Genomic DNA, 41,026 nt, shown 5'->3' on the forward strand with positions numbered 1-41,026 from the left:
GTGCGGTGTAGTCCTAGACAGCTCCACCACACCGGAGGTCTTCGCCATGATCAAGCCCAGCGACCGTTAACAACGCTCGTGATCAATACACCTAGACCGGCGGACCCGAGGTCCTGCGCCTGGAGGAGATCCCCGACCCGACGCCGGGGCCGGGCGAAGTCCTCATCTGTACCCGGGCATTGGGGCTGAACCGGGCGGAGTCGATGTTCCGGCTGGGCGAGTACGGCATCGACCCGGTCTTCCCATCAGGTGCCGGCTACGAGGCGGCCGGGCTTCTGTAGTCCTGTTGCCCAGGTCGTTCATCGGGAGGCGCGGTCGCGGCGTGGTCGGAGTTCACGCGGCGGTCCGCGGCGGTGTGCCGACAGCCACCTGTGCCGGCTCCGGGGTGGCCCTGCGCCGCCGCGCCGACGCGATCACGCTCGTCAGCACCCCCGCGAGCAGCCCCCAGAACGCCGACCCGATCCCGAGCAGCGTCACACCGGACGCCGTCGCGAGGAACGTCACGACCGCCGCCTCACGCGCCTGCGGGTCGGACAGGGCCGTGGACAGCGACGACTCGATCGTGGCGAGCAGGCCGACCCCGGCGATCGCGAGCACGAGCGCGTGCGGCATCGCGGTCAGCAGCGAGGCGACGGTCGCGCCGAGCAGGCCCACGCAGAGGTAGAAGACGCCTGCCCAGACGGCGGCGAGATAGCGGCGCTCGCGGTCCGGGTGCGCCTCCTCGCCCGTACAGATCGCGGCCGTGATGGCAGCCAGGTTGAGGCCGAACGCCCCGAACGGCGCGAGTACCGCCTGCGCGGCCCCCGTCCAGGTCAGCAGCGGCGAGACCGGCACCTCGTACCCCGAGCCGCGCAGCACCGCGACCCCCGGCAGATTCTGCGAGGCCATGGTGACCACGAACAGCGGCACGCCGACACTGACCAGCACTTTCCAGTCGAAGGCCGGAGCGGTGAAAACCGGCTCGGCGAGCGATAGTTGGATCTTCTCGAGGTGCCAGCCACCGGTGACGACGGAGGCCACGACCCCACCGGCGAGCGCGACCAGGACCGCGTACCGCGGCAGCAGCCGACGCGCCAGCAGAAAGAGCACGAACACCGGGAACGCGATCGCGAAGCTGCCGTCCAACTGCGCGAAGAGCCCCGTGCCGAACTGCAGCAGCACCCCGGCCAGCAGCGCCGACGCGAGCGGCACCGGAATGCGGTCCATGACCCGGGCGAACCACCCCGTCAGGCCGCTCACCAGAATCAGCACGGCACTGAAGACAAACGCCCCCACGGCCTGCGCCATGGTCACCCCGCTCAGGCTGGTGGCGAGCAGCGCCGCACCCGGCGTCGACCAGGCGGTCATCACCGGCGCCCGGAAGCGGAGCGACAGGCCGACACAGGTGACGGCCAGCCCGACGCCGAGCGCCAGCATCCACGACGAGATCTCCCGCGCGTCCGCCCCGGCGGCCCGCGCCGCGGTGAACACGAGCGCCGCCGAACTCGTTACGCCGACCGTGACGGCGATCAGCCCCGCCGCGACGGCCGAGGGCGGGGCGGAGTCACGTATGCGGGTGAGCGGGGACATGCGGGCATCACTTCCGGAGGCTGGGAGCTGATCGTTCCATAAACGGAACGTTCTGTTTGTGGAACACTAAGGACGCGGGTGCCGACCCGTCAACAAGCTCTCAGGGGCCGAGGAGGAGCACCGGAGCGATGGGCCTGAACGACGAGGTGGGCCGCAGACTCAAACAGTTGCGGCAGGACAGTGGCTTGTCGCTGTCCGAACTCGCGCGCCGCTCGGGCGTCGGCAAGGGCACGCTCTCCGAACTCGAGGGCGGCCTGCGCAACCCCACCCTGGAGACCCTCTACGCCCTCACCACCACCCTCGGCCGTCCACTCAGCGCCGTCCTCGACGACCCACCGTCGGCCGTCGCGGCGGGCGCGGGCGGCGTCTCCGGCAGCGCCGTCACCGCGGTCCTGCTCGAACGGTACGAGGACGCGGAGGCGGCCACCGACGTCTTCCGCGTCACGATCGCCGCTGGTGCGACCCAGGAGTCCGCCGCCCACGTCCCGCACACCACCGAGAGCCTGATGGTGCTGTCGGGGATCGCGGTCGTGGGCCTGCCGGACGCACCGCAGACGGCGGGCGCAGGCGCCCACGCCCACGCCCACTGGAAGGCCGACGCGCCGCACTTCTACAGCGCCCCGCACGGCGAGGTCCACGGGATCCTCTTCGTGCGCTACCCGAAGAGTGTCGGCTAGACGAGTCAGTCCGATGTGATCAGTGGTCGAGGGCGATCAGCGACCTGGTGGCGGGTGCGCCGGTCTGGTGGTTGTGCCAGATGGCGGGCCGGGAGTGTTGGTGATCGGCATGGCCCTCAAACATCTGCATGCTGTGGTGACGGTATTGGATGGCGCCGGGGACGACCCCGCCGGGACGGCGGATGATGAACCAAGTCAGGGTGCGGCTTGTGCCCGCAGAGGCCGTGTGCGGTTGACCTCGTGTGGCGATTGAGCAGGCGTGCCGTTGCGGACTACTTTCGCGACGTAGCAGGCCGGAGGTGCTGCATTCCGAGGCCGTTGATGTGATGCGCATCACTCTCCGGGTGCTTCTGGTCCGGCATACGCGATCATGATCGGGATGAACGCTCGTTTCCTTGGCATCGCGGAGCTGGTCGAAGCCCCGTCCGTGGCGGTCGTAGTCGACGTCATGCGTGCTTTCACCGTGGCCGCCTGGGCCTTTGCTCAGGGGGCGGAGAAGATCGTTCTTGCTGAGTCGCTGGACGAAGCCTTGGCGCTCAAGGCTCGCCACCCGGATTGGGTGGCGCTCAAAGACGGTCCGCCCGCGCCCGGGTTCGACGCCGTCAACTCGCCGGGCCAGTTGCGGTCTATTGATCTCGGCGGACGGACCGTTGTGCAGAAGACCACGGCAGGGACGGTCGGCGCGCTCGCGGCGAAGGGGGCATCCCTGGTGCTGTGCGCCAGCTTCGTGGTCGCGGAGGCAACGGCTCGGCTCTTGCGGAGGCGCAAGAGTGACAGTGTCACGTTCGTGGTCACTGGCGAGGATGGGCGGGCCGATGAAGATCTGGCGTGCGCTCAATACATCGCTCGGAGAACCACCGAGGCTGGGACGGATGCTGCCGAGTTCCTCCGCCGTGCTGCCGGGTCGCGAGCTGCCGCCGAGCTGGCGGACGGGGTGCGTCAAGGAGTCCATCCTGATGACGTTGCGCTCTGTCTTGAACTCGACCGGTTCCGCTTTGCCATGGTGGCGACCTTGGAAGGCTCGCTCATGGTCCTGCGTCCGTGCGCCGTGCCTTCGCTGACTGATGACGCCCCGATCTGATCGCTGGCGAGGCCACGGTCATCGTCGGAGTCAACTGGATCTGGGCTGCGCTTCTGCCCCTGTTCGCGCTCGCGTCCAGCCCCCGGCGATCGGAGCCATCGGTGCTGCCTGCGCGTTCATCGGACCGCTGTGGAACGTCGTGATCATCACCTACGCGACCGTCCTGGTCCCCAACGAGCTACTGGCGCGTGTCACGAGCGCGGCCATGACCCTGTCCTCGGGTGTCATGCCCCTCGCTTCCCTCAGTGCCGGCTACCTGCTCACCGCCCTTGGCCCAACTGGCTCTGTATGCGTGCTCAGCGCGGTGATGCTCGTTACCGCGGTTATCGCCACCGCCAGCCCGGCCGTCCGCCATGCCCCACCACTACCCGTACAGGAGAAGTCGGTATGACCGAGCGCTGGATCCACCTGCGGACCACAAAAGCTATCGAGTCGACCTTCTCGACCGTCCGGCTGCGGACCAAGGTCACCCGCGGCGCCGGCTCCCGCACCGCCGCCCCGGCCATGGTCTTCAATCTCGTCGTGTCTACCCAGCAGCGGTGGCGGGCCGTGAACGCACCCCACCTCGTTACCCTCGTCCGCGCCGGAGCGCGCTTCGAAGGCGGCCCGCTGATCGAACGGCCCACGGAGCGAGCGGCATGACGGCCATCGGCCTGCGGCCGGCCACCTCCGCGGACAGCGAGTACTGCTTCCAGCTGCACAAAGCCGCCATGGGCGCCTACGTCACGGCCATCTGGGGCTGGGACGAGAAGATCCAACGCGATTTCCACGCCCGCGTGTTCAGCCCCGGCCGCTGGCAGATCATCACCGTCGACGGCGCCGATGCGGGCATGCTCCACGTCGAGCACCAGCCGACAGAGATCTACCTGGGGCGGATCGAGCTCCACCCCAACTACCAGGGATGCGGCATCGGCAGCCGGCTCATCCGCAGCCTCTTGCGCCAAGCCCGCCGGCAGGGCCGGGACCTCGCCTTGGACGTCCTCGTCGTCAACCAGCGGGCCCAGGCCCTCTACCGGCGACTGGGCCTGCACGAAGTCACTCGTCACGGCGAGAACGACATCAAGATCAGGATGTCCACCAAACCGCGTCAGCCTGGCCCGATCCACATATCTTGACAATGGCTCCCTCGTCGGCCACCAGGACATCCGGATGTCACCGCAGGGTGAGTTGATGGCTGCAAATGGGGTTTGACGACAGCTCCCTGGGCAAGCTGGAACCTCCTGTTACACCCACCTGTCCGGCTCCCCGGGCGCCCAGCCTCTCTGCAGCGTCTGGACTTCCTGCACCGCCATCCGTGCGGACAACCACGCGTCATACACTGCGGCCAAGCGCGGCCCGCCACTGCCCGACCGGACCCGGTCCCGGTACACGTGCAGCTCCGCCTTGGGCATCCTGCCCACCCATCCGACGTACTCAAGCAACGTCATCCCCCGGTCACGTGCCTCCTCGGTGAGGATGGCCCCGTGGTCGTCGGAGAGCCGGTCGATGCGCTCCGGGTAGACCTTCATGCGGATGAGGGTGCCATCGCGCAACTTGTCCGTGATCCAACCGACGTTGTCGTCGTCGGCGGGTTTACTGCCTTTGCGTCGCATGGTCATGCTCAGGATTGTCATGCATACGCCCAGCACGCCGCCACCCTACGCCGAGGCGGTCCGCTCGGCTGAGTGATGGCCGCTGGGATTCGGGGACTCCTGTGTCAACAGCCATCTTGTTCTCCCCCTGGAACCGACGGGCGACTGCCCAACTGGCACCACGTCGAGACCGAGGTCGCCTTGCTCAGCACATGCGCGGGTGCCACGCGCTCTGGGGCTCCTAGACCGACAGCCCGAGTGGCACCGCTGATGTGCCCGCGCAGACGGCAGCTCATCAGCGGCGCCTCGCCACCGCCAACAGTTCCGCCGCCGGCCCGACCAGCTTGCGACCGCTCGGCCAGACCGCTCGTAGAGCCCGGCTGAGCTCCAGACCGTCCACTCTCACGGCAATCAGCCTGCCGTCGGCGATATCCGTGCGTACCGCAAGTTCGCTGATCACAGCCGGTCCGGTGGCGGCGATGACCGCGCTGCGCACCGCAGTGGCCGAGCCGAGTTCGAGCAATGGCTTGGCCATGCCGACCCCCACGTGAGACAGCGCCTCGTCCAGGGTCTCCCTCGTCCCCGAACCGCTTTCCCGCACCACCAGAGGCGTTGACGCGAGTTCACCGATGGTGAGCGGCCGCCGACGACGAGCCCAAGGATGCCCAGCCGCCACCACCACGATCAGACGGTCGCTGGCCACTTGGCGGGTGGCGAGTCCGGCCGGCGCGCGCGGAGATTCGATGAAACCGATGTCTGCCGCACCAGAACGCACCAGCGCCGGGACGTGCTCGCTGTTGGTCACCTGGAGTCCCACATACAACTCGGGCCGCTGCCTGCGCAGTTGCCCGATCCACCCTGGTGCCAGGTACTCCGCGATGGTCATGCTCGCCGCCACGCGCAGTTCTGCGTCACGCCGGGTACGCAGCGCCTCAGCTCCTGTCAGCAGCTCCTCCAGGTCGTCGAGCACTCGCTGCGACCAGCCCACCACCATCTGCCCGGCATCCGTGAGCTGAGATCCGCGTCGCGACCTTTCGAGCAGCACCAGCCCCAAACCTCGCTCCAGGGTGGACAACCGCTTGCTGGCGGCGGGTTGAGAAACACCGAGCTGTGCCGCCGCAGCGCCCAGGCTGCCGAGTTTCCCCACCAGCACGAGCAGCTTCAGCGAATCCAGATCCGGTACCCGAGTCATATCCCAACGCTACGGCATGGCCACTCATCAGTCATAACGTTGGGCTATGACCTGATCGCCAGCCGGGGGCTACAGCCCAGGTCAGCGAGGCATCAGAGTCAAGTACATGAGTGAAGAGCCTCCCCTCCAGCCTTTGCGAGCCGAGCAGGGCATGCCGTGTGCACCCGAGTTGTCCAAGGGCCCGGCATCGCGTGTACCGGGATTGGCTGTGTCGCTCGCCGTCGCGGCAATGGCCACGGTCATCGGCAAACTGGCGCCTGTCGTGGGTGGGGCGGTATCGGGCATCGTCATCGGCGCCGTCCTGGCCACCGTGATCAAACACGGGGACAGGCTTCGTCCCGGCATCACCACCGCAAGCAAGACGGTATTGCAGGTATCCGTCGTAATGCTGGGCACCCAACTGTCCCTCCGGCAGATCGTGCAGGTGGGATCGCAGTCACTGCCCGTCCTTGTCGGCACACTCGCAGTGTGTCTGTCGGCAGCCTTCCTGTTCGGGCACTGGCTGAGGGTCTCGGGTGGCCTGACAACGCTCATCGGAGTAGGTACGAGCATCTGTGGCGCATCCGCGATCGCCGCAGTCACCCCGGTCATCGGTGTGGGCGGTGCCGAAGTCGCCTACGCCGTCTCCACCATCTTCATCTTCAACATCGCCGCTGTGCTCTTCTTCCCCCTGGTCGGCCACCTCCTGGGCCTCAGCCAGCACGCTTTCGGCCTGTTCGCCGGTACAGCCGTGAACGACATGTCGTCAGTGGTAGCCGCTGCCACCACATACGGCGACGCGGCGGGCGACTACGCCGTCGTCGTCAAACTCACACGCACGCTGCTGATCATCCCTGTCTGCCTGATACTGGCCGCCCTCGTGCGGCGTCGCGCCCGCCGTAGGAGCACGGAAGCCAACGACACAAAACGCGTCCGCGTACGGGCCCTTGTGCCATGGTTTCTCGTGGGTTTTCTGCTGATGGCGGCGGTCAACACCGTCGGCCTGATCCCCTCCGGAGCGCACCCCATCCTGAGTGAGGTGTCCGTGTTCCTCATCACCATGGCGCTGTCTGCGATCGGACTCTCCACCGACCTGTCGGGCCTGCGTCGCACAGGCCCACGCCCCATACTCCTCGGCGGTTTCCTATGGATCGTCATGTCTGGGACCAGCCTCGTACTCCAATTTCTGACGGGCCTACTGTAAGGACCGCGGCAAGGATGCATTCCCACGTGCCGTCCACGGCCCATCTGATCAGCGCTTGTGAGCTGTCTGAAGGACCCGAGCTCGCTGGGCAGGTCTCGCCAGTAGTGAGCACGTGCGGTACTTCCACGCAATGCCCTCAACGGTCCGGCGGTGGTCGGCCCACCGTCGCCCACGGACCGGATCGGCCGGCATCAGCGGCTCGATCCGGCCCCACATCGCATCAGTGATCACTAACCGGACTGGCATGTCCGATCAACTGACCAACCCATCAAAGAGACACGCTCTATGCCGTTGACTCCCTGGCCGCCTCCGCACTGGACCCGGCCGCCCCTCCCCGGCCACGGCTTCGGAGGGTAAGGGGGCCCATCGGCGCCGGCAGCCACATCACGGTGCCGCCGCGTAGCAGCGGATGGTCACCAGCTGAGACGGGCTCCATCGTTGCTCGACCGCGGCCATCAGCTTCCAGCCCAACCGCTCATACAGGGCTGCCGCGGCGGTATCGGATGCCACGACGTCGAGCACCGGATGCAGGCCACGACGTCGTGCTTCCTCCACGGCATGCCCGATCAGCAGTGCGCCAATCCCCTGTCCCCTGGCCTGCGGGGCAACGAACAGTCGGCTGACCACCGCAGTCAGGGCTTTGCTCGTCCCGTTCCGCTCGCTCCACAAGCCGGGGGCCAGATCTCCTTCACGGCTGCGGGACAAACTGACATGGCCAACGAGATGGTCGTCGAGTTCAGCGACCCAGGCTCCCAACAGGGAGGCGTGCGACAGCCACTCATCAGGCTGGTCGGGCCAGTTCACCGGGTAACCGTCACATCGATGGACTTCCTCGAGAACCCGCACGCACGTCTCGAGATCGCCATCAGTTCTCGGCCGGACCCACTGGCCTGGCCTTTCCACAGCAGTGCCGGAGTTCTCGATGTTCACTCCGGCATGGAAGCACAGGGCACAGAGTCACAACCAACCACTTTCGATCCACACCCCTCCCTGGTGCTACGGGCGTCGGCGCGCGAGGCGCGCGGTCCGCGCAGCGTGCATGGACCTGTGAGGCCTGGGGGCGCGATCCGCTGGAGGAGTCAGCCCTTCAACCGGCGCTGCACATCTGCGATCTCTTCGAACAGTTACATGGGGACGCTGAAGGAGGACAACCCGGATCTCGTCGAAGTGTTCGGCGATGGCCTCGGCTGTGACGGCGGCAGGGTCCTGCGCCAGCCAGCCGTCGGCGACACCCACGAAGACGCGGGCGAAGCGCCCTGAGTCTGCGAACGGCAGGACCGCGTTGACCTTGATGCCGTGCGGCGCTCCCTCGAAGGCCAGCGCCTTCGTCAGGCCGTAGAGTCCTAACTTCGCCGCGGCGTAGTTGCTGAGTCCCTGGTGGGAGAACATGCCAGAGCTCGAGCTGGTGAGGACGATCCGGCCGTAGCCGCGCTTCTTCATCTGGGTCCAGATCGGCTGCGTGAGCGAGAACGCCGCGCGCAGGTGCGTCTGCAGAACCAGGTCGATCTGATCGTCCGTGAGATCCTCGAAATAGCCCGGCCGCAGAATTCCCGCGTTGTGTACGAAGATGTCAAGTCGCCCAGATCGTCAATCGCCCGCGTGACCAGCGATTCGGGCGCGCCGGGGTCGGTCACCGAGTCGTACGCGGCTCCCATCGGATGGAAACCTCGTGCTGCTTGGCGGAATTGCTGGCGACGCGACGCTCCGGCGAGGGCCTCACCCTCGTCCTTGAGCACATCGTGTCCTGCATGCAGAAGGTCACTTGACCACAAATCATCAGCAGGTGACCAGACCAGATCAACGGGTTTTACGAGGCCGATCGGGTAGCGTCTGCCGGGGTGGCTGGACGGACCGGCCCGGCTCGTCCCTTGCCGCGGTGGTGGTCCATCTCACGCCATTCCGGGCGCAGACCTGCGAGATTGGTCGTGAGGAAGTACACAACACCCGTAGCCACCAGCACTGGTCCGAGACCCACGCCTGCCACCGCGGCGCCGCCGAGCAAGCCGCCCAGCGGAATCCCAGCCCAGGTGAGGGCCTGCCCGATACCTCGGACCCTACCCACCATCTCCGGCGGGATCCGTTCATACGTGACCGCCCCGATGATCGGGTTGATGAAGCCGCCCCCAAGACCGCCGATGCCTATGACCGCCGCCACGACCCACAGCGGCGCCCCCGACGCGAGGATGAGGAACCGCGGCGCCCCGGTGACGAGCCAGCCGAGGAAGAACACCGGCCGACGCCGCAATCGGTGCGCAACCGCTGCGGCAACGAGGCTGCCGGCCGTCGCCGCGATGCCGAACGTCGCCCACACCAGTCCGACCGTGGCAGGTCCGTGGCCGGACTCCTTGGCCCACACAGGCACGAACACGGCCACACATGCGGCGTCCAGCAGATTCGTGACGCCGATCATCGCGCAGAGCGTCAGCAGCAGCGGCTCCCCGCGCAGAAACGCGAAGCCCTGTCGGAAGCTGTGCCAGTAACCGCCCTCCGTATCACCATCGCCCCCTCCTTCCTGCGCAGCGCGCCCGTACGGTCGTCCCATGCCGCGCGGCAACGCCACGGCGATGACCAACGAACCCAGCGCGAAGCAGGCGGCGTTGACTCCCAACCCGGCCATCGGACCTACCAGCCCCACCAGAACGCCCCCGGCGGCGGGCCCCACCGTCCCGGACAACCGCTCGACCACGCCCTCCAGCCCGGTCGCCCGCTCCAGCGGCACCTGGCTGCGCTCCGCCGCCTCTGGGATCATGACATCCTTCGCCAGATCCCCGGGGCTACGGACAGCGCCTATCACCGCGACCAGCGCCAACAGCGCCCCGAACGACAGCACGTCTTCGGCGTGCAGCAGAGGGATCAGCAAGGCGGCAGCCGCGCTGACGACATCCGCGACCCAGGAGACCCGGCGCGGCCCGACCCGATCGACCAGCGGCCCGGTGAATGCCTTGATCACCACATAGGGGCCCATCTCGCAGAACGCGACCAGACCGGTCTGCGTGGCACTGCCGGTCGTGACGAGCACGAACCACGGAATGGCGATGGCCGAGATCCTGGTGCCGCTCTGCGCGACCAGCAGCGCCGTGAGAATCCCGGCGAGCGGGCGCAACCGCGCCAGACCGGCCGTACTTTTCGCCCCTTTCCCCCCGGACGGCATCAGCTCTCCGCCTCCTGCTCAGCGATGTCGACATCCGGCAGCACATGGACGTTCACCCATACCCGCTCGGCACCTTCGGGCTCCTTGTCGCCCGACGCCCGCCGATACCGGTCGATCACGGACCAGATCTCATCCCGCATCTCCCGGGCCTCCGCAGGAGTGAGTCGCAGGGCGGAGTCGCTCATGTCGAACGCCTCCCGCCACGGCCGCGGCAGCGTCTGTAGACCGTTGAGCGCTTGCTGGGTGCGCAAGGTGTACGCGTTGTGCACCGACTGCAGATACGCCAACGCCGCCTCGGGCTCCCGCTCTGCGAGGTCTTCGGAGTTGAACCGGGTCAGCTGGTGCACCGAACGCCACCACCGCTCCCGGGCGTTCCCTCTCTCGGCGTCCTCAGCCACGAAGCCAGCCGCGGCGAGTTGGCGCAGGTGGTAGCTGGTCGCCCCGGAGTTCAGGCCCAGACGGTCAGCCAACTGCGTGGCAGTGGCGGGCCCGTGGAGCCGCAGCAGACCAAGTAGCTGCACGCGCACGGGGTGAGCCAGGGCACGCAGGCCCTTGGCATCCAGGACGACGGACTGCTCCGCGGGAATCTCTGCCATGCACATGCACGATAGACCACAAAGCACTCTTTGCAAAGATTCCCTTGCGAAGAATCTTTTGCAGATTCGCCTCACGAGACGGCCGGCCAACTATCGAGCCGCGCGCGCCTGCTCAGCCCACCGGACGGCACACGGCATGGCCAGTCCCGCGAGCACGAAGACGGCGCCCAGTGCCAGCCAGCCGGGGACACCCCAGGTGATGCAGAACAGGGCCAGCACCGACGGTGCCAGGGAGCTCGCCACGCCGGCGCCGGTGGCGTGCAGTCCGGAGTACTGGCCCTGGGCATGCGCGGGCGCCAGTCCGAAGCTCAGCTCGAACGAGGCCGCTGTGTGCCATAGCTCACCGATCGTGTGCACGACGACACCCGCGATGATCACCACGGCGGCGAGCCACCCCGGCATCCCCGCGGCGGCCGCGATCGCCGCCATGCCGAGCAGGAACGCAATCCCGGAACGGACCGCGACCCGCCCCGCCGAGGCGTTGCTGACGATCCTGCGGCTCGCCCGCACCTGGAACGCCACCACCATCAGCGTATTGACCACCGCGCACACCCCGACCAGCCACTGGGGCGCTTCGCTGTGCCCGACGATCCACAGCGGCAGCGCGAACACCAGAACATGACCCTGAAGCGACATGACCGAGTCCAGGACGGTCACCGCCATGTACGGGTGGTTCTTCAGCACGCCCCACCGGTCGGTAGGAGACGTCTCCGAGGCGGAGACGGGCTCCGGCTCACGCACCGGCGGCAGGTGCGGCAGCCGAGTCACGACGGCCGCGCACAGCAGGAAGCTCAGGGCATCGGCCAGCACCAGCGCCACGTACGCGCCTCGCGTGTCCAGCTGCACCACCACGCCGGCCATGAGCGCACCGCACGCTCCGGCCAGATTGCCCGCGGCCCGCAGGTAGGACCGGTACTTCGTCGGGTTCGGCCCCGCGAAGCCGCGCGTCAGCGGTCCGCGCACCGCGGCCCCGGCCGAGGACGCGAGCTGGGTGAGGGAGATGGTCAGGACGAACGCCCCGAACGAGTGCACCAGCACCAGCGCCGCCATGGCCACGGCCTGCACGCACAGGAGCGCCAGGTACATCTCCCGCGACCCGCGCCGGTCGGCCACCCGCCCCGCCGGCACCCCTGCCACCAGGCCCACCAGGGCCGCCACCCCCATGGCCAGACCGACCTGCGTCACGGACAGCCCGACCGAGCGGGTGTAGAACAGTGCGGCGCCGGTCATGAAGAGACCGTTGCCGATCATGCTGATGAACGTCGCCAGCGCCAGCGTCCGCCGTGGCCCACGCTCGGGCAGCAGCCCGCGCGTCACCAGCCATGACGGCCGAGGCTGCCCTTGCGCCTGCGGCAGTGTGCCGGCCGACGTGTCGTCGGACGTCCTGTCGGTTCTCATGGTGTGCCGGATCTCCGTCCTGCGAGCCTCCTGGCCGCCCAGGGACTATGCACAGGGTCCGGCCTGCCGTGAAAGGCGTACTGACCTGGCGAAGAGTCACATCTGAAAAGGGAACCAGGAGTTGTCCACCAACCGTTGTGACGAGTGACGGATCACCAGTTCTCTCCGTTCTTCGCTCGCCAGTTCAAGGCCACCTTGTCCGGAAGGCGTTCCCGAGAACGTGAGTAAGAGGTCACCTGAATTGGTGAGTCGGCGGTAACGGATGAGGCGCTTGACCGGGGCCTGTGGCTGCCCACGCGGCGGCGACCAAGGGACGGTGGAGATCAGTGCGCCGGATGCACACGCCGATGGTGAGTTCGCCGGGACTGGACGGGACAGGGGCGACGTGGAGCCGGTGCCGGATGCTGCAGTGCCGCAGGACGAGGTCGGGGATGATGCCGGTGCCGTAGCCGAGAGCGACCAGGGTGAGCAGGGCTTCGTGTCCGTCGGCCTCGGCGGCGATGCGGGGTGTGATGCCGAGGCGGCGGAACCACCGGTTGGCGATGTCTCGGACCAGGCCCTGCCTGGGGAGTACGAACGGCTCGTCGGGAGCAGGAAGCTGCGCGCTTGATCGTGATGGGTCGGCTCGGGCGAGGACGAGGGGGGTACGGGCGACGGCGCGGGCGAGGAGGGTCGCTGGGATCCGGGAGGGCAAGGCCGCGACGGCCAGGTCGGCCTCGCCATCGTCGAGGAGCGCGAGGGCGGCGGCGGCGTCACCGGTCCGCACCGAGATCTGCACCCGGGGATGGGCGTCTCGCAGAGGTGCGAGCAGGTCGGGCAGCAAGCTCTGGCAGGCCGTGACCGAGGCGAACACTCGTAACTCGCCGCCGAGTTGGTCCCCTTTGAGGTCGTTGTCGCAGTAGCGGTCCCACAGCTCCAGGGCTTCAGCCGCGAAGCGGCGGAAGCGGTGTCCGTGCTCGGTCAGCGCCACGCCATGCGGGCCCCGGTCCAGTAGCCGGTGCCCGGTAGCGGCCTCCAGCCGCTGCACGGTCCGGGACAACGTGGCGGGGCTGACGTGGCAGTCGGCCGCGGTCCGGGTGAAGCTCAGCGTGGAGGCGAGATGGAGGAAGAGCCGGTATTGGTCGTTGTCCTGCATCTTTCACCTTCCGGAACGCCATGCTGCGGAGGTTGCGCTTGCCGGTGGATCCGCCCGCACCCTACAAACGGGTCATGCCACGAAGCCACACCACCCGTTCACGGCCCGCATGGTTGTTCCGCGAGTACGAGCCTGTCGGCATCGACCTGGGCAGCCCGGCTGCGGTGGCCGCCTACGACCGCAACCAGGGCACCGACCCGGACGCCGACGACGCGCTGCTCGACCGTCTCGGCGTTGCCACCGGCACCCGCCTGGTCGACCTGGCATGCGGCACCGGCTCGCTGGTGGTCCAGGCGGCACGACGCGGGGCCGAGGCACACGGCATCGACGTCTCGGCGGAGATGCTCGCCTTCGCCCAGGCGAGGGCGGAACGGGCCGGTACGAGCGCACATTGGCACCGGGCCGGGTTCTTGGACTACGCCCACGAGGCGGAGCCCGCGGACGTGGTGACCACCAAGTCGGCCCTTCACCAACTGCCGGACTTCTGGAAACAGCAGGCGCTCCTCAACGCGGCCGGCATGCTGCGGCCGGGCGGCACCTTCTACCTGTGGGACGTCATCTTCAGCTTCCCGCCCGCCGACGCCGCAGAGCATCTGCAGCAGTGGATCGACACCGCAGGCCGCCCCGAGGGCCAGGGCTTCACCCGGGCGGACTTCGAGGCGCACGTTCGGGAGGAATTCTCCACATACGCCTGGATTCTGGAGGGCATGCTGGAACGGGCCGGCTTCGACATCGTCTCGCGCGCGTCCCGCACGCCGACACATGGTGATTTTCTCTGCCGCCGCCGGTAGCTGGCTTGGTCTTCGACGACTTCGCCATCTCGCCGACGAAGGCTCGTCATGACGGCAAGACTGCTCTTGGCGTACCCACGACGCGGGCCAGTTGTCGAAAAGCCGCGCGACCAACTGATCATTTCAGAATGAGAGGCCGTCCCCAGCGGGGGACCCGGCCGGGAGGTACGGGCCCCATACGCGATCATCGGTGAGGAGGCTGGGTGACGCTGTTGGAGGGGACATGGTGGATAGCGACCTGGTGCGGGACCTCGATGCGCCGCACCGATGCCAGGCAGCTGCGGACACGCTGGTCGCACTGGGCGCCGCCGGGGTGGAGCTGCTGGTGCGGGAGCTGATGGACGAGGAGTCCCCGATGGGCTGGCGGAAGATCGCCGCTGTGCTCGGGCGGCTCGGGGATGCGGGCTTCGACGGCTTGCTCCAGGGCCTCGTCTCCGCGTCCACCGAGACGTCCCGCGACCGGGTCGGCTTCGCATTCACCCACTTTGGCGCGGTCGCCCTCGACCACTACACTGCCGCCCTCTCGCACCCCGTGCCGCTGGTGCGCCGCGAGGCCGTCCGGGGGATCCAGCACTGCGGCGAGGCCGGCCTGCCCGCCGTCCCTGCTGTAGTGCCGCTGCTTGGTGACCCGGACCAGGAGGTCGCTCAGCAGGCGCAGGACACCCTGGTCCTCCGCGGACAGCACGTGATCCCGCTGCTCCAGCGCGTCCGCAAGCGGGGGCCGGGCCGACAGCGGGCGCGGGCGCTGACCGTACTGGCCGAGCTCGGCGGCGAACCGGCGCTGTCTCCCGCCGACGTGGCCGCGGTCGAACGGCTCATCCGCATCAAGCTCCTGGACGACCGGCCCGCATCCCTGTGGACCTGCTGGAATCACTGGATGGCCGTCCCCAGCGGGGACCAGGCCGGGATCATGGAGGCCCTGGGCCTGGCCCATCCCAGGCCCGTGACCTTCACGCTCGGCAACGAGATCGTCGACACCGATGGCCACGGCTGCGGCGAAGCCGATGACGATGGCTACGGACGGGTCTTCGTCACCCCCGAGCTCGACGGCTGGACGCTTGTCCTCGGCGCCTGGTGCGACCCCTGCGGCGAGGAGCGGAGCGAGGACGTCCTGCGCCTGTGCACCGAACTCAGCGCCCGCTACGGCCAGACCCAGGCGTACTACTACGGAGCCCAGGGCGATGGCTCCGCCTGGCTGGTCGCCGAGCACGGCACGGTGATCCGGCGCTACTGCGAAACCGGCGAAGCGGACGACGAACTGCTGACCCTGGGCGAGCCCCTGCCGTACGAACGCACCCGCCGTGCGGAACTGGGCCTACGGCCCAACTGGGACGCGGCGCAGGAGAGCCAGGACGACGAGCACGAGTGGAAATGGGCCGCGTTCCACCTCGCCCCGGACATCGCCCACTCCCTCGGCGTCAGCCCCCTCACCATCAGCCCGGAGACGCCGTCGCACGGAACCGGCGTCATCGCCCTGACTCCGTACGGCGTCGTACACGGCGTACCCACGGGCGCCTACCGCATTTGAGTGCGGGAGAGCGCCCGGCTGAAGCCGGGCGCTCATTGCCCTGCAGGCCATCCCGAGCACGCACTCAGGCCAACTGAAGCGCTCACGGATCAACTGCAGTGCTCAGCCACGTTGATGTACGGGGCAGTGTGCTCTTGGGGATGTTCGATGAGGTGACCGGATTCGAAGCGGTCTCCGGCGCGGACGAGGGCGACGAGGTGGGGTGCGTTCACCGCTAGCCAGCGGGCCTGGGCGGACTCGACGAGCTTGAACACCCTAGCGAGGGCGGCGGTGCGGGACCCGGCACTGCGGGTGACCTTGGTCCGCAGCCGCACGGTGGCGAACGTCAACTCGATGGGACTCGTGGTCCGCAGACACCTCAGGATGCCGGCGCGTCATGGTGACCGGGGAGGAGCCGGCGTAACCCTCAGCCCGCGCGCGTCGACGAAGCGGGTGCGATCCTCCCCGATCTCAGCCAGGATCCGGGCACTTCAGACGGGCCAGGAACGCAGCAGTTCGACAATACGGGCCGCGGTGCTGCGGGGGTCGTACAGTTCCTCGGCCAGGGCGCGTAGCTGCTCTTTGCCGGGGTGGACGTCGATGCCGCTGGCGGCGAGATACATGACGGTGGCGGCGCAGGCGACGGTGAGGTTGGAGCGCTCCAGCCAGCGGCAGCGGCCCAGGGTGTGGGCGAGGGCGGCGGCGCGCGCGTAGGGACCGCCGTAGAGCGGGGCGTCCAGGAGTTCGGCGCGATGCCTGGCCACTGCCGCGACCGGAACACCGAAATCGTCCGGCTGCGGGTCGCCCCGGCCGGCGCGCTCCGCGACTTCGAGGATCCAGGACAGGTCGACGTGCAGGTCCATCAGGCGGCCGCGCTCCCGCCGGGGCGCTCGGTGCGATGGTCCAGTTCCTGCTCGACCTCGTCGAGGAAGGATCCGAAGTCGTCGATGATGCGCTGCGCGGCTGCCATGCCGCGGCCGCGGGTGCCGGTGGTGTCCTCGGTGATGAGCAGTTCCACGTACGCGTTGAGGTTCAGCCCGCGTTTCTTCGCTGCGTCCTTTGCGGCCTCCAGCGCTTCGGGGGCCAGTCGCAGGTTCGTCTGGGTCTTCGCCATGCCACGAAGGTAGCAGGGTGCTACCAGCCTGCGCAGGTGTATGCCGAGACGATCTCCGGCCCGGCGATCCGGGCTTGGGCCAGGTTGGGCCTCGGACACCGGGTTCGCGGACAGCCGGTGCCGTCAGCGGGCCAGCCGGCCCAACAGCGAGGACGCCGCGATGATGCCCAGCGTGCCGGCCACAAGCAGGACGCCGTAGTCGAGGGCCAGATGTGAGGGCGTGCCGAGGAGCAGGCCGCGCAATGCGTCGACCTGGTAGCTGAGCGGATTGAACTTGCTGATCGCCTGGAGCCAGCCCGGCATAACCGACAGCGGGTAGAGCGCGTTGGAACCGAAGAAGAGCGGCATCGTGATGGCCTGTCCGAAGCCCATCAGACGGTCCCGGGTCAGGACGATGCCTGCGATCGTCATCGACAGGCAGGAGAAGAAGGCAGAGCCCAGGACGACCGCAACGGCCACGCCCAGCAGGCGCAGCGGGTTCCAGGTCAGGGCGACGCCGAGCAGCGCGGCGATGAGGATCACGACGATCGCCTGGATCAGCGCCTTCACACCCGCGGCGAACGCCTTGCCGGTGATCAGGGCCGAGCGCGGGGTGGGCGTGACCAGGAGCTTGGTGAGGATGCCCGCGTCACGCTCCCAGATGATCATGATGCCGTAGAAGATGGCGATGAACATCGCGGACTGGGCGATGATGCCGGGCGCCAGGTAGTCGATATAGGGGACGCCGCCGGTGGGTATCGCCTTTATCCGGGTGAACGTCTGGCCGAAGATCAGCAGCCACAGCGCCGGCTGAACGGCCCGCGTGTAGATCTCGGTCCGGTCGTGGCGCAGCTTCTGCAGTTCGACCGTGCACATCGCGCCCACGCGTGCGAGCAGCACGCGCCATCCCGTACGGGCCGGGGGCGGGACGACCAGCAGATCGAGGCCCTCGGCGTGCTTGTGGTCAGCCGACGCGGGTCGCTGTGTGGCGGGTGCTTCGGACATCGCGGAAGTCTCCTGACTGATCGTCGAGGCCGCTGCCGGCGACGTCCCGGAAGACGTCCTCGAGCGTCGGCAGCGGTGCGTCGGTGTCCCCCTCGCTCCGGCTTCGGCCGTCGCCCGCGGCGCGCAGGCGCTCCTGGAGGCCGGACCTGAGCTCGGCGGGCGTGCCGAGGGCACGGATGCGCCCGCGGTGCATCAACGCGACCCGGTCGCAGTACTGGTCGGCCTCGTCCATGTAGTGCGTGGTGACCAGCACGGTCATGCCCGTGGCGGCCCGTACGGCGTTGATGTGCTCCCACACGCCGGTCCGGGCGATCGGGTCGAGGCCGATGGTCGGCTCGTCGAGGATCAGCAGGCGGGGTGCGCTGACCAGGGCCTGGGCCAGTTCGAGGCGGCGGACCATGCCTCCGGAGTACGTCTTCGCGAGCCGGTCGGCCGCATCGGTGAGACCGACCGCCTCGAGGGCCTGGGCGACACGGTCGGCGCGCTCGCGGCGGGAGACATCGAAGACACGGGCGAACAGGGCCACGTTCTCCCGGCCGGTGAGTCCCGCGTCGGCGGAGAGTTGCTGGGGGACGTACCCGAGGAGGCGGCGTACCTGCATACGTTCCCTGGCTGCGTCGTGGCCGAAGACGTGGACTCTCTCCCCGGGGACCGGCAGCAGCGTGGTGATGCAGCGCATCGCGGTGGTCTTGCCGGCACCGTTCGGCCCGAGCAGGCCGAAGACCTCGCCTGCGGCGACGGACAGGTCCAGGCCGTCGACGGCGGCCGTCTCGCCGAAGGAGTACCTCAGGCCGGTGCAGACGACAGCATCGGGATTCTTGCCGGGAGCGGTTTCGGTCATGTTCCCTCGACCTCCTCGTGCAGGTTTTGGGCAAGTCGGCGCAGGGCGGGCAGCGCCGCCAGGAGAGCTGCCCGGTCGGCGTCGCTGAGGCGGGACACCTGCGTACGGACCAGCGCGGCGCGGCGTTCCTGCCAGTCGCGCAGCCGCGCCTCGGCCGCAGGCGTGGGTATCAGCCGGGCGGAGCGCCGGTCGTCGGGATCCGTCTCGCGGAGCAGATAACCGGCGCGGCCGAGCTGGTTGACCAGCGTCGAGACGGAATTGCCCGCCAGATACAGCTCCTTGGCGGCGTCCGACACACGGATGCCCGGACGGGCGGCGACCAGGCGCAGCAGCTCGACCTGTGCACCTCGCAGCGGCGGTTCGGTCATGCCGCTGCGCAGCCGGCGCCGGATCAGCCGCTGCAACCCGGCCAGTGCGTCAGCGAGTGCGTCGGGGAACATCTCGGTGGCCACCTCCGCAGAATAGCTCTGAGTGAGAGGTATTGACCAGGAGATCAGACCGAGCGGTCCCAAGCGAGGTACCACACGCGTTGAGCACCTGGCCGTGTCGCCGGTGAGTCCGTCCGGCAGGTCGTCCGCGCCGAGGCTCGACGGGATGCCGCTCGCGGTGACTCAGGTGGTTGAAGACGCTGCGGTGGGTCGCCTCGGCCGTGTCCGGGCTGGTGATCTCGGGCTGGTGATCTCGGGCTGGTGCCGGAAGCGGGGGTGGCCGCGTCGATGATGACGGACGACGGCCATCGTAGGTGCGCCAGCAGGTACGCACGGCAGCCGTCGAGGCGAACGCCGCACCATGAGGTGGGTCCGCAGAGCCCCGGCATACCCTGGCGTGCCTCTTTGCCGCACCGGGTCCCATGCAGGACGATCTGGTCCATCCGAATGTGATTCCTCGTTGGCATCGGGCGCCCGCGCGGCTGCACCTCTCTCCCGAGTTCCGTTGGTTTGCCGTCCTGCGCGAGTCGGCGACCCCGTCCCGTGGAGTGGAGGCCCGTGTGGTCGATACCGGCAGCCCTGCCCGCCCGTATATCGCCGTGGTGGGGCCAAGCGAAGCCTCCGCCCGCGAGAGAACACTGGCCGAAGAAGTCGGCTGCCTGCTGGCGCAGCAAGGAGCCGTCGTGGTGTGCGGGGGGCTTGGTGGCGTGATGGAGGCGTGTGCCCGCGGGGCCAGTATGGCGGGCGGAGTCGTGGTGGGTGTGCTGCCTGGTCATGACCGCACCGGAGCGAACCCATATCTCACTGTCGCCTTGACCACCGGGCTGGGCGAGTTGCGCAACGGTGTGCTGGTCAATGCCTCCGACGCTCTCGTCGCGGTGGGAGGCAGCTGGGGAACCTTCAGCGAAGTGACCCTGGCGCTCCACGCGCACAAGCCAGTGGTCACACTGGACAGTTGGAGTCTTCCGCCTCAGGCGGTCGCGTCTCCCGGCGCTCGCCTGCTGACCGAGGTCGCGACCGCTGCCGACGCGGTCCGCACCGTCCTGACACACCACCGGCAGTACCCGGCGGAGAACACCTGAGCAAGAGTCCGAGCGTCTGGACAGCCGGGTCGGCCGGCCGGAAGGCTATCGCCACCACCAGATGATCGACGCGGTCCGCCCATCAGATTCGGAAGAACAACCGCTTCTCAGGTCATGTCCTGCTGACTTACGTCACGTTCCGTGCGGCGTCGGTCTTCGGTGGCGGAATCCTCTCTTCAGCTCGCGTAAGCGCGGCGCGCCGGCATCGGACACACCGTCAACTGCCCGTACCTACCACCTTCTTCGGCCGTCAAGTGACCGATGTGCGGGTCCGGGCCCCTGGCGAAGAGTTGTTGACGCAAGCTTCGTCCTACGGAGGGGAACTCCCGTCATGCATCCTGATCAGTCGCAACTGCCGGCGCGCCCGGTTCCCGAACAGGTGCCGGCGCTGTGTCTGGCCCTGGACCAGATGCTCGATGAGTTCACCCGGCTGCCGATGCGGGCCACGTTCCGTTTCGACGTGGCCGTGCCCGCGGTGGTCACGGTCGAGTTTCTGGCTGAACGTGGGCCGAAACTCGTGTGGCGTATCGGCCGCGAGCTGCTCCATGGCGGCCTGACGTCGATGAGCGGCTGCGGTGAGGTGCGGATGTGGCCGACACTGCCCGGTGAGCGGCCGTCTTCCTGGCTGTTCCTGGAGTCCCCGGAGGTCGAGGCCTTGTTCGAGGTGCCGAGGGCTCCGCTGGCGGAGTGGCTCGAGGCCACGTATCAGGTGGTCCCGGCCGAGGCGGAGTGGGACGGTCTGAACTGGGGCGACTTCCTCATGGATCTGCTCGATGGGCCGGGGGCGGTGTCAGGATGACTTACCCCTCGGTGCATCACTTGTCAGAGCGGTGACGTGCCGGGTTGTTGTCGTCGGCCCGGCGGGGCGGTGCCACCGTCACACGTATGCCGTTGCCGCAGTCGTCGGGCCGATCGGCCTCGGAGCACCGCGCGGGGGTCCTCCCGGTGCCCTGCCTCGTCGCTCGACGGCCCACCCGCCACTCCACAAGAACGTCCCGGCCCGCGCCGGAAAGGCTCGGGCCGGAAAGGGGCAGAGGGCTGCCGGGAGGTTCGGTCAGTGGTCGGCCAGGGACACTCAGCGGAAGCTGGCGGCGGCCATCCGGTCGCCGTGGCCGTTGTAGCGGGACACCTGCGGGTAGCTGCACAGGTTGCGGGTGATCTGTTCGCCGGAGGCGTTGCGCAAGGTGGCGGGCAGGCTCTGGGGGCATTGCCGTGTTCGACCCAGGTCCGCAGGGCGCCGAGGTCGTCGACGGTGGCGCCGCCGCCGTTGTTGAGGCCGCATTGCGGCGTGCCCGGGGCGAGGAAGAGGCGGTAGAAGTCGTCGGTCTTCTTGGCGCCGCCCATCGTCCGCTCGACCTGCTTGCGGTAGTCCACGGTGCCCTGAGTGGGGATGTACTCGTCGTCCTGGCCGTGCCAGGTCAGGAGCTTGCCGCCAGAGTCACGGAAGGCGGACAGGTCGGGTCGTCGGTGCCGATGATGCGGTCGTACTCGGCCTCGGCCTGCTGGAACAGCTGCGTGAACCGGCTGCAGGTGATGGTGGAGACGTCGAAGGACGGCTGCTTGTGAAGCCACGATGGCGATCGCCCGGGCCGACGGATCGCGTGAACACTGCCGGCCGCCGCGGAACTTATCGTCACCTGTTGAACTGGTAACGATGCTGGCATGGGCGTCATCGGGCTGTCAACACACGCGTCCGGGCCGCGGCGGCCTGCGGGGCAGAGAAACCAACTGGGCAGGAGAGGCCGGGCTGTTAAGCTGCCGACGACGTAGACCGTCTATCGAGGAGTCGCAGACGTGGTGGGTGACGACGACATCTCCGGGTGAGATCCGGATCTGACGGCCACCGGACGCGCTGAACAAGCGCCGCCGAAGTGGCCCGTTCGTCGTACCCCTTTTCCCCATGTCTGCCCGGGGCGGAGCTGTCTTCGCCCCCACCCCTCTCGAGGTCGCCTCCATGTCCGACGCCGCCATCGTCTGCTCGAACCTGTCGTTCGCCTGGCCCGACGACACCCCGGTCTTCCACGACCTGTCCTTCACCGTGACAGGCGGCACCACGGGCCTGGTCGCCCCCAACGGCTCCGGCAAGAGCACCCTGCTCAAGCTGATCGCCGGCGAACTGCGGCCCGCCACCGGCTCGGTGTCCGTCAGTGGCACGCTCGGCTATCTGCCGCAGAGCCTCCCCCTGACCGGTGACCTCACCGTCGCCGAGGTGCTCGGCGTCTCCGCGGTGATCCGCGCCCTGGACGCCGTCGAGTCGGGGGACGTGAGCGAGGAGCACTTCACCACCATCGGCGACGACTGGGACATCGAGGAGCGCACCCGCGCCCAGCTCGACCGTCTCGGCCTGGCCGGCCTCGCCCTGGAGCGCAGCCTGAGCACACTCAGCGGCGGCCAGGTCGTCTCGCTCGGCCTCGCCGCGCAACTGCTCAAGCACCCCGACGTCCTGCTGCTCGACGAGCCGACCAACAACCTCGACCTCGAGGCCCGGCACAAGCTGTACGACGTGCTGGCGGACTTCAACGGTCTCCTGCTGCTGGTCGCCCACGACCGCGCCCTGCTCGACCGCATGGACAGCATCGCCGAGCTCGGCAGCGCACAACTGCGATTCTACGGCGGCGACTTCACCGCCTACGAGGAGGCCGTGCGCGCCGAGCAGGAGGTAGCCGAGAAGAACGTGCGCAACGCCGAGCAGGAGCTGAAGCGGGAGAAGCGGGAGCTGCAGCAGGCCCGCGAACGCGCCGAGCGCCGCGCGAGCAACGCCGCCCGCAACCTCAAGAACGCCGGGCTGCCGCGCATCTTCGCCGGCAATATGAAGCGCGGTGCGCAGGAGTCCGCGGGCCGGGCCGGGCAGATGCACGCGTCCCGGGTCGGCGAGGCCAGGGCCCGCCTCGACGAGGCCGGGCGCGTGCTGCGCGAGGAGCAGCGCATCACCCTGGACCTGCCCGACACCCAGGTGCCCGCCGGACGCAACCTCTTCCTCGGTGAGGGGATGCAGGTCCGGCACGACGGCAAGGACGTGTTCACCGAGGGCGGCGTCGACCTCTCCGTACGCGGGCCCGAGCGCATCGCGCTGACCGGGCCCAACGGCGTCGGCAAGACCACCCTGCTGCGACTGATCACCGGTGAACTCGCCCCGGAAAACGGGGAGATCAAGCGTAGCGACGGCCGTATCGCCTATCTCTCGCAGCGCCTGGACCTGCTGGATGTGGACCGCACCGTGGCGGAGAACTTCGCCGCGTTCGCGCCCGAGCGGCCCGAGGCGGAGCGGATGAACCTGCTCGCGCGCTTCCTGTTCCGCGGCCCTGGGGCGCATCTGCCCGTCGGCGTGCTCTCCGGCGGCGAACGGCTGCGTGCCACCCTGGCCTGCGTCCTGTGCGCCGAACCAGCGCCGCAGTTGCTGCTGTTGGATGAGCCGACCAACAACCTCGACCTGGTCAGCGCGGGCCAGCTTCAGAGCGCGCTCAACTCCTACCGGGGCGCGTTCCTGGTGGTCAGCCACGACGAGCGGTTCCTCGCCGAGATCGGGGTGAACCGCTGGCTGCGCCTTGCCGACGGAACGCCCGAGGAGACGGGAGCGCCCGCGGTGTGAGCCGCCGGCGTGTGCAATGGCCCGCGTCCGAGGCCCCGTGCCCGGCGGGCCGACCACCGATTCGTATGGGACGGTTCCCTGTGCCCCAGCCCGCTCTGCTCGCCCATGACCTCGTCCGCAGCCTGGGCGGCCGCCGCGTCCTCGACGGCGTGTCCCTGACCGCGTCCCCCGGCCACCGCATCGGCCTGATCGGGGAGAACGGCGCCGGCAAGTCCACCCTGCTGCGGGTGCTGGCCGGCGTGGACGCACCCGACGCCGGGAGCGTCTCGCGCCCGGCCGACCTCGGCTTCCTGCACCAGGAGATGCCGTTCGACGCCGCCTCCACCATCGCCGCGGTGCTGGACGAGGCGCTGCGCGAGGCCCGCGAGGACCTCGCGCAGCTCGAACGGCTCAGTAAGGAACTGGCCCGCGTCCCCGAGGACGACCCGGGCCACCCGGACCTGCTCGACGCATACGGCAGGCGGCTGGAGCAGGCCCAGGACCGGGAGTCCTGGGACGCCGACCGCCGCGCGGCCCTGGTGCTGGTCGGGCTAGGCCTCGGCGCGCTCGCCCACGACCGGACGCTCGGCTCGCTGTCCGGCGGGCAGCGCGCCCGCCTGGCCCTGGCGGCGCTGCTCGTGCGCCGGCCGCCGGCACTGATGCTGGACGAGCCGACCAACCACCTCGACGACGGCGCCGCCGCCTTCCTGGAGGAGCAACTGCGCGGCCTGCCCGGGGCGGTGGTCGTCGCCAGCCACGATCGGGCGTTCCTCGACGCCGTGTGCACCGACCTGATCGACCTCGATCCGGCGGTGGACGGACCGGTCCGCTACGGCGGCAACTACAGCGCCTACGTGAGCGAGAAGCGCGCCGAGCGGGAACGCTGGGAACGCCGGTACACAGAGGAGCAGGAGGAACTGGAGGAGCTGCGGCACGCGGCGGGGGTGACCGCGCGCCGGGTCGCACCGGACCGGGGGCCGCGCGACAACGAGAAGATGGGCTACGGCCACCGGGCGGGCCGCGTGCAGAACCAGATCTCCCGCCGGGTGCGCAACGCGAGCAGGCGGCTCGAGGAACTGGAGCGCACCCGGGTCGCCGAACCGCCGCCCCCGCTGCGGTTCGCTGCGCCGCAGCTGGCCGCGGGTGCGCAGGACGACCCGGAGCCTCTGGTGTCCTTGAAGGACGTACGGGTGCCGGGGCGGCTCGCGCTGTCCGGCCTCCAGGTGTCGGCGACCGAGCGGCTGCTGGTCACCGGCGGCAACGGGGCGGGCAAGTCGACCCTGCTCGCGGTGCTCGCCGGACGCCTTGCGGCCGAGGGCGAGGTGCGCAGGCGGCGCGGGCTGACGGTGGGACTGCTCACGCAGGACACCGCGTTCGACCGGCCCGAGCGCACGGTCCGGGACACCTACACGCTGGCGCTGGGACCGGAGCGGGCCGAGAGGGTGCCGCTCGTCCGCCTCGGTCTGCTGGCCGAGGCGGACCTGGACAAGCCGGTCGGGCAGGTGTCGGTGGGGCAGCGCAGACGGCTGGCGCTGGCACTGCTGGTGGCCCGGCCGCCCCAGCTGCTGCTGCTCGACGAGCCCACCAACCACCTCTCGCCGCACCTGTGCGACGAGCTGGAGGCGGCGCTGGGCAGCGGCCCGGGCGCGATCGTGGTCGCGAGCCACGACCGCTGGCTGCGCCGCCGGTGGCAGGGCCGTGAGCTGCGGCTGGAGCCGGGAGGGGCAGCGGCAGGACGGGGCGCCGGCCCGCCGGGGTGAGCTGCGGCGACACCGGCAGCAGCAGTGCCGAGCCTTGCGCCGAACCACAGTCACCTGTCAAGATGGTGATGTGAATCTTGACCATGTCTTCGTGTGCGGGATCCCGGCGCTCGACTTCGCGGCCACGCTGCGCGCCCGGCGCTCAACCCGGTTCGAGATGTTCGTGACACCGGGCCGGCTCAACGCCTGGTACCTGGAGTCCGGGCTCGTGGACACGATCACGCCCGGCGAGGAGGACGACGTCCGGGAGGCGATCGCGGTGCGCGAGGCCGTCTACCGGCTCGTCACCAACGGCCGCCTCGGCGAGGACTTCGACCGGGAGGCCCTCGCGGTACTCAACGCCGCCGCGCGCCAGGTCCCGGCGACGCCGCAGCTCACCCTGGCGGGCCGGCACACCGACGCGACGCCCGGACAGGCCCTGGCCACCGTCGCCCGGCAGGCCGTCGAACTGCTCAGCGGCCCGGACGTCCCGCTGCTCAAGGAGTGCGGCAACCCCGAGTGCACGCGCGTCTACATCGACCGCTCCCGGGGCATGCGACGGCAGTGGTGCGGCATGGAGTCCTGCGGCAACAAGATCAAGGCGGCGGCCTACCGCGCCCGCAAGAAGACGGCGCCGGTCGCGTCCGGGAGCTGACCCGGCGGCGACAGCCCGAGACGTCAGCGGGGCCGGCGAGCCCGCACCTACGACAGCGGAAATGATCCTGGGTGGGCCGGTTGCCCGCTCGGTGTGTCCGCAGCGCGGACAGCGCTGCGAGGTGTAGGCCGCACCCATCTCAACAAACCGCACACCGATTGCAGGCAAGGTACTGCCCGAGCTGCGGGAACATCCTCCACCTGTACCGGATGGGCCTCGCGCCCGTCCCGGCTGCCGGGAGGGCGTCAGGTGTCGATGTGGCGTCAAGGCCCGTCGCCGCAAGAAAGGCGGGAACCGCCTTCCTGAGGCCTACCGAAGAGCGGAGAGCACTTCAAAGCCCCAGGTCGAGGGCGAGGCACGAGTAGTACTTCCATGAGCCCTCGGGGTCGTAGGAGGCATCGGCCCCGCCCGGCGTGCCCTGAGCCTCTTCGGTCATGTCCTCGAAGCGAATGCGCTCGGGGAGCCTGCCGTACCGTGCGCGCCGTGCCGCTGCTGCCACGGCGGCGTCCGCCGCCAGTTCCTTGTTCATGGCCCGTACTCCAGTTCATGGATCTTCTGTTGCCGAGTGGATCGCGTCCATCTGTCGTCCTTGACATCCATCAGCCTGCACCCCCTTCCGTCACCAGTCAAGACGGTGACGGATGAGAGGGTGTGCACACGTGTGTCGCCGGGTGGGCGGGCGGCCGTCAGGCGGTGATGGTCTTGTACTCGGTGTAGGTGCCGAGGCCCACAGCGCCGTACTCGCGGCCGATTCCGCTGGCCTTGAAGCCGCCGAACGGGCCGTCGAAGGCGACGGGAGCGCCGTTGACCGTGACGGTGCCGGTGCGGATGCGGCGGGCGACCTCCAGGGCGTGCTCCTCGTCCGAGGACCAGACGCCGCCGGACAGGCCGTACGGGGAGTCGTTGGCGATCCGTACGGCGTCGTCCTCGTCGTCGTAGGCGATGACGACCAGGACCGGGCCGAAGATCTCCTCCTGCGCGATGCGCATCGAGTTGTCGACGTCGGCGAAGACGGTGGGGGTGACGTAGTTGCCCTTCTCCAGGCCCTCGGGGATCTGCGGGCCGCCGGTGACCAGGCGGGCGCCCTCCTCGATGCCGAGCTGGATGTAGGTGCGCACCCGCTGCTGCTGGTCGGGGCGGATCATCGGGCCGATGAAGGTGTCGGGGTCGTTCGGGTCGCCCACCTTCAACGACTCGACCAGTTCCTTCAGCGCCGTGACGACCTCCTCGTACCGGCTGCGTGGCGCGAGGATCCTGGTCTGTGCGATGCACGACTCGCCGTTGTTGAGCAGGGAGCCGAACTTCAGGCCCGCGACGGCCTCGTCGATGTCGGCGTCCGGCAGGATGACGGCGGCGGACTTGCCGCCCAGTTCCAGGCTGACCCGCTTGAGCTGCTCCCCCGCGATCGAGGCGATGCGGCGGCCGGCCCGTGTCGAGCCGGTGAACGCGATCTTGTCGATCTGCGGGTGCGACACCAGGTACTCGCTGGTCTCCCGGTCCGCGGGCAGGACGCTGACGACACCCTCGGGCAGTCCTGCGCGCTCCAGCAGCTCGGCCAGGAAGCCCATGCTCAGCGAGTTCTCCGGGGACACCTTGAGGACCACGGAGTTGCCGGCGACCAGGGCCGGGATGATCTTCGAAGTGGCCGAGGAGAACGGCGAGTTCCACGGGATCACGGCCGCCACGACACCGACCGCCTCACGGCGCACCACGCTGCGCACCGGTGACTCCGGGTCGGAGGGGATGAGCGTCTCCTCCCAGGCGAACGCCTCGGCCGCCTTCAGGTAGGCGTTCGCCTGCCTGGTCAGGCTCGGCTGTCCGGCGCGGGTGAACCAGAGCGCCGAGCCGTTCTCCAGAGAGATCAGCTGCGCGACCTTCTCCGCGTTCGCCTCGCGCAGCGCGTCGAACCGTCGCAGGAGCGCGATCCGCTGCGCCGGCGGGGTGGTGCGCCACGCGCCTGCGTCGAACGAGGCCCGCGCCGCGGCCACCGCGCGGTCCACGTCCGCCGGCCGTGCCTGGGCGGCGCGGCCGATCACCGACTGATCGTGCGGTGAGGCGAGGTCGAGGAGCGCCGGGTCGCTCGGCTCCGTCCAGGAGCCCCCGATGAAAAGCCGGTCGTAGACGATCATGCGTGTGTCTCCCTTGGTTCCTTCGGTTTGTGGGCGCACCATCAGAGGCGGTCGGCGTCGACGACGGCCTGCGCGAAGGTGGTCGGCGCCTCCTGCGGCAGGTTGTGGCCGATGTTCGCGATGGTGCGGTGCTCGTAGGGGCCCGTGAAGTGGTCGCGGTACGCGGAGCCGTCACCGGCCGGCGTGAAGGGATCGAGGGCCGGGTCGAGGGTGATCGTGGGGACGCGGACGGGCGGCTGGGCGGCGAGCTGCGCCTCGTAGCGGCTGTAGCGGCGGTCCCCCTCGATCAGGCCGATGCGCCAGCGGTAGTTGTACAGGACGATGGCCGCGTAGTCGGGGTTCCTGAAGGCCTGGGCGGTGCGCTGGAAGGTGGCGTCGTCGAAGTCCCAGTTGGGCGAGACGAGGGTCCACACGTAACGGCACAGGGCGATGCGTTCGTCGACGTTCTCCATCGCCTTCTTGCCGCGCTCGGTGGCGAAGTACCACTGGTACCACCAGTTGTGCTCGACTGCCGCGGCGGCGGGCTCCTGCTGCGCCTTGAGGTTGGTGATGAGGTAACCGCCGGTCGAGACAAGGGCCTTGACGCGTTCGGGCCACAGCGCCGCGATGATGTCGGCGGTGCGTGAGCCCCAGTCGAACCCGGCGAGCACCGCCTTGTCGATCTTGAGGGCGTCCATCAGGGCGATGATGTCGAGCGCGACGGCGGACTGCTCTGCGGTGCGGGGGGTGCTGCGGGAGAGGAAACGTGTGCTGCCGTGGCCGCGCAGATAGGGAACGATGACGCGGTACCCCAGGTCGGCGAGGAGCGGGGCGACGTCGACGTAGCTGTGAATGTCGTAGGGCCAGCCGTGCAGGCACAGGACGACCGGGCCGTGGGCGGGCCCGGCCTCGGCGTAACCGATGTCGAGGACGCCCGCCCTGATGTGCTTGACCGTGCGGAAAGCGGTGTGGGTGCCGGGGGTGACGGCGGGCACGGTGGGGGCGGGTGTGCCGCCCGGTGTGTGCGAGGCCGTCGCGCCGCCTGCGGCGGACGCGGTGGACTCAAGGCCGGTCAGCGAGACCGCGGCCGCTCCGGTGCCCAGGCCGACAGCCTTGGTGAACGTACGCCTGTTGATCATGAGAAACCCCTCCGTCGCGTGTTGTGCGGTGACCGGTCCGCGGCCGGGAGCCTCCCGCTCGCACCATCGGATGCGAGGTCACCGCGGAGTGTGGCGCGACTACCCTCACACAGGGTGCGTCACCCGTCAAACGGGTGACGACAGTGAGTCGCCTTGAGTGATGCAGTGATGGGAGGCCTGCCCCTGCGGCACACACCCTTCCTCGCCACGGCACCGGACACATCAGTCGCATGACCGTGCGCCACAGTTGGCCACACCGGGCGGGCGGCACCGGGAGCTTGAGTCATCCGACTGAGGCGACGCCGCCCAGGGCGTAAGAGTCCGCCACTCCTCGCCACCGCATTGAAGGGTGACGAATGAACCTCTCGTATTCGTCGCCGGTCAGAGCGGTGACGACGGTCTCGCCTGCGTGATGCGCCCCTGAGCGCGCTGTGTCCGTCAAGGGCACGGTGCGCGCTCCGGGACTCGGCGGCAGGCGGCCGGGACGACATCCTTGGCGGCAGCCGGGCGGGAGGCACCGGCACCGGTCGTCGGCCGGGTCTTGCCCGCGGGCTTCAGGAAGAGGGCGAGGACGGTACCGACGGCGAGGACGGGGGCGATCCAGAGGTAGCCGGTGGCCGTGGCGTGGGCGAAGGCGTCCAGCGCGGTGTCCCGCAGGCCCCCAGGGAGCTGCGCGATCGTGTCGGGGCGGGCGGCGTCGAAGCCGCCGTCGGTCGGCAGTGGCCGGGTGCGATCGGCGAAACCGGTGTTGAGGAGCGTGCCGAAGACGGCGACGCCGAAGGCCGCACCGATGGAGCGGGCGAAGGTGACCGCGGCGCTCGCGGCGCCGAGGTCCGCGGCGGGCACGCTGTTCTGCACCGTCGTCAGGACGACCATGGGCACCATGCCGACGCCGATCCCGGTGATCAGGAAGTAGACGCTCAGGACGAGGGTGTGGGTGCCGGCCCCGATGGTGCCCAGCAGAAGCAGTCCGGCGAGGTTGGCGAGCAGACCCGCGATCAGGATCGGGCGCAGCCGGCCGGCGTGCGCGGCCCAGCGTCCGGCCAGAGACTGGCTGACGACCAGACCGGCGACCAGGGGCAGCATGTGGACGCCGGACAGGGTGGCCGAGACGCCGTGGACGATCTGGAGGTAGGTCGGCAGGTAGACCAGGACGGCGAACATGGCCGCGTTGGCGACGAACCCGATCATCGAGGAGAACACCACGGTCCGGGAGCCGAACACGGCCGGCGGCAGCACTGGTTGGGCGGCGCGGCGCTCGACGGGTACCAGCAGGGCGGCCAGTGCGACGCTGGTGACGATCAGCGCGACGATGGCCGGTGAGCCCCAGCCCCAGCGCTCGCCGAACGACGTGATCAGGATCAGGCCCGTGGCGATCGCGGCCAGGAGCGTCGAGCCCGCGTAGTCGATGCGGGCCCTGGCTCCCCTGACGGTCACGGGCAGTGCCCGCGCGGCGATGCCCAGGGCGACGGCGCCGACGGGCAGGTTGACCAGGAACGCCCACCGCCACGACAGCTGGTCGGTGAAGACACCGCCCAGCAGGGGGCCGACGATGCTGGCGACGCCGTAGACGGATCCGAACATGCCCTGGTAGCGGCCGCGTTCACTCGGGGCCACGAGGTCGCCGACCAGGGCGAAGGTCAGCACGATCATGCCGCCGCCGCCCATGCCCTGCAGCACGCGGGCGCCGATCAGCTCGGGCAGATTCCGGGCGAGGCCGCAGGCCACCGAGGCGATCAGGAAGATCGTGGTCGAGGCCAGGTACAGGCGCTTGCGGCCGAACATGTCGCCGAGCTTGCCCCACAGCGGGGTCACGGCCGTCGACGCGAGCAGGTATGCGGCGCTGACCCACGCGATGTCGTCGAACCCGATCAGGTCCTGCGCTATCCGGGGCAACGCCGTCGAGACGATCGTCTGGTCCAGGGCCGACAGAAGGACCGCCAGGATCAGCGCGCTCATCGCGGCAGCGGCACCACCTGCCCGGGGTGCTGCGGACTGTTGTGCGTTCGGCATCGTCACATGCCCTTCCAGAAGAGAGAAACCTCATGCGTATGGCGGTACCCCGCCTATCTGTCACATCAATGTAGCACTTGTCGAGGAAGGTTTCACGCTGAAGATGCGTTAGGGGTCTCAGGTTTCACATTCGGCGGCTAGACTCGGTCCGGTGAGAGCCGACGCAGTACGCAATCTGGAAGCGGTCCTGACGACCGGGGCACGGATGCTCGCCGCCGATCCGGGCGCGAGCATCGCGAGCATCGCCGCCGAGGCGGGCGTGGACCGGCGCACCGTCTACCGGCGCTTCGTCTCCCGCGAGGAGCTTCTCGCCGCCATCTACGACGCGCGGCTGACGGCCATCGAGCAGGCCATCGAGGACGCGCGGCTGCGCGAGGCACCCGTCGCCGTCGCCCTGCACCGCTACGTCGAGAACATCATCGGCGTCAACCGCACCTGGCCCGTCGACCTCGCACGCATGCTCGCCGACGACACCGTCCACGCACGCCGCGACGCCGCCGTGCGGGAAGTCGACGCCTTCCTTCAACGCGCCACCGACGAGGGCCTGTTGCGGCCCGGCATGCCGCAGGGGTGGGCGGCAGCGCTGCTGCCCCAGCTCATGCACCTCGTGTCCCGACAGCTGCCGGAGCTGAGTCCCGCGCGGGCGGCGGACGTCGTCGTCGACACCCTGCTGCGCGGCATCGGCGCGGCCTGACACATCCTCAGCATGCGGTCACCAGGTGACGGCGCCCGGGACGGATATCCGGTCTCGGGATCACGCCACCCGGCCGGGGCCGCCGGTTCAGCGGTGAAGAAAGCAAGGGGACGGTGGAGTTGAGCGCCCGGGCCATAGTCGGTCGTGAGAGCGAGCAGGAGGTACTGTCGTCGCTCGTGGCGGCCCCCGAGGGCAGGCCCGGTGACGCCGTGCGCGCTCAGCTGCTGCGCGGCGCCCTGGACGGCGTAGGAGAGCCGGCACGGCGGCCTGCCGCGGGGCTCGCGCTACCGCATGAGGGACGTAGACGACGCCGCGGCCTGCGGCCTGCTGGACATCGACACGCTCAGCGGCGACTTCGTCTTCCGCCACCCCCTGGTGCGGTCGGCCGTCGTCCAGGTGGCGACCCCCAACGAGCGGCGCGCGGCCCACGCGGTGCTCGCCCGGGTGCACCACGACGATGTGGAGCGGCATGCCACGCATCTGGCGGCCTCGACGATCGACCCGGACGCGCAGGCCGCGGCGGCGCTGGAGGCGGCGGCCGAGTCCGCGACCCGGCGCGGCGGCGCGGGCTGCCGTGTCCTGGCTGACCCGCGCCGCGGAACTGAGCGAGAGTCACGAGGAACGGTCCAGACTGCTGGGCGACGCGGCGTTCATCGCCGGGCACGCCGGACTGCTGGACCAGGCCCAGCAGTTGGTCCGTTCCGAGATGTCGAACGACCGGGCGATCCCAGCGTAGCGGTCCGTCAGCGCGTCCAGTCCTACGCCGCCGAGCACCTCCGGGGACGTACGCGCGTCCACGGTGTGGGTCTCCCCCGGCCAGCCGGGTGCGCAGGTGAGGAACCCGCGGCCGGCGAAGCGATCCGCCCAGGACTCCCAGGACAGCGCGTGCAGCCACGCGCCATGGATGAAGACGACGGGAGTACGGTTCACGGCTGGTCCCTCCGAGCATGCCGACCGCCCGCGCACCTGCACGCGGGCGACCGTCCCAGGATCGGTTCCGTCACCGGTCAGAGGCGACAGTCGAATGACTTAATGTTGCCGATCCGCGGCGGGCCTGCTCAGGGGCCCCGGGGCGCGATCCGATGACGTGGCAGACGAAGAAGCCGATCAGGGACTGCAGGACTTAGCACCCGCATGACGACCCGCACGTGACCTGTGACCCGTATGCGCTCAAACAATCCACAACGTCACCCCCTTGACTGGTGACGCGGCCACTTGCCATGCTGACGTCACCACCTCAACCGGTGACGCAGAGACGGGCGTTTCGGATCTGAGGCCAATCGAATCCTTCGACCCAGATGGGGAGCACAAGCCATGGCAGTCACCTACACCGCCCATGTCGACGTCGACGGAGAGGGCCGCAACGGCGGTCAGGTCCGCTCCTCCGACGGCCTCCTGGAAACCCGGCTCGCCATCCCCAAGGAGCTCGGCGGCGCGGGCGACGCGACCAACCCCGAGCAGCTGCTGGCCGCCGGCTGGGCCGCCTGCTTCCTCGGCGCCCTGCGCCGCGCCGCCGCCACCCGCAAGATCCGGCTCACCAGCACCACCATCACCGCCGAGATCACGCTCACCCACGGCGACGACGGCGAGTTCTCCCTCTCCGCGGTCCTCAGCCCCGTCCTCGGCGGCGTGGATCAGGCGACCGCCGAGGAACTCGCGCACGCCGCCCACCAGATCTGCCCGTACTCCAAGGCCACGCGAGACAACATCCCCGTCACGCTCAACGCCTCCGGCACCGCGGCCTGACCCACCCTCTGCTCGCGGGTCCCGTGCGCCTCCCCCTGCGGCGCGGGACCCGCCCCACTCACACTGGACGGGAAGGGACAACGACATGGCCCCGATAGCCCAAACCCTCGGCCGCCCCACCAACCCACCCCGGCACACCCTCTCCGGCCACCTGTCCCCCGGTTCCGCGACCGCCGGGCAACAGCCCACCCCCGCTGACCCTGGATGGCCGACCGGCGCACAGGTCTGGAGCTGGGCAGGGACCGCGGTGCTGTTCGGGTACGGTCCGTCGGCTTCGACCTTCGCCTGACAGCACAGGAACCCCTGCCGGTCAGGACGCGCAGGGCGGGGCCGGGCGGACGGCGCGTGGAGGTCGTCTCCGTACGACTCGGTTGGCAGCCGTCTTCTGGAGCAGCCCGTAAGCGAGGACCGGCAGGAGCAGGTGCGGTTTGTCGGGCATCACGGTGGTGATGAGGACTGCGCCGGCGCTGCTGTTGTTCATACCGCAGGCGAGGGTGAGCGAGGAGGCGGCGGGGGTGTCCAGTCTCAGGAGGCGGGCGGCGGAGCGGCCGAGTGCGAACGACAGAACGCAGACCAGCGCCGCCACGGCCAGCGCGGCTGCGAGCAGCAGCGGGCGCGGACGTGCCAGGAAGGAACCGAGGGCGCCGCTGGCGTTGACGTAGGTCAGGACGAGCGAGCCGAGAAGGGCTACGGGCACGATGACGGCGAGTACCCGGCTCAGCCACGAAACGGGCAGCGCCAGTCGGCACAGGATGCCGGCGGCACTGGGAAGGACCACGCTGACGAAGGCGAAACCGCCGTGCGTGGTGTGTCCGGTCTTGGTGAGCGTGTGCGCGTAGCCGTAGTTCAGGAGCGGCAGCAGGGCGTTGATGACCAGGGGGATGGTGAGGGGGCTGAGGAGGGTGGAGGCGAGGACGAGCCCCACCATCGTCGGCTGGTCGCCGTCGCCTTTGCCGGTCCAGACGGTGGCCCCGGCGGCGACGGGCATCGCCACGATCAGGATCATCGCGGTGATCAGGCCGCTGCCGCCGTCGGTGTCAGGGGTCTGGTGCAGAAGGAACGCGACGGCGGGGATGACCAGCAGCGGGATCGCCAGATGCAGGACGAGCCCGGCGAGCAGGGCTCTCGGGCGGCGCAGCACGCTGCCGAGCGCACGGACGCGGACCTGGAGTCCGGCCGAGAAGAGCACCAGGGCGAGCAGGATCGGCGCGGAGTGCAGCGGCAGTTGGGCCACATCCCCGAGCGGCATGCTGTGGGTCCGGCGCAGCCACAGCCCGGGCCCTGGGAGGAGCACGGCGGCCGTATAAGACAGGACGACCGCCCGGCCGAGCCGGCGGCGCAGCCAGACGGTTGCGCGGTCAGCCGACGGGTGGGCGGCAGGTCGTGCGGTCTTCAAGGCGGCCTTCTTCCGTCACGGGGGCAGGGGCGGGACGGAGGGCCGCTATGCGAAGGCGGACTGCGCAGGTGTTCATGGTCTCCATGCTGCTCGCGTGCAGCGGGCAAGAGGGAGTGGTGCCGCGCGGTGGTCAGGATGCGTTCAGGTATCCGGTGGCACGGTCGGGCGCCATGACCTACGAAAACTCTGAGACATCTGCGATCCCGGCGGCGGAACGGCCCGCGGCGCCGTCGCCCGGTCCTCGGCTGCGCTGGAACAAGGTGCCCGAAGTCACCGTCTACTTCTGGATCATCAAGGTGCTGTGCACGACGGTCGGCGAGACCGCGGCCGACCTGCTGAACGAGAAGGCCGGCCTGGGCCTGACCGGAGTGTCGGTGCTGATGAGCGCGCTGCTGGCGGTGGTGCTGGTGGTGCAGTTCCGCACCACCGCGTACCGAGCGGGCGTGTACTGGCTCGCCGTCGCCCTGATCAGCGTCGTAGGCACCCTGATCAGCGACAACCTGACCGACAACATAGGCGTACCGCTGGAGACGTGCACCACGGTGTTCGCGATCGTCCTCGCGGTCGTGTTCGTGGTCTGGTACCGGCGGGAGCGGACCCTGTCGATCCACAGCATCGACACCTCCAGCCGCGAGTCCTTCTACTGGCTGGCTGTGCTGTTCACGTTCGCGCTCGGCACCGCCGCCGGCGACCTGGTCTCCGAGCGGATGAACCTGGGCTACTGGCTGTCCGCGGTGCTGTTCGCCCTGGCCATCGCCACGGTGGGCATCGCCCACTTCGCGCTGGGCCTGGACGCGGTGTGGAGCTTCTGGATCGCCTACATCCTGACCCGCCCGCTCGGGGCCTCCATAGGCGACTACCTCTCCCAGCCGGGCGGCGACGGCGGTCTCGGCTTGGGCACCGTGATCACCAGCGCGCTGTTCCTGACGGTCATCCTCGGCCTGGTCGTGTACCTGGCCGTGACACGCAAGGACGTCGCGGAACAGGAGCGGGCCGCCCGGCACGCGGCCTGACTGCCCCAACTCCCCACCGGCCAACGCTGGGAGCGCGTCGCCGGCGTGACCCTGCTGGGCGACGCCGCCCACTTGTCGCCCTTCGCCGGCGAAGGCGCCAACCTCGCCATGGCCGACGGCGCCGACCTCGGCCGCGCTCGCCGAGCACCCCGGCGACACCGAGGCCGCGCTCGCCGCCTACGAGACACTCATGTTCGCCCGCACCGAGGAAAGGCCCAGGCCACCTCCGGGTGTAGGAGGCGTCCGGGCCTTGCTCGGACAGTTCCTCCAGGGGGCTGGTCAACGAAGAGACTTCGCCCCCGGCGTGGCATGCCACTGCGGCAACAGGGCCTCCTGGCAGGCGAGTTCGTGACATCCTCGAGCTGCCAAGAGGCCCTGCTAACCCCGCTCTCATGCCCGTGGCCAGCGGCGATCACCCGATAGAGACTTCCATTCGACGGACACCGGTCAAGATCGGCAAGACGGGCTGCCACTGACAGGTTGGTCAGGCAGCGGGGAAGCGCGAATGTGCGCCTCATGACGGAGTCGAACATGCAGTCCGGGAGGACCCGGCCGAGAAAGATCACGGGCCGGGCGCCGAAAAAACCGACCTGGTAGCGGGTCTTGGGACGCCGGGCGATGGCGGCGCGCGCCATGGTCTCGAGGTCGGGTTCGGCTGGCGATGTGCCGCATGGTGGCCTGCCAGGCGTCGCGCGGTGAGGCGCCGGCCGAGGCGCATGGCCTGGGCATCGGTCGCGGGCCGGCGGAGCGGCTCGGACGCTGTCAGTGAGCCTCCGGATCAGCCGGCCTTCCAGCCCGCCGGACCGGTCCCGTCAGCGACCACGGGCTTGTCGAATATCGATACGTTCCTCTACTTTGGGTATATCGAAATTCGATAGGGGGATGTAATGAACACGCGACTCACCAGGACCCTGGCCTCGGTGACCTTTGCGCTGGCGGTGCTCTGCGGGCTCGCTTTCATCGGCACGGGGGTCACGCACATGCTCGACGACGGGGCGGTCTGCGTGCAGACGGACTTCTGGCGCAACCCCTCACTGGCCGACCCACTGCCGGTGGGCACGGACGTGAAGGTGTCCAGCAGTGCCACGCGCCTCTGCCAGGACAGCCCCTCTGCGGGGCAGCGCGCCGCCGACCTCGGGGGCGAACTGCCCTGGCTGCTGTTCGGTGCGCTCGCGCTGCTGCTCTTCTCCCGGCTACTCAAGACCGTCCTGCTGCAGGGGCCGTTCACCGAGCCGGTGGCACAACGGCTCTCCGTTCTCGGCTGGTTCGTCACCGTGGGCACGCCGCTGGCCGGCCTCATCGTCGGCTGGTCGCAGTCCTGGCTCGTCGGGAGCATGGCGCCGATCGTGGGTTCTGGGCCGACGGTCTCCGGGCCGCTGGTGCTCGTCCTCGCCGGCCTCGCCGCAGTGATCATGGGGAAGATCATGCGTGAGGGCGTGCGCCTGCGAGAGGACCTCGAAGGGACCATCTGATGCCCGAAGAGGAACCCCACGCGATCCGGATCCACCTCGACCGCCTTCTCGCCGAGCGCGGCATGACACTGACCGAACTGTCCGCGCAGGTGGGTATCACCGTCGTCAACCTGTCCGTACTGAAGAACGGGCGGGCCAAGGCCATCCGCTTCTCGACCCTGTCGAGGATCTGCGAGGTCTTGCGGTGCCAGCCGGGCGACCTGATCACCCACGACCCCGCCGAGCCGGCCCATAGCCGACCACTCTGACAGACGCTCTACTCCACAGACTGCCGCCCACGCCAGCGTGAGCACCCCGGTAGACCGTCACACCAGCCCTTTGACCTGCGATTTCAAGGTGGCGGAGGCTCAGTGGTGCGCGACGGCGAAAGGGCGGCTTTGGACTGCGTCGAGGGCGGTGAGGGTGTCCTCGTCGAGGGTGATCGCGCCCGCCGCCAGGTTCGCTTCGAGGTGGCGGGCGTCGGCGGTGCCCGGTATGAGCAGCACGTTGGGAGCGTGGTGCAGCAGCCAGGCCAGGCCGACCTGTGCCGGGGTGCAGCCCAGCGCCCGGGCAGCGGCCTGAACGGCCTGTTCGTCGAGCACCTTGGGCAGGCCCGGGAGCGCGCCGCCGAGGGGGAAGTAGGGCACCCAGGCGATCTGCTCGTCCGCGCAGAGCCGGAGCGTCTCCTCGTCGTCGCGCGCTACGAGGCTGTAGGCGTTCTGTACGCAGACGATGCCCGCGGGCAGGGCGCGGCGCAGGACGTCAAGGGTCACGCTGCTGAGCCCGATCGCACCGATCTTGCCTTCGTCGCGCAGGGCGATCAGCTCGGCGAGCTGGTCGTCGAGGTCGACCACCTGGTCGTCCGCGGCGGCGACGGTGATCCCGGTGTCGACACGGCGCAGGTTGACCACCGGGATCTGCTCCAACTGGAGCGTGACGAGGTTGTCCTCGACGCCGGCCCGCAGTTCCTCGGGCCGCTGTGCGAGGCGCAGCGGGGCCGGGCCGCCGGGGTCGGAAACGGCACCGACCTTACTGACGACCAGGACGTCGTCCTGCGGCCTCAGGGCCTCGCGGATGACGTCGTTGACGAAACCGTCGCCGTAGAACTGGGCGGTGTCCACGTGGTCGACGCCGAGGTCTATCGCATGGCGCAGCAGGGCGACGGCGGCGCGGCGGTCGCCGTGCAGGCGCTCCAGCTGCATCGCGCCGTAGCCGACCCGCGCGACGGTGCGGCCGGCCATCAGTCCGGGGCCTCCGGGGGGCGGGGTCAGGGCGGGTGCGGTCTCGGGGGTGGGGGTGTTGTCGGACGTCATGACGACCTGCTCTCGTGAGAGAATGCGAGAACCGGAGGATCCTCCGTTACGTCCACAGTAGCACTACCGGAGGTGCCTCCGTTTTGAGTCGGTCCGATCGATCCGATACGCCGTCGCCCCGCCCCCCTGCCGGTGCCAGCACGCCCGAGACCGCTGCCCAGCCGGTCCGCCGCGACGCCCGCCGCAACCGCGAGAAGCTCATCGCCACTGCCCAGGCCGCATTCGCTGCCGCCGACGGCCCGGTCACACTGGAGGCCATCGCCCGCCAGGCCGGGGTCGGCATCGGCACCCTCTACCGCCACTTCCCCACCCGCGAGAGCCTCGTCGACGCCGTCTACGCCGCCGAGCTGGACGAGGTCACCGCGAATGCCCCCGCCCTGCTCGGCCGGCACCCCGCCGACGTCGCACTGCGGGCCTGGATGGGCCGCTACGCGACCTTCGTCGCCGCCAAGCGCGGCATGACGGACACGCTGCGCGCGGGTTTCTCCTCCGGGCGCATCACACCCCCCTCACGCGAACGCGTCACCGCCACGATCGCCACGTTCCTCGAACACGGCGCCGCCGACGGCACGCTCCGCGCCGACGCCGACCCCGACGACGTCACCACACTGCTCGTCGGCGTCTTCGTGGCCATCACGGCCGGCTCGCCCCAGGAGCAGACCGACCGCCTGCTCGACCTCCTCACCGACGCTGTCCGCCCGCGCACGGGTATTGATACGCAGTAGTGATCAGTGGGTCGGTGGGTGTCGGCAACCGCTTGATCCGCAGCACTAATGGTTGGCCGCTTACCGCTTTTGCCCGGACGGCCTTGGCTCGGTGTGCGTGGCGGCAGTCATGTCCAGCAGGAGCATGGCGTCGTGGTCGGGCGTACCGGGTTCGGCGATGTAGACGCCGAGCCTCTGGCCGGGCGTGCCCTCCAGGTTCATACCCCTGGAAGGCAAGGGTGATCTTGCCGACTTGCGGGTGCGGAAGGTCTTGGTCGCGGACTTACGGCCCTTGACGTCATAGCGTTCCCAAAGCCTGGCGAAGTCGGGGCTCTTGAGAACGAGTTCGCCGACGAGGTTGGTGAGGTCGGGGGCGTCGGGCTCGGTGCCGGCCTGGGCCCGCAGGTGGGCGACGCAGCCGCAGATCTGTGGCGAACAAGGTGGTCAGCCCGTTGCGGACGTAGTCATGGGTGCGCCGCTCGGGCATGCCCGGCATTATCGGCAGCACCGGCTGAGACCGGTCCAGGGCCTGGATCTGGGACTTCTCGTCCACCGAGAGGACCACCGCGCCCTCGGGCGGGTTGAAGTACAGACCGACGACGTCGTAGACCTTCTCCACGAAGAACGGGTCCGTGGACAGCTTGAAGGTGTCCGTCAGGTGCGGCTTGATCTGGAACTTCCGCCAGATCCGGCCGACGGTGGACTTGGACAGGCCACTGTGGTCTGCCATCGACTTCCGCGACCAGTGGGTGGCATTCTTCTTTGCCGTTGGTCTGGGGCCGGTAGGCGCGGGTCAGCTTGCCGGTGGCGCCAATCTCGGCGAGAGCTTGCTTCCAGGCCTGTCCCTTGCGGTAGGCCCAGGCGTTGTCGGTCAGCACGCGTTCGATGCGGGTGATGCCGTGGGCGTGGAAGAACGCGGCTGCGCGGGTGAGGAAGCCTGCGCAGGTGTCGACCTTCTCGTCGCGGTGGATCTCGCTGTAGGCGAGGCGGGAGTGGTCGTCGACGGCGGAGTGGATGTAGTCGAAGCCCATGCCGCCGCGGGTGGCCCGGCCGGCCTGGCGGCCCAGCGTCTTGTGGCCGCCGCCGTCCGGGATACGGCCGAGTTTCTTGACGTCGATGTGGACCAGCTCGCCGGGACGGGCGCGTTCGTAGCGGCGGATGACCTCTCCGGTGGGCCGATCCATGAA

Annotated in this window: 40 protein-coding genes and 8 pseudogenes; 21 read left to right on the plus strand and 27 right to left on the minus strand. The window is 69.4% G+C overall.

Annotation, left to right across the window (positions count from 1 at the left end; genetic code table 11):
• Positions 1-333: 333 nt before the first annotated feature.
• Positions 334-1,569 carry a benzoate/H(+) symporter BenE family transporter gene (locus ACWD4J_RS40855; protein WP_451400623.1) on the minus strand — a complete coding sequence of 412 codons (1,236 nt, stop codon included), beginning with the start codon at positions 1,567-1,569 and terminating at the stop codon, positions 334-336.
• Positions 1,570-1,697: 128 nt separating this feature from the next.
• Between ACWD4J_RS40855 and ACWD4J_RS40860 the strand changes: the two genes are divergently transcribed.
• From ACWD4J_RS40860 to ACWD4J_RS40880, 5 genes and pseudogenes are all read left to right on the plus strand, one after another.
• Positions 1,698-2,246: a helix-turn-helix domain-containing protein gene (locus ACWD4J_RS40860; RefSeq protein ID WP_451400624.1), complete on the plus strand. Its 549-nt coding sequence runs from the start codon at positions 1,698-1,700 to the stop codon at positions 2,244-2,246.
• A gap of 379 nt (positions 2,247-2,625) precedes the next feature.
• Positions 2,626-3,327, plus strand: coding sequence for a 2-phosphosulfolactate phosphatase (locus tag ACWD4J_RS40865; protein WP_451400625.1), 702 nt, complete (start codon positions 2,626-2,628; stop codon positions 3,325-3,327).
• 139 nt (positions 3,328-3,466) lie between these two features.
• Entirely contained in the window at positions 3,467-3,718 is a 252-nt protein-coding gene (locus ACWD4J_RS40870; RefSeq protein WP_451400626.1) for a hypothetical protein, read from the plus strand.
• 2 nt (positions 3,719-3,720) lie between these two features.
• A pseudogene (locus ACWD4J_RS40875) lies at positions 3,721-3,969 on the plus strand (IS256 family transposase); the annotation flags it as partial.
• Positions 3,966-4,442: a GNAT family N-acetyltransferase gene (locus ACWD4J_RS40880; protein WP_451400627.1), complete on the plus strand. Its 477-nt coding sequence runs from the start codon at positions 3,966-3,968 to the stop codon at positions 4,440-4,442. The pseudogene ACWD4J_RS40875 and the gene ACWD4J_RS40880, both read left to right, overlap by 4 nt.
• A 108-nt stretch (positions 4,443-4,550) precedes the next feature.
• Here ACWD4J_RS40880 and ACWD4J_RS40885 read toward each other — a convergent pair whose 3' ends face one another.
• Positions 4,551-4,925: a hypothetical protein gene (locus ACWD4J_RS40885; protein WP_451400628.1), complete on the minus strand. Its 375-nt coding sequence runs from the start codon at positions 4,923-4,925 to the stop codon at positions 4,551-4,553.
• Positions 4,926-5,193: 268 nt separating this feature from the next.
• Positions 5,194-6,090, minus strand: coding sequence for a LysR family transcriptional regulator (locus ACWD4J_RS40890; RefSeq protein WP_451400629.1), 897 nt, complete (start codon positions 6,088-6,090; stop codon positions 5,194-5,196).
• 106 nt (positions 6,091-6,196) lie between these two features.
• Here ACWD4J_RS40890 and ACWD4J_RS40895 point away from each other — a divergent pair, with 106 nt between their 5' ends.
• Positions 6,197-7,273: a YeiH family protein gene (locus ACWD4J_RS40895; RefSeq protein ID WP_451400630.1), complete on the plus strand. Its 1,077-nt coding sequence runs from the start codon at positions 6,197-6,199 to the stop codon at positions 7,271-7,273.
• Here ACWD4J_RS40895 and ACWD4J_RS40900 read toward each other — a convergent pair.
• Both ACWD4J_RS40900 and ACWD4J_RS40905 read right to left on the minus strand, forming a co-directional pair.
• A pseudogene (locus ACWD4J_RS40900) lies at positions 7,233-7,519 on the minus strand (transposase); the annotation flags it as partial. The gene ACWD4J_RS40895 and the pseudogene ACWD4J_RS40900 sit on opposite strands and share 41 nt — an antisense overlap.
• 138 nt (positions 7,520-7,657) lie before the next feature.
• Positions 7,658-8,119 carry a GNAT family N-acetyltransferase gene (locus ACWD4J_RS40905; protein ID WP_451400659.1) on the minus strand — a complete coding sequence of 154 codons (462 nt, stop codon included), beginning with the start codon at positions 8,117-8,119 and terminating at the stop codon, positions 7,658-7,660.
• A 282-nt stretch (positions 8,120-8,401) separates the two neighbouring features.
• Between ACWD4J_RS40905 and ACWD4J_RS40910 the strand changes: the two genes are divergently transcribed.
• Positions 8,402-8,533 (plus strand): hypothetical protein, encoded by a 132-nt coding sequence (locus ACWD4J_RS40910; protein ID WP_451400631.1) that lies wholly within the window; start codon positions 8,402-8,404, stop codon positions 8,531-8,533.
• Positions 8,534-8,551: 18 nt separating this feature from the next.
• Here the strand turns inward: ACWD4J_RS40910 and ACWD4J_RS40915 are convergent.
• The 5 genes and pseudogenes from ACWD4J_RS40915 to ilvY all read right to left on the minus strand — a co-directional run.
• A pseudogene (locus ACWD4J_RS40915) lies at positions 8,552-8,845 on the minus strand (SDR family NAD(P)-dependent oxidoreductase); the annotation flags it as partial.
• A gap of 235 nt (positions 8,846-9,080) precedes the next feature.
• Positions 9,081-10,424, minus strand: coding sequence for an MFS transporter (locus ACWD4J_RS40920; RefSeq protein WP_451400632.1), 1,344 nt, complete (start codon positions 10,422-10,424; stop codon positions 9,081-9,083).
• Entirely contained in the window at positions 10,424-11,020 is a 597-nt protein-coding gene (locus ACWD4J_RS40925; protein ID WP_451400633.1) for an ArsR/SmtB family transcription factor, read from the minus strand. Before ACWD4J_RS40925 ends, ACWD4J_RS40920 begins: the two co-directional genes overlap by 1 nt.
• 90 nt (positions 11,021-11,110) lie before the next feature.
• Positions 11,111-12,418: an MFS transporter gene (locus ACWD4J_RS40930; protein WP_451400634.1), complete on the minus strand. Its 1,308-nt coding sequence runs from the start codon at positions 12,416-12,418 to the stop codon at positions 11,111-11,113.
• A gap of 232 nt (positions 12,419-12,650) precedes the next feature.
• Positions 12,651-13,553: an HTH-type transcriptional activator IlvY gene (gene ilvY, locus ACWD4J_RS40935; protein WP_451400635.1), complete on the minus strand. Its 903-nt coding sequence runs from the start codon at positions 13,551-13,553 to the stop codon at positions 12,651-12,653.
• Between the two features lie 74 nt (positions 13,554-13,627).
• On the opposite strand from ilvY, the gene ACWD4J_RS40940 reads away from it, so the two are divergent.
• Together ACWD4J_RS40940 and ACWD4J_RS40945 are read left to right on the plus strand one after the other, a co-directional pair.
• A complete protein-coding gene (locus ACWD4J_RS40940; protein ID WP_451400636.1) occupies positions 13,628-14,344 on the plus strand; it encodes a class I SAM-dependent methyltransferase in 717 nt (238 codons plus the stop codon).
• A 223-nt stretch (positions 14,345-14,567) separates the two neighbouring features.
• Positions 14,568-15,872, plus strand: a complete 1,305-nt coding sequence (locus tag ACWD4J_RS40945; RefSeq protein WP_451400637.1) for a HEAT repeat domain-containing protein — start codon at positions 14,568-14,570, stop codon at positions 15,870-15,872.
• An 89-nt stretch (positions 15,873-15,961) separates the two neighbouring features.
• Here the strand turns inward: ACWD4J_RS40945 and ACWD4J_RS40950 are convergent.
• The 6 genes and pseudogenes from ACWD4J_RS40950 to ACWD4J_RS40975 form a co-directional block, all read right to left on the minus strand.
• Positions 15,962-16,225, minus strand: a pseudogene (locus ACWD4J_RS40950) (hypothetical protein); the annotation flags it as partial.
• 117 nt (positions 16,226-16,342) lie between these two features.
• Positions 16,343-16,714 carry a fic family toxin-antitoxin system, toxin component gene (locus ACWD4J_RS40955; RefSeq protein ID WP_451400638.1) on the minus strand — a complete coding sequence of 124 codons (372 nt, stop codon included), beginning with the start codon at positions 16,712-16,714 and terminating at the stop codon, positions 16,343-16,345.
• Positions 16,714-16,965: a hypothetical protein gene (locus tag ACWD4J_RS40960; RefSeq protein WP_451400639.1), complete on the minus strand. Its 252-nt coding sequence runs from the start codon at positions 16,963-16,965 to the stop codon at positions 16,714-16,716. The genes ACWD4J_RS40955 and ACWD4J_RS40960 overlap by 1 nt, the downstream gene beginning before the upstream one ends.
• 123 nt (positions 16,966-17,088) lie before the next feature.
• Complete coding sequence (locus tag ACWD4J_RS40965) at positions 17,089-17,949, minus strand: ABC transporter permease (protein WP_451400640.1); 861 nt, start codon at positions 17,947-17,949, stop codon at positions 17,089-17,091.
• Positions 17,909-18,790 carry an ATP-binding cassette domain-containing protein gene (locus ACWD4J_RS40970; protein WP_451400641.1) on the minus strand — a complete coding sequence of 294 codons (882 nt, stop codon included), beginning with the start codon at positions 18,788-18,790 and terminating at the stop codon, positions 17,909-17,911. The genes ACWD4J_RS40965 and ACWD4J_RS40970 overlap by 41 nt, the downstream gene beginning before the upstream one ends.
• Positions 18,787-19,242: a MarR family winged helix-turn-helix transcriptional regulator gene (locus ACWD4J_RS40975; protein ID WP_451400642.1), complete on the minus strand. Its 456-nt coding sequence runs from the start codon at positions 19,240-19,242 to the stop codon at positions 18,787-18,789. Before ACWD4J_RS40975 ends, ACWD4J_RS40970 begins: the two co-directional genes overlap by 4 nt.
• Before the next feature lie 398 nt (positions 19,243-19,640).
• Here ACWD4J_RS40975 and ACWD4J_RS40980 point away from each other — a divergent pair, with 398 nt between their 5' ends.
• Together ACWD4J_RS40980 and ACWD4J_RS40985 are read left to right on the plus strand one after the other, a co-directional pair.
• Positions 19,641-20,300, plus strand: coding sequence for a TIGR00725 family protein (locus ACWD4J_RS40980; protein WP_451400643.1), 660 nt, complete (start codon positions 19,641-19,643; stop codon positions 20,298-20,300).
• A gap of 331 nt (positions 20,301-20,631) precedes the next feature.
• Complete coding sequence (locus ACWD4J_RS40985) at positions 20,632-21,099, plus strand: SsgA family sporulation/cell division regulator (RefSeq protein WP_451400644.1); 468 nt, start codon at positions 20,632-20,634, stop codon at positions 21,097-21,099.
• 276 nt (positions 21,100-21,375) lie between these two features.
• Here the strand turns inward: ACWD4J_RS40985 and ACWD4J_RS40990 are convergent.
• A pseudogene (locus ACWD4J_RS40990) lies at positions 21,376-21,874 on the minus strand (tannase/feruloyl esterase family alpha/beta hydrolase); the annotation flags it as partial.
• Between the two features lie 380 nt (positions 21,875-22,254).
• Between ACWD4J_RS40990 and ACWD4J_RS40995 the strand changes: the two are divergent.
• The 3 genes from ACWD4J_RS40995 (at position 22,255) to ACWD4J_RS41005 (ending at position 26,262) form a co-directional block, all read left to right on the plus strand.
• On the plus strand, positions 22,255-23,889 hold the full coding sequence (locus tag ACWD4J_RS40995; protein WP_451400645.1) for an ABC-F family ATP-binding cassette domain-containing protein: 1,635 nt from the start codon (positions 22,255-22,257) through the stop codon (positions 23,887-23,889).
• A gap of 80 nt (positions 23,890-23,969) precedes the next feature.
• A complete protein-coding gene (locus ACWD4J_RS41000) occupies positions 23,970-25,628 on the plus strand; it encodes an ABC-F family ATP-binding cassette domain-containing protein (RefSeq protein ID WP_451400660.1) in 1,659 nt (552 codons plus the stop codon).
• A 70-nt stretch (positions 25,629-25,698) separates the two neighbouring features.
• Positions 25,699-26,262, plus strand: coding sequence for a CGNR zinc finger domain-containing protein (locus ACWD4J_RS41005; protein WP_451400646.1), 564 nt, complete (start codon positions 25,699-25,701; stop codon positions 26,260-26,262).
• A gap of 331 nt (positions 26,263-26,593) precedes the next feature.
• Here ACWD4J_RS41005 and ACWD4J_RS41010 read toward each other — a convergent pair whose 3' ends face one another.
• From ACWD4J_RS41010 to ACWD4J_RS41025, 4 genes are all read right to left on the minus strand, one after another.
• The gene (locus ACWD4J_RS41010) at positions 26,594-26,791 is read right to left on the minus strand and encodes a hypothetical protein (protein ID WP_451400647.1); all 198 of its coding nucleotides are present in this window, start codon (positions 26,789-26,791) and stop codon (positions 26,594-26,596) included.
• 157 nt (positions 26,792-26,948) lie between these two features.
• Positions 26,949-28,391, minus strand: a complete 1,443-nt coding sequence (locus ACWD4J_RS41015; protein ID WP_451400648.1) for an aldehyde dehydrogenase — start codon at positions 28,389-28,391, stop codon at positions 26,949-26,951.
• Positions 28,392-28,432: 41 nt separating this feature from the next.
• Entirely contained in the window at positions 28,433-29,509 is a 1,077-nt protein-coding gene (locus ACWD4J_RS41020; RefSeq protein WP_451400649.1) for an alpha/beta fold hydrolase, read from the minus strand.
• A gap of 438 nt (positions 29,510-29,947) precedes the next feature.
• A complete protein-coding gene (locus tag ACWD4J_RS41025) occupies positions 29,948-31,468 on the minus strand; it encodes an MDR family MFS transporter (protein ID WP_451400650.1) in 1,521 nt (506 codons plus the stop codon).
• 259 nt (positions 31,469-31,727) lie between these two features.
• Here ACWD4J_RS41025 and ACWD4J_RS41030 point away from each other — a divergent pair, with 259 nt between their 5' ends.
• Positions 31,728-32,216 carry a TetR/AcrR family transcriptional regulator gene (locus tag ACWD4J_RS41030; RefSeq protein ID WP_451400661.1) on the plus strand — a complete coding sequence of 163 codons (489 nt, stop codon included), beginning with the start codon at positions 31,728-31,730 and terminating at the stop codon, positions 32,214-32,216.
• Between the two features lie 612 nt (positions 32,217-32,828).
• Here the strand turns inward: ACWD4J_RS41030 and ACWD4J_RS41035 are convergent.
• Positions 32,829-33,146: a hypothetical protein gene (locus ACWD4J_RS41035; protein WP_451400651.1), complete on the minus strand. Its 318-nt coding sequence runs from the start codon at positions 33,144-33,146 to the stop codon at positions 32,829-32,831.
• A 384-nt stretch (positions 33,147-33,530) separates the two neighbouring features.
• Here ACWD4J_RS41035 and ACWD4J_RS41040 point away from each other — a divergent pair, with 384 nt between their 5' ends.
• Positions 33,531-33,962 carry an organic hydroperoxide resistance protein gene (locus ACWD4J_RS41040; protein ID WP_451400652.1) on the plus strand — a complete coding sequence of 144 codons (432 nt, stop codon included), beginning with the start codon at positions 33,531-33,533 and terminating at the stop codon, positions 33,960-33,962.
• A gap of 310 nt (positions 33,963-34,272) precedes the next feature.
• Here the strand turns inward: ACWD4J_RS41040 and ACWD4J_RS41045 are convergent, their stop codons facing one another.
• Positions 34,273-35,358: a sodium-dependent transporter gene (locus ACWD4J_RS41045; protein ID WP_451400653.1), complete on the minus strand. Its 1,086-nt coding sequence runs from the start codon at positions 35,356-35,358 to the stop codon at positions 34,273-34,275.
• A gap of 170 nt (positions 35,359-35,528) precedes the next feature.
• Between ACWD4J_RS41045 and ACWD4J_RS41050 the strand changes: the two genes are divergently transcribed.
• The 4 genes and pseudogenes from ACWD4J_RS41050 to ACWD4J_RS41065 all read left to right on the plus strand — a co-directional run bounded on the left by ACWD4J_RS41050 (position 35,529) and on the right by ACWD4J_RS41065 (position 38,091).
• The gene (locus ACWD4J_RS41050; RefSeq protein WP_451400654.1) at positions 35,529-36,371 is read left to right on the plus strand and encodes a COG4705 family protein; all 843 of its coding nucleotides are present in this window, start codon (positions 35,529-35,531) and stop codon (positions 36,369-36,371) included.
• 9 nt (positions 36,372-36,380) lie between these two features.
• Positions 36,381-36,723: pseudogene (locus tag ACWD4J_RS41055) on the plus strand (FAD-dependent oxidoreductase); the annotation flags it as partial.
• A 535-nt stretch (positions 36,724-37,258) separates the two neighbouring features.
• Positions 37,259-37,843, plus strand: a complete 585-nt coding sequence (locus ACWD4J_RS41060; RefSeq protein ID WP_451400655.1) for a DUF2975 domain-containing protein — start codon at positions 37,259-37,261, stop codon at positions 37,841-37,843.
• A complete protein-coding gene (locus ACWD4J_RS41065; RefSeq protein WP_451400656.1) occupies positions 37,843-38,091 on the plus strand; it encodes a helix-turn-helix domain-containing protein in 249 nt (82 codons plus the stop codon). The genes ACWD4J_RS41060 and ACWD4J_RS41065 overlap by 1 nt, the downstream gene beginning before the upstream one ends.
• Before the next feature lie 99 nt (positions 38,092-38,190).
• On the opposite strand, the gene ACWD4J_RS41070 is transcribed toward ACWD4J_RS41065, so the two are convergent.
• A complete protein-coding gene (locus ACWD4J_RS41070) occupies positions 38,191-39,135 on the minus strand; it encodes an aldo/keto reductase (RefSeq protein WP_451400657.1) in 945 nt (314 codons plus the stop codon).
• Between the two features lie 83 nt (positions 39,136-39,218).
• Between ACWD4J_RS41070 and ACWD4J_RS41075 the strand changes: the two genes are divergently transcribed.
• Complete coding sequence (locus ACWD4J_RS41075; RefSeq protein WP_451400658.1) at positions 39,219-39,860, plus strand: TetR/AcrR family transcriptional regulator; 642 nt, start codon at positions 39,219-39,221, stop codon at positions 39,858-39,860.
• A 60-nt stretch (positions 39,861-39,920) separates the two neighbouring features.
• On the opposite strand, the gene ACWD4J_RS41080 is transcribed toward ACWD4J_RS41075, so the two are convergent.
• From ACWD4J_RS41080 to ACWD4J_RS41090, 3 genes and pseudogenes are all read right to left on the minus strand, one after another.
• Positions 39,921-40,265, minus strand: coding sequence for an MmyB family transcriptional regulator (locus tag ACWD4J_RS41080; protein ID WP_451400662.1), 345 nt, complete (start codon positions 40,263-40,265; stop codon positions 39,921-39,923).
• Positions 40,266-40,269: 4 nt separating this feature from the next.
• Positions 40,270-40,608 (minus strand): annotated as a pseudogene (locus ACWD4J_RS41085) (IS630 family transposase); the annotation flags it as partial.
• A pseudogene (locus tag ACWD4J_RS41090) lies at positions 40,595-41,026 on the minus strand (DDE-type integrase/transposase/recombinase); the annotation flags it as partial. The pseudogenes ACWD4J_RS41085 and ACWD4J_RS41090, both read right to left, overlap by 14 nt.

This window comes from Streptomyces sp. NPDC002577, assembly GCF_053594815.1.

Coding starts and splice junctions, on each gene's coding strand:
- ACWD4J_RS40855 (WP_451400623.1), bottom strand. CDS start 1,569: ATGTCCCCGCTCACCCGCATACGTGACTCCGCCCCGCCCTCGGCCGTC.
- ACWD4J_RS40860 (WP_451400624.1), top strand. CDS start 1,698: ATGGGCCTGAACGACGAGGTGGGCCGCAGACTCAAACAGTTGCGGCAG.
- ACWD4J_RS40865 (WP_451400625.1), top strand. CDS start 2,626: ATGAACGCTCGTTTCCTTGGCATCGCGGAGCTGGTCGAAGCCCCGTCC.
- ACWD4J_RS40880 (WP_451400627.1), top strand. CDS start 3,966: ATGACGGCCATCGGCCTGCGGCCGGCCACCTCCGCGGACAGCGAGTAC.
- ACWD4J_RS40885 (WP_451400628.1), bottom strand. CDS start 4,925: ATGACCATGCGACGCAAAGGCAGTAAACCCGCCGACGACGACAACGTC.
- ACWD4J_RS40890 (WP_451400629.1), bottom strand. CDS start 6,090: ATGACTCGGGTACCGGATCTGGATTCGCTGAAGCTGCTCGTGCTGGTG.
- ACWD4J_RS40895 (WP_451400630.1), top strand. CDS start 6,197: ATGAGTGAAGAGCCTCCCCTCCAGCCTTTGCGAGCCGAGCAGGGCATG.
- ACWD4J_RS40910 (WP_451400631.1), top strand. CDS start 8,402: ATGGGGACGCTGAAGGAGGACAACCCGGATCTCGTCGAAGTGTTCGGC.
- ACWD4J_RS40920 (WP_451400632.1), bottom strand. CDS start 10,424: ATGCCGTCCGGGGGGAAAGGGGCGAAAAGTACGGCCGGTCTGGCGCGG.
- ACWD4J_RS40925 (WP_451400633.1), bottom strand. CDS start 11,020: ATGGCAGAGATTCCCGCGGAGCAGTCCGTCGTCCTGGATGCCAAGGGC.
- ACWD4J_RS40930 (WP_451400634.1), bottom strand. CDS start 12,418: ATGAGAACCGACAGGACGTCCGACGACACGTCGGCCGGCACACTGCCG.
- ilvY (WP_451400635.1), bottom strand. CDS start 13,553: ATGCAGGACAACGACCAATACCGGCTCTTCCTCCATCTCGCCTCCACG.
- ACWD4J_RS40940 (WP_451400636.1), top strand. CDS start 13,628: ATGCCACGAAGCCACACCACCCGTTCACGGCCCGCATGGTTGTTCCGC.
- ACWD4J_RS40945 (WP_451400637.1), top strand. CDS start 14,568: ATGGTGGATAGCGACCTGGTGCGGGACCTCGATGCGCCGCACCGATGC.
- ACWD4J_RS40955 (WP_451400638.1), bottom strand. CDS start 16,714: ATGGACCTGCACGTCGACCTGTCCTGGATCCTCGAAGTCGCGGAGCGC.
- ACWD4J_RS40960 (WP_451400639.1), bottom strand. CDS start 16,965: ATGGCGAAGACCCAGACGAACCTGCGACTGGCCCCCGAAGCGCTGGAG.
- ACWD4J_RS40965 (WP_451400640.1), bottom strand. CDS start 17,949: ATGTCCGAAGCACCCGCCACACAGCGACCCGCGTCGGCTGACCACAAG.
- ACWD4J_RS40970 (WP_451400641.1), bottom strand. CDS start 18,790: ATGACCGAAACCGCTCCCGGCAAGAATCCCGATGCTGTCGTCTGCACC.
- ACWD4J_RS40980 (WP_451400643.1), top strand. CDS start 19,641: ATGCAGGACGATCTGGTCCATCCGAATGTGATTCCTCGTTGGCATCGG.
- ACWD4J_RS40985 (WP_451400644.1), top strand. CDS start 20,632: ATGCATCCTGATCAGTCGCAACTGCCGGCGCGCCCGGTTCCCGAACAG.
- ACWD4J_RS40995 (WP_451400645.1), top strand. CDS start 22,255: ATGTCCGACGCCGCCATCGTCTGCTCGAACCTGTCGTTCGCCTGGCCC.
- ACWD4J_RS41010 (WP_451400647.1), bottom strand. CDS start 26,791: ATGAACAAGGAACTGGCGGCGGACGCCGCCGTGGCAGCAGCGGCACGG.
- ACWD4J_RS41015 (WP_451400648.1), bottom strand. CDS start 28,391: ATGATCGTCTACGACCGGCTTTTCATCGGGGGCTCCTGGACGGAGCCG.
- ACWD4J_RS41020 (WP_451400649.1), bottom strand. CDS start 29,509: ATGATCAACAGGCGTACGTTCACCAAGGCTGTCGGCCTGGGCACCGGA.
- ACWD4J_RS41025 (WP_451400650.1), bottom strand. CDS start 31,468: ATGAGCGCGCTGATCCTGGCGGTCCTTCTGTCGGCCCTGGACCAGACG.
- ACWD4J_RS41030 (WP_451400661.1), top strand. CDS start 31,728: ATGCTCGCCGCCGATCCGGGCGCGAGCATCGCGAGCATCGCCGCCGAG.
- ACWD4J_RS41040 (WP_451400652.1), top strand. CDS start 33,531: ATGGCAGTCACCTACACCGCCCATGTCGACGTCGACGGAGAGGGCCGC.
- ACWD4J_RS41050 (WP_451400654.1), top strand. CDS start 35,529: ATGACCTACGAAAACTCTGAGACATCTGCGATCCCGGCGGCGGAACGG.
- ACWD4J_RS41060 (WP_451400655.1), top strand. CDS start 37,259: ATGAACACGCGACTCACCAGGACCCTGGCCTCGGTGACCTTTGCGCTG.
- ACWD4J_RS41065 (WP_451400656.1), top strand. CDS start 37,843: ATGCCCGAAGAGGAACCCCACGCGATCCGGATCCACCTCGACCGCCTT.
- ACWD4J_RS41070 (WP_451400657.1), bottom strand. CDS start 39,135: ATGACGTCCGACAACACCCCCACCCCCGAGACCGCACCCGCCCTGACC.